The organism is Paenibacillus sp. MAHUQ-63, from assembly GCF_028765165.1.
Classification (GTDB): domain Bacteria; phylum Bacillota; class Bacilli; order Paenibacillales; family NBRC-103111; genus Paenibacillus_E.
On the sequence record NZ_JARADB010000005.1, the window covers coordinates 230,687 to 288,357 of the forward strand.

The following is a 57,671-nucleotide window of genomic DNA, read 5'->3' on the forward strand; positions in this document are numbered from 1 at the left end:
TACTTGAGCAGAAAGTTTCTTAGAATAATAAAGCGTCTATGGAATAAGCGCCTGCACCCGTTAAAGCTACACTTACAGCTACGGCAATTAGCAAAAGGTTATATTCGAAACCGCCGGCGGTGCTCCAGTACCCGTTCTTGCCGTGTACTTTGGCAATCGCCATGATCATTGTCAAAGCGATGAGCAAGGAAGCGAACACGGTGCCAAACCCTGCGGCGAACAGCAGCCCGCCTACGAATTCCATCAACCCGGCGATAACCGCCATCGCAACCCCAGGCTTAATGCCGATGGACTCCATCCAGCCGCCTGTTCCCTTCGGTCCGTAACCACCGAACCAGCCGAACAACTTCTGTGAACCGTGGGCCATGAAGCTTAGCCCGACAACCAATCGAATGACTAACAAACCTAGTGCGATACTCATTTGCAATCTCTCCTCTGTTTTGATTTTAAGAATCTTTAATTTAAGATATTGCCTAAAAGTGAAAGTAGTTTATCTCCTATAAGGATCAACTACTTGACTATTTGAAACCTTCCTGTGCGAATTTGCCGAGCTTCTTCAGCAGCTGGCTTGCGACCCGCTTCTCTTCGGTTGTGAGACCGGCCACCGCTTGCTCAATCACTTCCGTATGCTGTGGGAAAACACTCTCGATAAATTGCTTGCCCTTCTCGGTGATTTCGGCGAAGATGAGTCTGCGGTCTTCCGTTGAGGTGCGGCGAATGACATATTCCTTCTTCTCCAGTTTATCGACGACATATGTGATGTTACCGCTGCTCATCAGCACCTTGGAGCCGATTTGTTGAATGGCTTGCGCGCCTTTGTGGTAAAGCAGCTCCAGGACGCCGAATTCGGTGCGGTTCAGGCCATGCTTCCGAATGTCGCGGTCACCGTGGGCGTTCACCCACTCGCTTGCCCGGGAAAGTGCGATGTAGAGATCCAAGCTGTCATTGCGCTTCTCGCTCATCAGATTCACCTCATTTCGTTCTTCATTAGGTAGATCGTTACTTAGTGTGACTCTCGTTCATCTCGCGTTTGTTGTTTATTATGTCTCAGTTGTTTGTGCTCGATGTCTTGATTTAAAGATACTTTATTTTAAGATAAATGTCAACAGGGTATTTTAAAAAAATCGAAAAGAATTTTGTGATGTGGTCGGGGGCCTACAATGTAGTAGGTACATTGACTGGCAACTGACGTTAAAGCACTCAAGGCAGGCGTGTTATAACCGGCTAACCCGGGCTAACGGACACAGCTGCGCTTATTTTGCGAATTTGGGACATATTGAGATGCTAACGGACACAGGTGACGTTATTTCTCCGATTTGACCCGAATATAGGCACGAAATCGGTAAATAAGATCCCTGTTGTCCGTTAGAACTGAAACGGGGTAGCTTTCACATAAATAACGGCCGCGGTGTCCGTTAGATTTGCTGCATGCCGGCGAGTTGTCGATGTGCCGTTAATAATTTGCTACTGGCTGCGGGCGGGTCGGTTGGCGATATCTAGCTGGCTATGTGCGGCGGCGGGTGATTTGGTGAGTAGTGTAGAGTCTGCCGAATTATGCCGGTGGGTTTGGGAAGATGCAATCTGTTACTGGTGCTGATAGAGATCTGTGAGATGAACTGATGCTAAAGCCGGTAGATCGGTAAGATGAGATCGGCTGCTGGTGTGGTGAATTGATGTGTCGTATACAGTTTGTTGGCGGAAGGCGGATCAGTTGATGATATCCTACTGTAGATTGGTTGGTATCAGTCGGCACCTAATCTGCATCTGGCCACTTGAAAATGCTAACGGACACCGGTGACGTTATTTCCCGAAATGGACCCGAATATAGGTTCGAATTCAGCAAATAAAACCCCTGGTGTCCGTTAGACTTGTTACAGGACGACTTTCACTAGTATAGGTTCATCGGTACTGCCTAAACCACAGCCGACGCGCCCTTCTGCAGCTGATACATCTTGGCGTACCGGCCGCCCAGCGCCATCAGCGTCTCATGGTTACCGCGCTCGGCAATCTCGCCGCGGTGCAGCACCAGAATCTGATCCGCATCGCGGATCGTGGACAGCCTGTGCGCGATGACGAGCGTCGTGCGCCCTTCGCTGACGACCTTCAGCGCCTGTTGGATAAGCCCCTCGGTTTCGCTGTCTATGCTCGCTGTCGCTTCGTCCAAGATCAGGATGGACGGGTCGAACGCGAGCGCTCTAGCGAAAGAAATAAGCTGCCGCTGTCCCGATGACAGCGTGCTTCCGCGCTCTACGACTTGCTCATCGTAGCCATTCGGCAGCTGCTCGATGAAGGAGGATGCACCGACATCGCGCAGCGCGTTCCGGACACGCTCCAACGAAATGTCCTCATGATAGAGGCTGACATTGAACTTGATATCCCCTGCGAATAGAAAGGGATCCTGCAGAACGATACCCATATGCTTCCGCAGCGCCTGCTTGGACATCGACCGGATGTCGCGGCCGTCTATCGTAATGCTGCCCTCATTCGGCTCGTAAAAGCCGAGCAGCAGGTTCATGATCGAGCTTTTGCCCGATCCGGTATGGCCGACCAGTGCGATGGTTTCTCCTTTTTTGACCTCGAAAGAGATATGCTTCAGCACATTTTCCCCTTCTTTATAAGCAAATGTGACGTTATTGAACTTCACGTTGCCCTCCGGACGGCTCACTTGATCCGTCTTCGCGACCTCCTGCCCTTCCGTATCGAGAATAGCGAACACCTTATCGGCCGAAACGAACGCTCTCTGCGCATTCGTCAACTGATCGAAGATGCCGATAATCGGCTGGAAGATTCGCCCCAAGTAATCGACGAACGCGTAAAACACCCCGAAGGATATAGCGGTCGACAGCGACTCCCGGCCAAAATACCAAATGACCATCGCCGTCACCAGGCTTCCGATCGTTCCGACAATATTCCGCGAAGACAAGGAAAATACCCGGAACTGCTTCAATTGGTTCACATACCGGTCCTTGTTCAGCTCTTCGAATTCGTCCAACGTCACCTTCTCGCGGCGGAAAGCTTGAATGATCGGCATCACGACGATAGATTCGTTAATCATCGCATTCATATCGCTAAGCCGCGCACGCATGATGGAGATGAATACTTTGGAGTATTTCAAATGGATCTTCATAATTAACGCGAAAATCGGCGGCAGCACCAGGCAGTACACAGCCAAATGCCATTCCAGAATAAATAACGCGACGAAAATGCCCAGCAGCTGCATGGTACTGACCACGAACGTCGCCATGAAGCTCATGAACAAGTCGCGAACGGCCTCTGTATCGTTGGCGATTCTGGACACAACCTGCCCGATCGGCGTGTTGTCGAAATAACGCAGCGATATGCGCTGAATATGGCGCATGAGGTCCATGCGCATGTTTTTGATGATTTGCAGCGCCGTGGATTGGAACAGATAAGCCTGCGTATAGTTGCAAACGCTGGCGACCAGCAGCAATCCCATATATAAGCCGAGCAGCCCCAGCACTGACGACATTTGGCTTGTACCGGCGGTGAGATGCCGGTCGATGATCGTTTTCGTAATATAGGGCCCGGCCAGCTCCGCCCCGACGGCACAGCATAGGATCAGCAGGGCGCCGATAATCCTGAATTTGTATGCGGCAGCGTACGCAATGAGTCTTTTTCCGGTAGACGGTTTATTCATCTTGTTTCCTCCTCCCTCCTTATTCAGCCAAGCTCGCTTCCATCTGCTGGCGGTCCCATTGCTCCCGGTACCAGCCGCCGAACAGCATCAGCTGCTCGTGCGTCCCCTCTTCGATAATCCGACCTTCGTCCAACACGAGAATCCAATTGGCATGACTGACGGCCGATAGCCGGTGTGTCGTGATCAATGTCGTTTGGCCGGCCCGCTCCTTCCGGATGTTCTGCAGGATACGGCTTTCCGTCCGGGCGTCGACCGCGGACAAGGAGTCGTCCAGCAGAAGAATCTCCGCTCGCATGAGCAGAGCTCTGGCAATGGCCAGCCGCTGCTTCTGCCCGCCGGAGAGCATCACGCCGTTCTCGCCGACAATCGTGGCAAGGCCGTCCGGCATTTGCTCGATATCCTGGGTGAACGAAGCCATCTCCACCGCCCAGGCGATCTCTTCCGGCGACGCATCATGCTTGCCCAGCGCGATATTGTCGCGGATGGATTTGGACAGCAGGAGATGCTCCTGCGGAACGTAAGCCATCCAGCTTTTCACCTGGGCCAAGGAAATCCGCTCAATCGGCACATCCGCGATGAGCAGCTTCCCGGGCTCGACCGGATATTGCCTGAGCAGCTGCTTGAGCAATGTGCTTTTGCCGCTGCCGGTGCGCCCTACGATCCCGAGGGTCTGTCCGCGCTCCAGCTCGAAGGAGACATGCGCAAGGCTGGGGTGCTTAGCCGTCGGATACGTGAAGCTGAGATCTCTCATCTCGATCCGATCAGGCACGTTCACGTGAACCGGTGCGGCATCGTCCACGATATCGGCTGCCTGCGTCAGCGCGGTATCCAACCGGTCCGCAGAGGCGCTTCCCCGCTGCAGGACATTGATGAATTCGCCGAAGGAAATCATCGGCCAAATGAGCATGCCGAGATAGATGTTAAACGAGACGAGCTGTCCGAGTGAAATTTCATCGTGGAACACCAGATACGAACCATAGCCTATGCCAATCGAATAGCTGAGCCCAACGATTAGTGAAGTCAATGGCTGAAAGAGCGCGTTTAGCTTGGAAACACTTTTATTTTTATTCATGACATCGGAAGTAACGCCATCGAAAGCCCGCAAATCGTGCTCCTCCTGCACATAAGACCGGATAACGCGAATACCGGAAATCGACTCCAGCGCGTGATCGTTCATTTTGCCGAAAGAAGCCTGGGCGGCCAGGAAGCGGACTCTCACCTTCTGACCTAATTTGCTAATCACAACAGCCAGAAAAGGCAGCGGGATCAACGCGGCAATCATTAATTTAAAAGAAATGAGAGAGATCATCGTGACAATGACAACGGTTGCCCCGACCAGCGTATGCACGAGCGTCATGACCCCGTACCCCGAGGTCTGACCGATCGCCAGCACATCGTTCGTCGCCAATGCCATCAACTGCCCCGTGCTGTTGCGTTGGAAGAATGCGGGCGTCATTCTCGTCAAGTGCGCGAGCAATCGCCCCCGGAGCACCTTCTCCACCAGTGCCGAGTTGCCGAACAACGTCGTGATCCACACATAAGTCATGATGTAGAGCAGCAAGGCCAGCCCTATAAGCAGCCAGACCGTCTGATTCAGGTCCTGGGAGGTCAGATTGCCGCTGCGAATATGGTCAATGGTGTTGCCGATCATTTTGGGCGGGATTGTAGAGAGCAGATTGACGCCGACCATAAGTCCGATGGCTAGCAGGTAAAACCTCCATCTATCTTTGAAAAACCAGCGCAGCTTGATGATAAAAGACAATAATTCCACCTCTTTCCATTTATGCACACATACATTGATTCTATAGTTTCAATCACTTGAAGTCTATGAAGAAGTTCGATTTAATCAAAGTTTCCTGTCATTTTGCAACAATGAGGAAGCTTCTTCCGTTATAAGGAAAGACTATAGACAGCTCTTACATACAGAAAGGAAGATCCGCATGAACCGTTTGATGAAAAAAAGTCTGACACTTCTGTCCCTGACCGCTATGATGACTGCAGGCACGGCCTATGCCGCTCCTAATGAACCTGCGAAAACACAACTCGAGAACCCGATCACCGTACACGTCGGCGGAGAAATGCTTGCCGAGAACGGCTTCATGAAACCGGGCGCCGCCGAACCTATGCTGCCGCTGCGCGCAGTAACGGAAAGCCTTGGGTTCACGCTCACTTGGAATCCGGCGACGTATTCGGTGGATTTGGCCAAAGATAACGTATTCACAACCGTAACAACCGGCGAAGACCGCTACACGATCAATAAAAGGCTGACAACTCTCGGCACAGCGCCTGAATTGGTTGACAGTAAGCTGCACGTTCCCGTTACGTTCGTGAGCAAGATTATTCGCGGAACGGTCGCCTCCAAGGGCAGCTCCGTTGCCATTTCTATGAAGGAGGAGGCTAAGAAAGTGCAGTCGACCGGCGTCATCACAGCCATTCGCACCAACGGCGACAATGCGCAAATTCAAATCCAGGGCATTGGCACCGAGGGGATCGTTTTCAATGTGGATAAAGACACCGTCTATCAGATGCTCGACGGTACTAAACTTAGTCTTGCCGATCTGCATGCAGGCTTAACCGTATCTGGCGAGCATTCCATGATCATGACGATGAGTTTGCCACCGCAAACACCAACGTCCAAAGTGACGGTGCTGGATACGAAGCTGCAAGCCGGCCTTATCGGCACCGCAGGCGTCATTGCAGAAGTCCGCAGCGAGAATAAAGAGGACTTGAGCATTTTGGTGAAAGGCCAAGGTCTGACGGACTCGGCGCCGGACGAAGTCGTCCTTCAATTGACGAAAGATACGGCTGTCGTGGACAAAAACGGAGACAAAGTGGGCACTTCGGCGCTTGTCAAAGGTGCGAACGTGATCGGCTTCTACGGACCGGCTTTGACCAAGAGTCTGCCGCCTATCGGCACCGCTTGGAAAATCGTTGTTGGGGATAAAGAAGAATAACGATCCGCAAATCTTGTAAAAATATGAAAACCTCCCTTACGATAGGGAGGTTTCTTCGTTCCTCGCGGCTGATCGCACTGTCCAAACCGTTGGTTTTTTGATACAATAACTGAAAATTCATTCGAATAAGGGGACTTATATGGAATACATTAGCACACGCGGTAAAGTAGAACCCCTCGGCTTCATCGATGCCATCCTGATGGGATTGGCGAACGACGGCGGTTTGCTTGTTCCGAGAAATATCCCGCAGCTGTCCGCAGACACGCTCCAGAAGTGGCGCAGCCTTTCTTATCCGGAGCTGGCGCTTGAAGTTTTCTCATTGTTTATCGAGAATGAAATCCCTCGCGACGAGCTGAAGAAGCTCGTTGACGACAGCTACTCCACATTCCGCGACGAGGCCGTTACACCGGTCAAACGTCTGAACGACGACACCTTCGTGCTCGAATTGTTCCATGGCCCGACATTCGCATTCAAGGACATTGCCCTGCAATTCCTGGGCAACCTGTATGGGTACGTATCCCGCAAGACGAACTCCATCATCCACATTCTTGGTGCGACGTCCGGCGATACCGGGGCTTCCGCAATCGAAGGCGTGCGTGGCAAGGAAGGCATTCGGATCTGTATCCTTCACCCTCACCAGAAGGTGAGCAAGGTCCAAGAGCTGCAGATGACGACCGTCGACAGCGAAAATGTATTGAACCTGTCCGTCGAAGGCACCTTCGATGACTGCCAGCGCATCATCAAGGAACTGTTCGCCGACGTAGAGTTCAAGCACCGCTACCACCTGCGTGCGATCAACTCCATCAATATCGCCCGTATTTTGGCGCAAACGGTCTATTATTTCTACGCCTATTTCCAAATCGCAGATTCCGTCCAAGGGGCGAAAATCAACTTTAGCGTGCCGACCGGTAATTTCGGCGATATCTTCGCCGGCTATCTCGCACAGAAGATGGGCCTGCCGATTCATAAGCTTATTCTGGCTACGAACGAGAACAACATCCTTGAGCGTTTCGTGAAGGAAGGCGTGTATCAGCCGGGCGAATTCCGCGGCACGTACAGCCCTTCCATGGACATTCAAGTTGCAAGCAACTTCGAGCGCTACCTGTTCTACCTGTACGGCGAAGATGCAGAAGCTGTCACTGCGCTGATGGCACAGTTCAAAGCCGAAGGCCGCATCGTCATTCCGGCCGACAAGCTGCAAGCCGTGCAGGCGGATTTCGCCGCTTACGGCGTACAGAACGAGGAGTGCCTGGATACGATCAGCGCCTACTACAACGAAGTCGGCTATCTGCTCGATCCGCACACCGCTTGCGGAGTCGCGGCGGCCGACCGCATCGCCGCTGACGGCGAAGTAACGGTGGCGCTGTCCACGGCTCACCCGGCCAAATTCGACGAATCCATTCGCCTCCGCGGTATTGAGCAGACCTATCCGCCGCAAATTACCGCGCTGTTCGACAAGCCGCAATTCCAAACGGTTGTCGGCGGCTCGAACGACGCGATCAAAGAGCAGCTGGTGAAATTCTTTTAAATAGTAAGGGGTTGTCCCTGAAGATCTGACAAGACCTTCGAGACAACCCCTTTTTTCGAGCTTATTTGAACATTTGCGGAAATTGTTTGATGATGCCGTCCGTTAGCGTATCGGCCAGCACCATGAGATGGTCTGCACCTTTGTCGAACGCTGCGATATCTGCGTCCCAATCCCTTTTAATTCTCGCGTTGACATCTTCCGTCAATAATTGCAGGTGGACGTACATCAACTCCTGCACCGTCTTTAACGGCCAGTTCGGGTTCGCTCTGCTCAGGAATCCCGCGATATCGTCGGCATTCCGGAACCATTCTTTATTCGCCTTCTCATATTCGGCCGCATTCCCCGCTTTCGCCGCGTCAATAACCCTGCCGGCAATGACGATGTGCTGGGTCAAGAGCTCGCCCAGCTGATTCCCTGCGGCTTCCCCGTAGAAAGGTTTTATTGCGTTTCCGATGTCTCTCTGATTCCTCAGCAATCTGGCCAATGTTTTATCTTTATCTTCCAAGCCGGCAAGCGCGCTGACCAAATAGCTGCGCGTCCAAAGCGCATGATCCATCCACAACCTTCTAAGATCGCCCTTCAACTGCACCATGGATTGCGTGTACATCTGCTGTTTGGCGGCTGCCGGAATGTCATGATGCGCCTCTGCTCGAAGAGGAGCGGCGCTGAGAACAAGCGACAGAGACAGCAGCGTAATCTTGATGAACTTCCCTTGCATACGTATTCGTCTCCTTCTGAATAGATGGAATCAACAGCTTGTTTTATTGTGTACGGCGGAGTCGTTTTCATTCATAAAAGAGGGAGGAAGCTCATACAGGAAAGAAGGAAGGAAGCGACAGTGACGGAATGGACTCTGGCAAAAAATCAGCCCCGAGACCGATAGCGTCCTCCACCTAAGCAGGAGGACATCCATCTACCGGCATGATATGCTTAGCTTAATGACTAAGTTAATAGGAGTGAATCTAGTGAACATGAACCGCAGCGCTTTTCTCGGTCCGATCTTGATTCTTTTAGGCATTTTCATGTTTCTAAAAGGGGAAATCACGTTCAGCACCGGTACGATTTTCGAGTATTTCTGGCCGACCCTCTTCGTTATTCCGGTTGGCGTCTTCTTTCATTGGCTGTATTTTTTCATCTTGCAGCGCAGAGGCGTTGGTGTCCTCGTGCCCGGCGGCATTATGCTGACGTCGGGTATCGTTTGCCAAATCTCCATGCTGTTCGACATTTGGCATCTCATGTGGCCGGGCTTCATGCTGGCGGTCGCCGTCGGCTTGTTCGAGCTGTACTGGTTCGGCGGGCGCAACAAGTGGCTGCTCATTCCAATCAACATCTTGGCGGTGATGTCGCTTCTGTTCTTCGCCATTTTCTCGATCGGTTCGCTGTTCTCGGGCATTTTCCAGCATCAGCCGATCTTCGCTATCGCACTGATTGTTGCGGGGATCTCCTTGATGTTCCTGCGCAGCAATAAAGAGACGAGCAGGTTTTAGTCTGGATAAGCCCCGTCTTGGATCATGAGGCGGGGTTTGCATGGCCGTTACTGCGCCGGCGGATACAGCACTTCGTCTGATTCTGTTCGAAAAATCATATAAAAAACCGGCAGCAAGCCGGACAAGCGCGTGGAACGAGCCTTTGAACGAGTGCTGGCCTTACCGCCGAACTCCCGCTCATGCCGGGCGTACAGCAAAGAGCGTCAGGCCCAATGCCTGACGCTCTTCGTTATATCCCTTGTTGCTTACTGTGCCACAAGGCTATCCTCTCCGGACTTCTTGATCTGCTTGCTTCGCAGTTGTCCGCATGCCGCGTCGATATCCGTCCCGTGCTCGAGACGGACGCTGACGGATATGCCCTGCTTTTTCAGCGTATCGTAGAAAGCCCGGATCGTCTCACGCTCGCTCCGTTGATACTGGCTGTGCTCATCCACCGGATTGTAAGGAATGAGGTTGACGTTCGCCAGCTGGCTGATATGACGAATCAGCTCGGCCAGTTGAAGCGCATGCTCGTGCTTGTCGTTCACGTCCCTGAGAAGGATATACTCGATCGTAATTCTCCGGTTCGTCTTCTCCAAATAATACTCGATCGCACTCATCAGCTTCTCGATCGGAATCGCTTTGTTGATTTTCATAATCCGCGTACGCAGCTCATTCGTAGGAGCATGTAGGGAAATCGCCAGATTCGTTTTCAAATCGGAGTCCGCGAATTCCCGGATTTTATCGGCAAGTCCGCTCGTTGAGACGGTAATATGCCGGGCCGCGATGTCTAATCCCTTCTGATCCTTCACCACACGGATGAAATTCTCCATGTTAGTGAAATTATCGAAAGGCTCGCCGATCCCCATGACCACAATATGGCTTACATGCTCGCCGGCGCCCTTGCTGTCCAGGTGAAGTTGAACCTTCATAATCTGCCCCACGATTTCCCCGCCGGAGAGATCCCGGCTCTTGGCCAATAATCCGCTCGCACAGAAGCTGCATCCGATATTGCAGCCCACTTGCGTCGTTACGCAGACCGATAACCCGTACTTGTGCCGCATCAGCACCGTTTCTATTAAATTGCCGTCCTGCAGCTTAAACAGAAATTTAATCGTTCCGTCCGCCGACTCTTGTTTCAGGTGCTCCGTCAAGGTTTGAATCTCAAAGTGCTCGGCCAAGACATCCAGACAGTCCTGCTTCACATCCGTCATCTCCGAGAATGCCGTCACCCTTTTACGGTACAACCAATCCCACACGAGCAGCGCGCGCGACCTCTTGAACCCTTTATCAGCAAGCCAGGCGACCAATTGATCAAAAGTTAATCCATAGATGGATGGTTTATTCATAATTATCCTCTTTCCAAGACTTTCGCACACAGTCCTAGTTCTACTAAGCAGCCGAAGCCTACCATTGTTTATTATTGTGCCAAAAATCGCTCATGAACACAAGAGGAGCACACTTCCAGCATGAAAGCGGAGCAATCCTATTTATCAAAAACATCGAACATATGTTCTTTATTTTTTGTGAGTTTTATGGTAATAATAAGAAGTAGGCAATTTTAATAAAAATTAATCGAGGAGCGATGGATGATGTCACTGCGTTTAGACCCTTATTTGGTAATGGAAGGTAATGCGAAGGAAGCGATCCAATTTTATGAGAAAGCCTTGGGCGCCCAACTCGTCTTCCAACAAACGTTCGGCGAGTTCCCGGAAAATCCCGAGTTTGCTTTGCCGGATGAAGCCAAAGGACTTATCGGACATGCGATGCTGGTGATCGGCGAGGCGCGTCTGATGCTTTCCGATACGTTCCCGGGGATGCCTGTTCAGAAAGGCAATAACGTTACGATCTGCATCTCGACGAGCGATGCGGATAAATCCAAACAGCTTTATCATGCCTTAGAGGATGGCGGACGGGTTATCATGCCGCTGTCGGAGACGCATTTCAGCCCAGGATACGGGCAAGTGACGGACAAGTTCGGCGTTACATTCCACATTTTCACGGATCGTCCTATGAACCAATAACATCATAGTATCGGCTGCCCGCCGGGCCGGTATGAGCCTGTGCGGGAAGGCCGCAGGACGGATGGTACAATCTCCAACACGCAAAAAGCCTCCATCACCACTTTTCCCGTGGTTATGAAGGCTTTCCGTGTAACAACATAGACACCCTAACGTACAATTTTCTCTAACACTTTGATTGCCGGTACTTCTTTCACTTCTTCAGGTGCAGGTGCAGGAAACTCGTGAAAAAATTTATTCGCATACATCTTCTTCAGTTGGCCATAAAAGTTTGTCGTTCGTATGTAAGCGGTGATCCTACAAATCAATTGCATATGGGCGGGGTCCTCGATTCCGGAAGAAAGATTGAAAAGTGTATTCAAACTGCCAACGGCTTGGTCTCTAGTAATAATCCCACTTTCCAAATCCCTTAATACCCGCTCAAGCTCACTTTTCACGAACGCAACTGCTCTGCTCTTTACATTCTTGTCAATCAACAACTGCACCTCCTAGATGTATGTACTCAAATAGTACAACACCCGGCTTGTAATATCTGTCGAAGTGAGGGGAGCAGGATTCATGTATTTTTCGGGAATTCCGAGGAAACTTGTCGTCTTTTGCTAGGAAAAATGAATGGTCTTAGGACTTGTCACGGATTTTACGCAGAAACTGCTGCGTCCTTGCGCTGCCCGACTGTTCGAACACTTGCTCAGGCGTACCTCTCTCCATCACAATTCCCTGATCCATGAACACCACTTGGTCCGCCACTTCTCTGGCAAAACCCATTTCATGCGTCACTACAACCATGGTCATCCCTTCCGCCGATAAATTCCGCATCACCTTAAGCACCTCTCCGACAAGCTCCGGATCGAGCGCGGATGTCGGTTCATCGAACAACAGTACCTTCGGCTGCAGCGCCATCGCCCGCGCGATTCCGACACGCTGCTGCTGCCCGCCGGACAGCTCGTGAGGATAGCTGTCGGCGCGCTCGCGCAAACCAACCTTCTCCAGCATGTTCAAGGCCACGTTCCGGGCATCGGCGCGAGACTTCTTCTGCACAACGACTTGCCCTTCCATCACATTCTGCAATGCCGTGAGATGCGGAAACAGGTTATAATTCTGAAATACCATCCCGGTCATCCTGCGTATTGCCATCAGTTCTCCCTGATTCACTCTGCCTGTACCGGTGAAAGCCAGCGCCGTCCCGGCCAGCGTAAGTTTGCCTCGATCGGGAATTTCCAGCAGGTTGAGACACCTGAGCAGCGTCGTCTTCCCCGACCCGGACGGACCGATAATGACAGTCGTTGTTCCCGGGCGGACGGACAAATCAATGCCTTTCAAAACCTCGTGCTCTTGGTACCTTTTATGAAGACCCTCCAGTTGAATCACCAACAGCCCCCCTTTACGTTGCTACGCTGCGGTCATACCGTCTCTCCAGCCTGTTCTGGAAGTAGGATAAGACCGTGCTGAACAGCAGATATACGGCAGCGACTTCCGTGTACAACCAGAGAGGCTCATAGGTCACCGACGCGAATTGCTGACCCTTCTGAAACATCTCCGTGACCGTAATTGTTGCCGCTAACGACGTATCCTTGGTCAAGGCGATGAACGAGTTGCCCAGAGGCGGAATAGCGACGCGCACAGCCTGCGGAAGAATAATACGACGCATCGCTTGCCACCTCGTCATGCCGATCGAATACGCCGCTTCTCTCTGCCCTTTCGGAATAGAAAGGATCGCGGCGCGAATGATCTCCGAGCTGTAGGCGCCTTTATTTAACGTGAAGCCGATAACCGCCGTCGGGAACGGGTCCAGGGTAATTCCCAGGCTCGGAAACCCATAGAATAGGATAAACAACTGGACCAACAGCGGTGTGCCCCGAAACACCCAGACATAGAATCTTGCGATGAGCACCAAGGGTTGGAAGCCGGATAACCGGGCTAATGCCGTCAAGAAAGCCAGGATGAGCCCTAAGGTGAATGTAATTAAAGTAAGAGGAATGGTGTAGGCCAGCCCCGCCTTCACAATGGGAAAAAAGGAATCGCTAAGGATTCCTATTATTCGTTCCATGCGTTCAGTTGTCATAGGCTGTTCCTTTACTTCGAAACATCGGTATTAAACCATTTTTGCGAAATGCTCAAGTACGAGCCATCCGCCTTCATATCGGCAAGCGCCTTATTCACCTTCTGCACCAGCTCGGTGCTGCCTTTGCGCAGCAAGAAGGCGTTGCTGGTTGCATTAGGCTCCTCATAGACGGTCTTGATCGCCAAATCCGGACGCTGCTTCTTCAAATCCAGAAACGATAGGCTGTCGTTAAGCGTTGCGTCAATCCGGCCTGATGTCAGAAGATCGATCGCCTGATTGAAGCCTTCGACAACCGTGTTCGTTGCACCATGTTCCTCCGCGATTTTGCGATAGTTGCTGTCCAGGGATTGGCCGACTTTCTTCCCTTTCAGATCGTCCAGCGATTTGATATCGGTATTCCCCGCCCCAACGACGAGCACAGCCCGCGATACGATATACGGATCGGACATGTCGTATTTCTCCAACCGGTCCGGACGCACCGCGACTTCGTTCGCGACCATGTCATACCGCTTCGCATCTAGACCGGCGATCATACCGTCCCATTTCGCCTCGATGAAACGCGGCGTGAGACCGATGCGCTTGGCCACTTCCTGGGCGATTTCGACATCGAATCCCGTTAGTTTGCCATCCTTATCATGGAACGTGAATGGCGCATACGTTCCTTCGGTTCCAATGGTAATTTCCGCCGCCGGGGCAGCTGTGGGAGCGCTGGTCCCCCCCGCCTGCTGCCCCTCTTTGGCGCCGCAGCCTGCTAATGTCAAAGCAGCGACGAAAGTAAGGGTGAATCCGATGCTTTTTTTCAATGTGTAACCTCCCGTAAACGATCCAATTTGCGAATACGAGAGGTATTATTCCCAATCCAGCCAAATTTAAGTTCTGACTAACTGAACATTTGCTTCACGAACTCCTGCGCGGCTATAACATCTCCTGTAATGATGCCATGCGGGATGCTCCCGGTACTTCTTCGCAGAGCCATACGCAAAGAAAGACCGCTCAGACTCCACTAAGGACGCCTGTACGGTCTTCCCATTCAATTCAGCTGCATCTACGCTAGGTTTGTACCTGCGCCTCGTGCGACTCCAAGCACATCTTCCAGCGCTCCAGCTCGTTGGTGCATATCCAGACATGCGGATATCTCCTGAGCAGCTCGCTCATATGCGCCTCATCATCGATCGTCCAAGCGATCAGTTGAATGCCCTGCTCGTCGCAGCGCTTCACAAACTCATCCGTCAAATAGATGTATTTGACGGAAACATAACGGGCGCGGATCTCCTTGGCAAGCGGGAACACCGACGGTGTCGCCCCGTAAAGAACAAGCCCCAGCTCAATATCGGGGGATAACTCGCGCATCCGAATGATGGAATAGTGGTCGAAGGAAGAGACGAAAACCTCATTCAACATGCCGCATGCGTGCACGGTATCCAGCACCTTTTGCTCCAGACCCGGATACAAATCCCCGCTCTGCTTCAACTCAATGTCGACATGAGCCTTTCCCTTAGCAAGCAAAAGCACTTCCTCCAGCGTCGGAACAGGCTGTCCGCCCCCGGCATCCAGCTTCCGCAGCTCCTCGAACGTGAAACTTGCGACCATGCCTTTGCCGTTCGTCGTCCGGTTGACCGTCGTATCGTGAATGACGACAGGTACACCGTCTTTCGTTAATTGCACGTCCAACTCAAGATGGCTGTATCCTAAATCTAGAGCAGCTTGAAAAGAAGCGACCGTATTTTCCGGAACCCTCTTCGGGTAACCTCGATGAGCCAATCCTTGTATCATGGCGGCGTAACCTCCTCGATTTGATCATGCAGCAGAACCTTAACGACTCCCATCATCATATCGCAAAATGTATGCCGCATGCCACTATCAGGCATTAATCCTGCAAGGGAAGGATTTGAATCCGATCGAGCGCATAGCTCGAAGACGTACGATATTTGGCAGCTCCGGATTCGAAGAGCATATACAGCTGGCTTTTCGTTTCAAACAACCCTTCGGACATTGGAGGGGTCTCCATTTGGCTTTGCTTGTTCTTGCTATCCAGGAACCAGAGAGGTACCTGCTTGCCGCGAACGGTCACATTCGCGTGCGGTTTATCCGACTTCACGCTATTGGCATGACGGAACAGCGTGCTTGCGTTGTTACGGCCATAGGATTGGCTGAGCCAAATGCTGTCTTGGCCGACATGCATCCCTTGAATATTGTCGGGCAGGGACATGATGTAATCCGGCACAGCCGGTTCACCGCTCTGTCCAGCCTGAGCAACCGGCAGGTCCGACGTTGCATCCAGCTTGTAGCCGACGGCCCAAGCTTTATGCTCCTTATCATCCCGGTTCGTTATATAATGCGACTTATCGGTCGGATACTCCGTGCCATGGGCGAATTCACCGATCCACAGGACGCCTTCCGCATAAGCCGTGAATGAGGAACGGGTATCGTTCTTCACAGCTCCGGCGAACGTAAGCTTGCCGTCGCTCGCATTCACAATTTCATCGATGTTGACGTAGTTCACGTCTTTATCGGATGAAATCCAGACATGCTTGCGGCTGGCCGCGATCCCTCCGGCGTGGCCGGTGTAGGGAACGCCTGCGGTTTTGTACAGTTCAAGCGCTTTGACCATCTGGCCGGTTGCAGCGTCGATGACTGTGAGCAGGCTGGATTTGCCCTCGTCCCTATAATACGACACGAGAATCCAGCCGCGGTCCTCCAAGTAAGCCATACCTTGGGGCACCGCATTCTGCTTCAAGGCTGGAACAACCGGGCCTTGCTTGCTTCGCTGGAGGAACGATTTGATCTCCGGCATGTCGACACGGATCTTGATGCCCGCTTCCTCCTGCGTAATCGCTCCGGATGGCGCTGCGGACGCTGCCGGGGATACCGCCGCCGTCACGGCTGCAGCCGGCTTCGCACTCGCCGGTGATGTCGGGGGAGCGGCGGAGCCGCAGCCCGCCACAGCCAGCACCGGCAATGCTGCTGCGAGAACAGCCAAAGCCAAGCGCTTCATCGACCCGCCTCTGCATAAGGCTGGCCCTGCGGCTGTGCCTGCAGCATAGCCCGCAGCTTGCCCGGGTAGTCGGTAATGATGCCGGAGACGCCGAGCTCGATCAGCTCCGCCATGCGCTTATCATCATTGATCGTATACGGGTATACCTGCAGCCCTTGGGCAATCGCCGCACGCACATCCTCCCTGCTGATGCGGGTATGCTTCGGATGCAGGGAGTACACGGGCGCCCCGACAGTGCCTGCCATCGCGCTGTGCTGGCCCGGATTAATATCGTAGAGCAGACCGATTCGGATATCCGGCTCCAGAAGCTTCATGAACAGCAGGCTTTTATGATCGAAGGAAGAGATGACGACACTGTGGACGCGATTCTTGCGACGGATGAGCTCCACGAGGGCCGGTTCCGTATGACGTCCGTAAGAATGCTTGATCTCGACGTTGATCATGATGTTCGCCGGCACCAAATCTAACACTTCCTCCAGCGTAGGCACACGTTCGCCTGCGAATGATTCGTGAAACCAGCCGCCGGCGTCAGCCTGCTTAATCTCAGCCAGCGTCAAATCATTCACCCGACCCTGCATATCGGTCGTCCGATTCAAAGTGTCGTCATGAATGACGATGATTTCCCCGTCTTTGGATAGATGGATATCCAATTCAATGGCGTCGCACCCTTGCTCCAGCCCGAGCCGGAAAGCGGCCAGCGTATTCTCCGGCGCTTCCCCTCGCGCTCCGCGGTGCGCAATGACTAGCAGTGGTTGTTTGGACATGATGGAAGAAGCTCCTCTCTTACTTAAAGGTCGAGTTCGCCATAGCGGCTACAATATACTTCTGTGCGAACACGAACATGATCACGATCGGCAGAATGACCAGGATACTGGCCGACATAAGAAGATGGAAATTGAGCGCCTCGTTGCCCGCGATGGAATCGCGCATCATCGCAATCCCGACCGTGAGCACGCGCATTTTGTTCGAATTCGTCATGACCAGCGGCCAGAAATAGGCATTCCAGCTATGAATGAAAGAGATGACCGTCAAGGTGGCGACCGTCGGCATCGCCATCGGCGTCAAGATGCGGTAGAGCACTTGGAAGCGGTTCGCCCCGTCCACTCTCGCCGCCTCGATCACGTCATTGTTGATGGAGCGGAACATTTGACGGAGCAAGAAGATGCCATAAGCCGAAGCCGCATGCGGAATGATCAAGGCGTAGTACGTATTGATCCAGCCGAATTTCGACATCATCACGTAAATCGGCACGAAGATGACTTGTTCCGGAACAATGAGCGCCGCCAGAATCAGCACGAACATGGAATCCCGGCCTGGGAATTGACCCTTGGCGAAAGCATATGCAGCCATAATGCCGATATTGATTTGGAGGAAAACGATACCTACGGTCTGAATGACCGTGTTCACGGTGAAGCGGTAAAACGGAATTGTTTTAAAAGCGGTTACAAAGTTCTCCCACATGAACTTCTCCGGCCAGAAGCTCGGGGTAGCCATGCGAAGCTCAGCCGGCGTTTTCAAAGCGGTAATGAGCATCCAGTAAATCGGGAAAAACATCAGTAGCGTAATACAAATTGCGACAATGACCCGGGTAGAAGTTAACAGCGGATTTTTCATTTGTCACTGGCACCTACCCTTCGTAATGGACTTTCTTCTTGGAGACATACATTTGAACAGCAGTCAGCAAGATGATAATAATGAAGAAAATAATGACAAGCGCAGATGCGCGGCCCGTGCGGAATTCCGTGAAGGCCATTTCATAGATCCAGTACACCATCGCCTTCGTCGATTCGAGCGGTCCGCCGTTCGTAATAACGTCAACCGATTGGAACACTTGCATGGAAGAAATGAAGTGGGTAACGACCAGGAACAGCGTCGTCGGAGACAGCATCGGCAGCGTAATTTTCCAGAACTGCATCCATTTCGTCGCCCCGTCAATGCCGGAAGCTTCATAGTACTCGACAGGAATGCTGCGAAGTCCCGCAATGAAGATGATCATCGTGAATCCTACGCCCTTCCACACGGCAACAACGACCAGCACCCAAAGGGCCGTCTTCGTATTGGTCAGCCATTGTACCGGTTCCAAACCGAACCATTTCAGCAATTCATTCATTAATCCGTATTGACCGTTAAAGACCCATAAGAAAATCATGGAAACGATAACCATGGAGATATAATGCGGCATGAAAATAACAGCTCGCATAAAGCCGAAAAATTTCGAGATGGAATTAAACAACAGCGCCAGCAGGAGCCCCAGTCCGAGCGTGAGCACAACATCCAAGACCGTGTAAGTGAATGTGATTTTGAGTACGTTATAGAACGTTTTGCTTGTCAGCAAGTACGTGTAGTTGTCGAAACCGATGAATTTCTTCATCGGCTTCGTCATATTCCAATTCGTAAAACTAAGGTATAGCGAGTTGAGCAGCGGGTAGTAAATAAACATCCCTAATACGACCAGTGCGGGCACCGCGAACGAAAAGTCTTTCAAATACTCCACCATGCGAGACTTGGAGCGTTTCGTCGTCAGGCTGGCTGATTCTTGCTGTAAATGGGCCTGCTGGCCTTCCGTCGCTTTCATGTTGACTCCCCTCTCCAATTAGCTTTCTTGCAATATCGCATCGATTTCTTTGGATGCCTCTTTCATCGTTTGTACAGGATCTGCGTTCTCCAGAATCATCTTACCGAGAGCTTCCATGTACTTCTTGCTGAATTCCGGGTATGCCGGATGCTGCGGACGGCCTACAACGTTGTCGAAGTTATCGAATACGGCTTTGTATTGCGGCAGCTTCTCGAAGTATTTCTTACCTTCATCCGTTGTGAGAACCGATTTATGCGTTGGCAGATAGCCTGTGCCTTCCGCCCATTTGATATTGTTCTCAGCGGCTGTCATGAACTTGATGAACTTCCAGGCAGCTTCCTTCTGTTTAGCCGGCGCCAAGTCCATCATCACAATGCCCGCTCCGCCGATATGGGATTTGCGTTCTTTGTCCCCTGGCAGGAAGGATACGCCTACTTCAAACTTCGCGTTCTCCAAATAGGTCTTGATGATCGCGGAACTATGCTGAACCATCGCTACCTTTTCTTCCAGGAACATTTGGCGCATCGTATCGGAAGCACCTTTTCCGTATCCCATGTGCATGGAGCCGTCTTTCATCCATTTTTGGAAGTTTTGCACCCATTTCAGGCTGTCCGGCTGATCCAGCTGCGATTTCTTGTGATCTTGGCTCAGAATCGTACCCCCGCCGTTGGAAATCCACGGATCATAGTACCAGGTATCCCACCCCGGGACGGAGAAGGCATATCTTGATGTTTTCCCGTTATCCTTCACAGTTACCTTCTTATTAAAATCCTCAATTTCAGCCCATGTTTGCGGAGGCTTCACGCCCAGCTTGTCGAGCATCGTTTTGTTATAAATCATTACGCTCGTACTAACGATCAGAGGGAATCCGAACTGCTTGTTGTTATAGGAGTAGGCTTGCAGCATCCCTTTGGAGAAATCGTTCATATCCACTTTATCGCGGGCGATGTACGGGGTTAAGTCCGCAAATACGCCGCCATCCGCGAAGTTCGGAAGCACGGATACTTCCACGTTCGTGACGGCCGGTACTTCTTTCGCCGCTACAGCCGCTTGAAGCTTCTTGTGCAAATCCACGTAAGCGCCTTGGAACACGGGCTCAACGGTGATATTCGGATATTTCTTCTGGAACTCAGCGATCATATAGTTAACAGCCGGCATTTGCACATCTGCATGCGAGTGCCAATATTGGATCGTCACTGGAGAATTATCTTCCACAGCAGGCGGTAAGGAAGCTGCAGGTTGCTCTTCGCTGCCGCTGGAGCAGCCGACTACGGTTGAAAGCATTAAAGAGGAGATTGCAAGCGTCGGTAACCATTTTGTAAGTTTCATTCGGTAGGAACCCCTTTCCTATACAGGACTAGTAATTTTCGAGGATGAAAAAAGGAGAGCACTAAGACACAAGAAACTAGGGATCCGCGCCAAATCGCACGCGGTCCGTTCGTCTCTTGGGCTGTCTCAGTGATCTCCGCACCCAATCGTTATGAACGAATTAAAGCGTTTTCTTAATGTTGTTACTAGTATTTCACATAATCGGATTTCAGTCAATAATTTGCGGCCTGATTTACAATCTCTTAAAAATTACCAATTTATTTGCAGCTTTTTGTCGTTTAACCGACTGCATGACCTCTTGCCCCCCGAGAGCTCGTTCCTAAACTGATGGTTTCGTACTCGGTCGATAAAATGTGCTTCGAGGTTGAAATGGCATTCATCACCTTGATCAACGTCTCGCCTTGGTTTGCTTTCAAGCTGAAGTGCAGCTCGGCCACCGCCTCCATGGCCCCGTCCACCTCCGCCATTCCTCCGGGCTTCATCTGGACGTTCACAATGTGGATGCTGTTCTCACCGAATTGCGTTGCAATGCTTCCCAGCACACCGGGTTTATCGACAATTTTGATCACCACCTCCTTCGTCCTCCGGTTACGCATCAGATATTTCTCCCACTTGTTCAACACGAACAAACTTAACAGAACCATGACGGTCGCCAACACGGCGCAGTAGAGAAAGCCCGCTCCGACGCACAGGCCGATCGCCGCCACCACCCATACGGAAGCCGCCGTCGTTAAACCCGACACGGTAAACCCCGTCCGCATGATGGTACCCGCTCCCAGAAACCCGATTCCGCTGATAACCTGAGCGGCCAGCCGGGACGGGTCCACCCGAACCTGCGCTTCGTTCACGAAGTCGGCGAAGCCGTAGATCGACAGCAGCATGATCGCCGCAGCCCCGATACAGACGAGAATATGTGTCCGCAGGCCTGCTGCGTGGTTGTTCCATTCCCGTTCCAGACCGACCAAACCCCCGAGCCCGGCTGCCAGGAGAATGCGTATTGTCAAATCCAGGTGGCTAATATGCCATACGCTGCTCATATCCTGTCACCACGCTCCTTTCATACGCTTATGCCGGTAAAACAAAAAGACCTTAAGCCGGTAAACACACCTCTCCCCCATAGGGAAAGAGATATGATTACGGGTAAGGTCTTCTCCAAGGACTCGCGCCTAAGCCGTATATTCATATGAATACGCTTACTATAAAGCTGGATGCATCTTTTTGTCAATAACTAATTTAAAATTTGAAATTTTGTACCGGTTTATTTATAAAGCGCATTGTAAATCGCCTGTGCGCCTTCAGCCCGCGTGGTGACGGCTTCCGGATCGAAGCGGTCTCCCTCCTTGCCGCTGAGCAAGCCGGCGCTGCGCGCCTTGGCTACCGCCGGAGCCGCCCAATCGGCAATGGCAGCGGCGTCTGCGAACGGCTGAGCTGAGGCGTCGCCCTCCGCTAACGCGGCCTTCCGCTCCCAGGCGCGGACGAGCAGCACCGCCATCTGTTCGCGGGTCACCGGCTCGTTCGGCGCGAAGCGATCGGGCTCGACACCGCTAACCAGCCCGTTAGCCGCTGCGGCCGCAATCGCCGCCGCATACCAGTCCTGCGGCTGCACATCGGCGAACGGAGCCTTCTCCCCGCTTGCGGTCAAGCCGAATGCGCGGACGAGCAGCGCCGTGAGCTCCGCCCGGGTCAAGGCCGTATTCGGCGCAAAGGTATCCTCGGTGACGCCGTCAGCGACATGCTTCGCGGCAAGCACCTGCAGCGCCTCGGAGGACCAATGGCCGCTCGGCACATCGGCGTACGACTTGCGGTACTCTTGCACGACATAGGTGCCGGTCGCCGCGATTTGCAAGGTCAGCACGCCATCCTTCACTTCCCCGCCGGCATAGCTGAGCCTTCCATTGGCATCAAGAGCATATACACCAACCAAACGAGGGTCGTATCCCGTGCCTACTTGAAGCTTGACCTGAAGCGAATGTTCCGACGTTTCCACCGGAGCCGCCGTACCGTCCGCCGACTCCATAGACAAGCCGATGGTGAAGGCGTCGCCCGCCGTCCTTCTTTCTTTGGTTTCGTCAGGCGCTGCGGCAGGCTTAATCGTCACGACCAGCTGTGACCCACTTGATGCGGAGGCTCCAGCAGCTGACAGCGTCTCACCGGCAATGACCAAGCTCACGCCGCCCTTCGTAACCTCCAGCGGAAGACCGTTCATCTTTGCCAGAACCGCGCTCGAAAGAGCAATCTGGGTCGTCTTCGAGTCCAGCTTCAATTCGACGGCATCGCCGCCGGGCTTGATCTCCTCTGGCGTCACTTGCAACCTTTCAGGCTTCGCAGCTCCACCTGGAACGCCGGGGCCGGCCGCTCCTCCCTTGCCTGAATCTGAAGCGTCATTGCCGCCTCTTCGCAGACGGTCCAGATCTAACTTCAGCAGTCGGTCCATGGAATAGGACGATAAGAAGCGCATATGATTCGCACCGGATTCAAAATTCACATACAGGTGATCGTCGCCCGCTTCCTTACGGATAAACATATTCTCGGCGCCTGTCGGAACGTTGATGGATCCGAGTTTATTCTTGCTGTCGAGCAGCCAGACAGGAACCGTTACGCCGCCGATGGACGTATCCGCGCTGCGCGTGGCCGCGTCCGCCACTTTGGGCATTCTGAAACGCAGAATGGAGTTATAAGGACGCCCGTAGTTATAAGTCAAGAGCACTTCGCCCTTGTTGAAAGCGACACCTTGAATCTTATCTCCGATGCTGAGGATATACTCCGGCACGTATTTGTCCATGTTCTCTTCACGGAAGCTCGGCGTGGAAGCCGGTAATCGATCATTCTCATCCAAAGGATAGGCGGCAATCCACGACAGATGTGTCTCGCCGTCCCTATTTACCATTTGGTGAGACGGACTTGTCGTGTAGGATGGCGGATTGCTGTATTCACCGACCCACAGCATGCCGTCCGCATACGCTGCGAACGAAGCGTTCGTGACAACGCCAAAAGAATCGGCGAATTGGGCGAAGCCCTCGTTCGGCGCGTCAATCAGCGTCTGAATCGGCATGCGGTACATCTTCTTGCCGGAAGACAGCCAGACGTTCTCCTTGCTTACGGCTACGCCGCCGGCATGACCGATATAGATCGAACCGTCGGTATCCTTCAGATGGACATATTTCTCCAAGAGGCCCGTCTTCGCGTTGACGATCGCCAGCGTACTCGGATCGCCCGAGAAATGGTAGGCGGCCATGAGTATCCATTCCCGCTGCCCATCGGCATAATACGACATGCCTTGCGGAACGTGGCCCTGAACAAGCCCTGGAATTATCGGCCCTTTGCCGCCGATCGCCCATGCCTCCTGATAGCGCGACGACGTCCATGCATTGGCTGGGCTCGGATCCCGCTCGACCTGCGTCATCTGCGGGTAGCCCGGCTTCGCCGTCGCCGAAGCGTGAGCCGACTCATTGCCGGCATGATCGACAGCGCTAAGCTCGACCTTCACGGCCACCTCGCCGGGGAGTCCCGCCAGCTTATATGACACGTCCGATGCCGGCAGCGTCGCCTCCAATTGACCGTCTACGTACAGCCGGTAGCCGCCCAGGTCCTCATCCGCGCCGGGCTGCCAGCTGATGCTCACTTCACCCCGGCCCGGCTGCGCCTGAAGGCCCGCCGGCGTCGCCGGAGCTGTCGTATCCTCCGAGCTTTCGCGCGGGAGCTGCGATGCGCCGACTATGCCCGGCGTTCCGGTCTGCATGACGCCGACAGCCCGCATCTCCGTGCCGCCGAACATCGGATAAGCGTACGTGATGCCTTTTTTCTCCAAGAACTGGCCCGCTGTATAGGCAGCTCGGGCGAGCACAGTGCCGCTTGCCTCGACAATTTCGACGATACCTCCCGTATTCGTCAACCCGCCTGCACCGTCACCGAGCACGATGGCCGAATCCGGCACGTACTTGTTGTTCTGAAAACCATAGTAGAAGAAATTAAAGCCATCCGGCTTCAAGTAGCCCAGTCCGCTCGGACGTACCCAGAACTGCAGCGATTGGTGCGGCTGAATAAGCGTCTGCTCGCGGAACGTCCACAGCCAATTTTTGGAGGCGTCATCGGGCTGCGTGAATCTCACCGACTTGCCGTTCAAATCGATAGGCTCGTTATGCGGGTTATAAAGCTCAATGAACTCATATGCGTCATAAACGTCTCTAGCCTCCAGAGGTTCCGTGTTCCATGTATCGGGAACAAGCTCCGTAATGAGGAGAGCCGGCATCTCATTCGCGGTTGGCGTTACGGTGACAGGCGCAGATCGAACCGATTCTCTGCCTGACGTATCGATGGCGCTAACCTGTACGGTGACAGACTTATCGTTGGCCAAGCCTTCAATTACCGCTTCCTTCTCCGGCATGAGCAGCTGCTTCGCGAGAGTGCCGTCGATATAGACGTTCACATAAGCAACGTCCGGCTCCAGATCCTTGCTCCACGTAACTTTCACGCCGCCAATACCGCCGATTGCTTGTACACCCGCAGGAGCTGCCGGCGGCATGCCGTCTGCAGGATCAGCCACTCGCTGAACCGGATACAGGTAGCCGGGATTCGCCGGCTTCGAGAATCTTTCCGTTGATACAGCCCCGCCAGCCCGGTCAGGAATGAAGTTCGCGGAGATGCTCTCACCGACATCTTCCACCGCATAGGCCGTGTCCGTCAGCAGACGATTGTCGGGGTCCAGAAGCTGTACCCGTCGGGGCGCCGAATTGGACATGCCGCCGTTCACCACGACGAACAGTTGATTCTCCGTAATTGCACTGCCGTAAGCCGTATTGAACTCAGGCAGTCCAACCTGGAGGACGTTGCTGTTCTTGAACCAAATGATAAACGTTTCCTGCGGAGCCACGATCTTGTCCTCGGAGATCGGATACAGGTATTCGGTCGCCCCTGCCATGTATTTCAACGTAAAGCCTTTCAAATTGAGCGGTGTGCCGGTTGAGTTGTACAGTTCGATAAACTCGAAAGCGTCGGTTCCGCCGGTTTTATAGTCGCTATTCTTCGTATTCGACGCCATCTCCGTAATGACCAGCGGCGGCGCGGCCTGAGGCTTCTGCACAGCGACTGCGGGCTGCGCCGACTGCAAGCCGGTCTGATTGACCGCATAGACAGCGAATGTAACGCTCTCCCCGTTGGTCAGCCCCTCTGCTACATACGCAGGGCTTGTCACCAAATCCGGCAGCTGTGTGCCGTTCTGATAAATGCGGTAGCCGGCAATGTCGCCCTCCGCAGCGGCATCCCAGCTGAGCCGGATCGCCTTGTCGCGCGGCAGCGCCTGTAAGCCGGTCGTGACCGCCGGAGGCACAGGGATGCCGGCTTTCCCGAGGACTGGAGCGGACGCCGGCGATACGCTGCCATCCGCATACACGCAAGACAGCGTGAACGTATAATTGGCACCGTTCGCGAGGCCTGTGTAGGTGTATGTTGCACCGGTCACGGAAGCCGTCGGGAGGCCATTTTGCGAATAGATCCGGTAGCCTGTTACACCAGGCTCTCCGCTCGGGGTCCACGTGACAGTTAAGCTATGATCGCCTCCCACTGCGGAGACACCGACGGGTGGGGTTCCCGGCACTTCATCGGCCACGCTGCGCCCCGGTGTCGCAGTTTTGTTGCCCCCGGTATGCACCATGGCATTACCTGATGCAGGCTGGGTGAAGGTGATACTTTGATTCTCAAAAGTATCCCCTGCCCCGTTAACGTAGTAGGTGGCTACGGTTATTTCTGTATCGGACGGGTCTACCAAGAAAATGCCGATATTCTTCTGTGTAGAACTTCCGTTGTACAACCCGGGTACATTCTGCAGCAGATGAATGCGGTCATCCGGAAGATCCGACATGGCCACTTTGTAATTAGTCCGGAATTGATCCCGGGTCAAGGCCGGATTGAGCTTGCTGATCGTGCTGTTCTGTGTCCAGACAACAATCGACTCTCGAGGAGGAATGCGCAGACTGCCAAGCGTCCCCTCCCACATCTGAACACCGTCGATTTTCCCGCGCAGTTTATATCCCGTTAAGTCCATAAGCTCATCGGAAGCATTATACAGTTCCACGTATTCATATCCGTCATTAGATGACATATTTACTGAATTCGGCACCATCTCCGTAATCAGCAGCTTCGGTACAGCCACTGTTGCAGCAGCCTTCGGCACGCCCGCGCCCAGCCCTGCCCCCGCTGACCCCGCCATAAGCGATACGGCTAGCAGTGCATTCACGGCATATTTGGTCTTGCGATTCATCGTATTCCTCCTTTTTTCCACACCTGTCTCCTCTGAACCCGTCCGCATGAATATGCAAAAAGAGACAACAAAAAAACTCAGACTCCCACCCGCCGGACCGAACGCGCGCCACACTGCGCCATTCGCCAAGCGATGATAGATACCTGGGTTTCTCATTGTCTCCGCCCAACATCATTCATTCGCGATGGTTTCAGATTATGAAACCGGTTGCAATTACTCCCATTATCGTCACTGACACCGGGAAATGCAAGAACTTTTTGTGGCATCCTTCGCCTGCATTTTACCATTGACAAAAACAAACTCCCTCTCTATAATTCAAACTGATTCAATACCTATTGAACTACGGTCAGGTTCGACTATAGAGAAAAACCCTTACCCGTGATCATGTCCTTTCATCTGGAGGGGTGTGTTCATCGAGGTCAGGGTTTTTTATTATTCTGAGAGGGGAATTGGCGTGTATCCGATTATCGATCTTGTAGAGCACCAGACCATTGCCGCCGTACAGAAAGAGGAAGAGCTAGAGCATGCGATAAACAGTCAAGCCAATATCATTTTCCTGTTAATGGGCTCCATCTTCAATGTGCATGAATTGGTAGCGCGCGTGAAGCGTGCCGGCAAACAAGTCTTCATTCACATCGAATTCATCGAAGGCATCGTACCGGACCGAACCGGATTATCCTATATCGCGAAGAACGTGCAGCCTACAGGAATCATCTCTACGAAGGGCAACTTGATTCGCATCGCCAAAGACATGAATTTAATGGCGATTCAACGCATATTCCTAATCGACCACAGTGCCGTGGTCCGGGGAATCAAAGCAGCGGAACAAAGCCAGCCGGATGCCATTGAGGTTATGCCGGGCATCATGCCCCGTATTATCGAGGGGCTAACGGAGATGACCCCCTACCCGATCATTGCCGGAGGGCTGGTCGATTCTCAAGGGCAGATCGACGAAGCTTTGCAGGCCGGAGCGCTCGCCGTATCGACGGGCAAATCCGAGCTGTGGTAATACAAGGCTGTAAATAAGAATACGACTACAAAGCGGTAAGAGAATGGGAGAATGCCTCTTTGGAAAAGGTTGCAGCGGACGTTGGTCCGGCGGCTTTTTTCAGGGAGGCCTTTTTCATTTCAGAAAAGAGGGAGGATCCGCATGGATAGCATTTGGCAGATTAGTCATTTGGAGCTAACACTCCGCATATTTACAGCTGCCGCCTTAGGCGGTATGATCGGCTTCGAACGGGAATGGAGCAACCATGCGGCAGGGCTGCGGACGCATATTCTGGTATGCATCGGCTCCGCCGCCATTATGCTGCTGTCGATATACGGATTCAACCAGTTCGTCTATGAAGCGAATGTGCGAATCGATCCCGCTCGTCTGGCGGCACAGGTCATCACCGGAATCGGGTTCCTCGGGGCAGGCGCGATTATGAGGAACGGTTCCACCGTTTCCGGACTGACCACTGCCGCCTCCATTTGGGTCGTTGCCGCGATCGGGCTTTGCGTAGGCGCCGGGTTTCTGTACTGCGCCGTGCTGGCTACCTTCATGGTGCTCGTCAGCTTATTCGTCCTCAATAAATGGGAGAAGCATCTGTTCCGTCATCGCAAACATCAGGAGCTCATCATCAAAATCCATGACCGCATGGATGTCATGGACGCTATTTTATCTTCATTCACCGAGCAGGATATTCAGGTGAAGAACGTGATGATGGAGCTAGATACGGCAGGAACGGAGGAGCATCCAGGGTCTGTGATCGCGCTGAAAATCAGCGTCAAAACGGTCCCCGCCGACCGATTGAATCGGGCCATAGAGCAAATTTCACGCATTGAAGGGGTGCTGTCTATGGAGCTGCGGCACGACCAGCCGGGCCGAAATACGGAAGCTTCCAAAGTTCAGGTTATGTAAAATTGATGATTGCGCTTCCATTTTTGGTGGTGTATAGTAAATATAATTCAATCGCATGTATGTCGGGTAGAGACCATGGAGAACCCCTGATTACACTGCACTCACGTCCCAAGCGGAACGTGGGTTCATGTGTAGTTTAGGGGTTCTTTTTATGTTGCCGGCAGGAAGGAAAGGAGCATACATGGATATTACATTACTAGGAACCGCCGCTGCCGCTGGCGGGGCTGAGCGCGACAACACCTATCTCCTTCTGAGGCACGGGGAGTCCTACACCATGATTGATGTCGGAGGCAACCCTTTGGGCAAGCTGGCTAAACTGGGCGTAGGCGTTAATCTGGTGGACCGCGTAATTTTCACCCATGCGCACATCGATCATGTATACGGATTCCCCTCCCTCTTATGGGGCATGTGGCTCGCCAAGCGAATGAAGCCTCTGACCGTTCACTGCTCCGAGGAGCAGGAGCCTCAGCTTCGGAAGTGGTTGGACGTGATGGAGATCGACGCATGGCCTATCCAATTCTCCATCGATATCCGCACTTTCGATTGGACGAAGGAGTCTCATCTGGTTGAGGAAGAGCATATAGCGATCTCGGCATTCCCGAGCCTTCATCTCGGGCCGACCGCAGGGCTCTCAATCCGGTATCTGGACAAGGTGCTTGTCTATTCCGCCGATACCGAGCTCAATCCCTGGATCAAGGAACGGGCGCATATCGATGTTCTCATCCATGAAGCTACAACCGCCGAACGTTCCGGTGCCCACCATTCGAGCTTGCAAGGCATTGCCGATTATTACCCGCTGGAACGAATCGGCCGGATCGTTGCTGTGCATATAACGGATAGTGAGCCGTATGAGAACGTGCTCGGCAAGCTGCCGCCTGCCGCCAGCGCCAAAATAAGCCTTGGCTTCGATTTAATGACCATATCGCTTTGATGATTTGTAAGGGACTGAGACGAGTAGAATCCCAAACCTATCTGATTGACTGCGCCCCAGGGTGAGGTCTGTCTGGGGTTTGGGATTTTTTTACGTTAGATAACATGGGAAATTTGGGGAGGAACCAGAATGAAAAGCTTTGACGGGTATATTTTTGATTTGGATGGGACGATTTATTTGAGCAATCGACTGATCGACGGAGCTGCGGAAGTCATTCAATATTTGCGGGCCAAGAACAAGAAGATCTTATTTCTCACGAACAAAACGATCGAATCCCGGGAGAAATATGTGAAAAAGCTAACCGATCTTGGGATTCCCATCGGGCTCGAGCATATTTTAAGCCCTACGCTGGTTACAATTCGCTATCTGCAAGAGCATTATGCCGGTAAACCTATTTATGTCATCGGGGAACCCTTGATCAAGGAAGAGTTCAGGCAAGCCGGCCTTCCGTTCGCGAATACGCCCGAGGAGACGGATGTCGTCATCGCCTCTTGGGATCGCGATTTCCACTACTCCCACTTGGACTTCGCCTATCAGGCCATTAAAAGAGGCGCTGCCGTACTGGCCACCAACCCTGACCGAACATGTCCCGTTGAGGGGGGCGATGTGCCCGATTGCGGCGGCATGATCGGAGCCATTGAAGGCGCCACGGGCAAGAAGGTCGAACTCATTATCGGCAAGCCCTCCGTGCATATGGCCAAAGCCGCCTTGGAATGCTTGCAGCTGCGCGCCGATCAATGCTTGATGACAGGCGACCGGATTGAGACCGACATCCTGATGGGCAAGCTGGCCGGACTGCATACCGCCTTGGTGATGACGGGCATTACGCAAAAAGAAGATTTGGCGCAATCCAATTATCAACCGGACTATGTGCTGAATTCCGTCTATGATCTCCTGCTGGAAGAGACGCTGGAAGAAACGGCTAGTGCGGCTGAATAAATAACACAAAAAAGCTATCCCTCTCGAGGGATAGCTTTTCATTTGAGAGCCTAATTCGCTATCTGGCTCCACACCGGGTATTCATCCAAATATCCGAACTGATACAGTTCCCGAAGCGCCATGCGTATGCTCGTCTCGTCCTCACCCGATTCGCTGGACATCTCGATCAGATCGTCCAACTGAATCTGAGGATGCTCTTTGCAGAACGCAAGCAGCCCCTTGGCTGCCCATGACAGCCGATCGTCCTGGAAATCACCGACCAAACGGCGGAATATTTTCTGGGAAATAATCTTCATCTCGACGAGGGTCTGCAGTGCTTTGGAGACCTGCTTCACATTCATGCGGCCCAGCTTCGCAATCTCGGCGAGTTCGGGAAAATTCGATTCCGAGGAAAAACATTTCAACACGATGACGGTCATCTGCGTATAAATATCCAAGCCGGGATAACGAAAAACGTCGTCCGACAGTGAAAAATGACGCACGGCCTCCTTCGTTTGACCATTGTCCATTCGATGTCCTCCTTATCTTGATCATGGAGTTCACCTACTCAGGCTCCCTGCCATGATCCGAGGTAGGCACCAGCTTACCCGAGTTTTGCCGGGACTGCCGGAAGATTTGTGCCATACTAAATTTCTTCGCTTCAGCGGCAGCTGTCTGGACGAGCGGTACCGACTCAACCGCCGCCAAGCTGTTATCGCTTACAGCAGAGGGCTTGTCCAGGTCTATCCTGTCTTCGTCTATGTGGGGTAACGTATTTGTCGAATCATCCATCCAAGGTGAGGGAATGGAAACCCCCTCAGAGCCTGTCGTTTCGGCCGGCGGAATGACCGGCGGCCGTATGGCCGATCGCTGCTCGCGCACGTATTGGATCAGAATGTCCATAATGCCTTGACTGAAATAACCATCCCTTTTCAGTTGGTTCAAATAGTCGATGACTTCCGGCGGCGTATCTGACGGAATATACAGGGTTACGTCTTTGCCGGAACGAACGTAAACAGTGGATCGGCGTTTTTTCAATCGGAACCGCTCCCGCTATCAGCAGTGTCCTTCCCTGCCGAGCCGGCCGCGGCTTCATTCTCATGCTTCAACGCATGGTCCAGCATCAGGAACGTACCCCGCACATTACGGAATTGGCTGGTTTCGGCCGTATCGAACCGAATGGGCAGCCCGAGCTCGGCGTTCAATTTCTCAATCCATGGCTGCAGCACGACAGCTCCCCCGCCGATAAACCAGAACTCGTTCGCATAGCGAACGTGTTTCCAGGAGCTGCGGGCGAACTTCAGCACTTTCTCCGCCAATATGCGCATGTGCTTATTAATCAGGCTGGTCATGTCGAACACAACTTTGCCCTCGGCATAAATCTCATACTCTTTGTTGATCAGCATAAGCGTCAGCTCCGCCGTACTCGCCAGCAGCTCTTCGCCTTGCGCATTGACTTCGTTACGAATGCTTTCCAGCGCATCGTTGAGATAGATTTTGGCGCCTGTGGAGTGCCGCTGATCCAGGTCGAGACCTGGTCTGAAGAAGGCGATATCCATATCGACGCCGCCAACATCGGCAATGCCGAAGCCCTTGTGCGACAGATGCGATTTCGATGTCGCTTCCAGATCGTATACGCCGGAGACGTCATCGATGCTAATATCGGTAGGCAGCGTAAATTCCATTTCCACGGTCACGCCTTTGAATCCGGGGGTTGTCACGAACGTAACGGAATGCACGCCACCCGTAATCTTCCGGGCGAATTCATCGCGAAACTTCGTGATTTCGCGAATCGGCAGACCGGTGCCCAGGTTGACGGCGGCTTTGATCCGCTTCTTCCCCTTCTGGATGGCCCCTTCGTTCTGCTTGGCAATGGCATATGCCGCCGCCGTGAGGAGCGTCACCATCGTTTCCGGCCTTTGCGCTTTCTTCTGCACGGCTTTGTCCCCGACAATTTCATGAAGAATGCCTTCGTCACCAATGGCGAGATTGCCTACATAAACATGACGGTATTGGTCGCTCTCAATTGCAGGCGATGTAATCTGTACGTCGAGGAAATCCAGGGGATCACCTTGTTCCATCAAAAGAAATCGTTCACCAAACGGTTGTGCCAGCACATTAGGGAAAATGAAACTGCAGTCCAAATGGTCATAAATCACCTTGACATGACTGCTGCCGTTATCGATGGACAGCGTGATGGTCGTGGTTAAGACTTCGTTCTTTGTCAAGTCAATTCCCCTCTCCTACCTTGAATTGTATCTATATAAACATTCGAAAGAGAGAGCTAGATTCAGAGGGTATTTGGAATTTTCCGTTAATTTTATCACTTCTCTGGAATCAACTTTAAAGTTTAAAGTTTAAGATTTAACATTTAAGATTTAAAGTTCAAGCTTCGAACCTTAACGTTTGAACCTTAAAGTTTAAAGTTTGAACGTTAAGGTTCAAACGTCGAAGTTTATGGATAGCTGCAGGATAAGAGGAGGGTACTATGAGTCGTGTGCACCGCAAGCGGAAGTTGGCGCGGGAGTTGGCACAGAACTCGACGAAATTTCTGATTCTATATGAAAAATCATATAGATTCATCACTTAATCACTAAAATCGGCGATTCTATATGAAAAATAGAATACATTTCCTCTTTCCACTGTAATTCCGCCTATTGTATTCGAAAAATCATACCGAATAAGCAAAAAAGGAGAAGAAGTGTTCCAGAACAGGATTCGCACGTGCTTGTTAAACCATAAAAAAAAGCCGGAATCAAGCATCCGGCATTTCTTTCATCGCATATGTTTTACTATCCGAAGACCATAAGGATTCGATTTCCTCCAGCGATTTCCCCCGCGTCTCAGGGACAATCCGCCATGTGAACAAGAACGTAAACAAAGACATAAAGCCGAAAATCCAGAAGGTCACGGCCGGACCTGCGGAACCCAGCATCGGCGGGAACGTTTGCGATACGACATAATCTGCCGTCCACAGCGCCATGGACGCGATCGCCGTCGCTTTCCCGCGAATGCGGTTCGGGAATATTTCCGACAGCAGCACCCACACGACCGGACCGAGCGAGATCGCAAATGCAGCGACATACAGCAGGATAGCGGCCAGCACCAGAGGCCCGGAAGGCTGTCCCGAATGGAACTCCATGCCGATAATGAAGAGGGAGGCCGTCATGAATGCCGTTCCCCATAGCAGCAGCGGCTTCCGACCCACCTTGTCGATCAGCCAAATCGCCAGAATCGTAAACAGGAAGTTAATGAGCCCGACCAGAATCGTCTGAACCAATGAGGCATTGGTGCCGGCGCCCGTTTGTTTGAATATTTCCGGCGCATAGTACATAATCGCATTAATTCCCGTAACCTGCTGTAGAATAGCAAGCCCGACGCCCACGATGAGAGCAAGCTTCAAGGCGGGGCTGAACAGCTGGCGGACCGATCCGCTTTCCTGTTGGAAGGACTCCTTGATCTCCAGCACTTCCTGTCTCGCGAGCTGTTCGCCGTGAATGCGAAGCAGGATCGGAAGCGACTCCGCTGCCCTGCCTTGCTTAATCAGCCATCTCGGGCTTTCGGGCACGAAGAACAGCAGGATGAAGAACAGTAAGCCGGGCAGAACACCGAAGCCGAACATCCACCGCCATCCCGTAGATACATCCCATGCGTCGTCCCCGTAGCCGGCAATCCACATATTAACGAAGTACACCAGGAAGATGCCGGTGACCGTCGCGAACTGATTCAACGCTACAAGCCGGCCGCGGTACTTGGCGGGCGCGATCTCCGCGTTATAGAGCGGACAGAGCGTCGACGTGATCCCAATCCCTAGACCGCCAATCATGCGGGAAATGATGTAACCGGTGAATGTATCGGGAATCGCCGATCCGACCGATCCGATAATGAATAGCAACGCGGCCAGCAGCAGCACCTTTTTCCTCCCGAATTTGTCTCCCAGCACACCGGCGCTGGCAGCTCCTATAATACAGCCGATAATCAAGCTCGAGACCGCCCACCCCACCTCGATCTCACTCAGGTCGAAGCGTTCTTTCATAAAACCGACGGCACCCGACACGACAGCCGTATCAAACCCAAACAATAAACCGCCCAAAGCGGCAACCATCGATACGAGAATGACATATTTCATGCTGATTTGATCCTTTCCGACATCACCGCACTTCGCGCGTATGAGTCATGTTATATGCTGAATAAACGATATACTCTTGTGACAGTGCCCATTATATCACGGGTTCCGGGCATGCTCGGCTTCCTTTCCCTGCACTTAATTGACGTTATCCAGCACAATTTTGACCCCCGCCTCAGTCTATGCGAAGCGCTGCCGCAAACTAGCACTATCTTGTCCGCACACGACAAAAAAGTCCATGCTATTGCGCATGAACTTAATCGCCCGGCTGATGGCGGTACTCCGTGGGTGTAACCCCGGTTACTTTTTTAAAAACACGGCTGAAATAATTAGGATCCTTATATCCAACCGCATAACAAACCTCCTTGAGGCTCAGCTGCCCCTCCCGGATGTAAGCTTTCGCCCTGTCAATGCGCAGCCCCGTCACATAATCGATAAAGGTTTCCCCCGTATGCTGCTTGAACACCTTGCTGAAATAATACGGGTTCAAATGAACATGATCCGCGGCTTCCTCTAGCGACAACTCCTCTTGGTATTTGCCTTTAATGAATGTCACAGCCTTGTCGACAACACTCCATGTCCGCTGTTCGCGCTCCTCCCGAATTTGCTTGATCGCCAATTCCACATAGGTGCGTTCCCTGCTTGTGTCGCCTGTCTCCCGCTGCCCTTCCATCGACACCTCATGCAGATCGCCGAAGCGGCAGAGGGTTCCCCACGTTTTGTGATACGTTGAGGCAAATACAGCCTCGTAATATGATCTTTTGATCCCCTGGATCCCTGCTCCCACGGAACCGATACCGACGGCCGCTTCAATTCCCCGTTGGCTGCGCAGCGCCTCTAGCAGCTTGGCGCCAAGAGCCTGCGCCTCGTCTGACGGCCTATCTCCCTTCGCAGAGGGTTTCTCCAGAAAGAAAATAACCATATGGGAATAGACCATGGAACTGACTACACAGCCGATCCTGTCTCTGACGGCGCTTTTGGCCATCGCTTTGACCGATTCGTAAATCCTCTTCTTCTCCAAGCCTAATTCCTTCTCAGGGATATGCCCCAATTCCGGCACAGCGAGCACAAGCGCGCAGCCTTGATCGATAGAGAGACCTAGCAGCTCCGCCAAGTTCCCCGCTTCCATCTCGCTGACTTGGTCGGACATAAAGTTCAGAGCCAGTTCCGTTTCCGCAAGCGGCAGCAGCTGGAACAGCTTGTCCCGCATGGCGAGCTCCTCGTCGCGCTTTCGCTGCTCCTGCTCAATCTCCGCCACCAACCGCTGCAGCAGCGAGACGATATGGTCCCGCCGGGCCGGTTTGACCACATACTCCTTGACCCCCAGGGCCAGCGCTTCTTGGGCATACTCGAAATATTCATAGGCCGTCACCAACACCATTTTGATCTGCGGGTGATGCGCCTTAATTTCCTTCAGAGCTTCCAGGCCGTGAATACCCGGCATTTTGACATCCATCAGAATAATATGGGGTCTATACTCCTCCGCCTTCCGAATAGCCGCCCGTCCATTCTCCGCATGAATAATTTCGAACGTACCCGGCATCATCCGGCTCACGATCCATTCCATGCCTTCTCTCTCCAGAGCCTCGTCATCCGCGATCAATAGACGGTACATGGGGTTCCTCCCTTCCGGCGGCGGGCAGCTTAATAAGAACTGTCGTTCCTTCGCCCGGCCTGCTGACGATATCGACAAGATTCTTCCTGCCGTAAAATAATTCGAGCCTTTTGAACACATTGCGCGTCCCTAAGCCCGTAGATTGCCCGTGCTCCCGGCGGCCGGGAGGTTCCGCTTCATAATCAAGCAGTGCGGCCCGAACCTGCTCGTTCATCCCGATCCCGTTGTCGGAGATCGCAACCCGCACCCACCCGGCTTCGCAGGACACCGTCAGCTTCAGCTCCGCCCCCTTCTCCATTCCTTCAATACCGTGTACGAACACATTTTCCAGAATCGGCTGCAGGGTTAGCGTGGGCATGCTGACATCCAATCCCCGCTCGTCGATTTCTGTCCCGAACTGGATCCGGTCGCGGAAACGGGCTTGTTGAATGGCGAAATATTCCTTGGCATGCTCCACCTCGTCTCTGAGCGTTACCGGGCGGTCCAGATTGCGAAGGTTGTACCGCAGCAGATTCGACATGGAGACGGTCAAGTCGCTTGTTCGTTCAGCGCCTTCAATCAGCGCGAGCTTGGACAACACATTCAAAGAATTGAACAGAAAGTGAGGATTGATTTGATTTTGCAGCACCTCCAGCTCCAGCTCTTTGACCAGCTTGTCCTTCTCCAGGCTCATCTTCTCCTTCTGTATCAGCTCTCGCAAGTTGTCCTGCATCCGCCCGAACGCCGCAGACAGGACGCCGAATTCGTTCTCAGCGCTGATTACCGGAGCTTCCGTCTGCAGATTGCCGCCGGAGATCAGCTGTGCAGCCTTCGTTAATTGCCGGATCGGCCTCGTAATCCCCAGCGAGATGGCATAAGCGAACACGACGCTGATCCATGTATTCAAGATAAATATCGCGATGCCCCAGCGGTTCATCGCCTCCGTTTGAAGCAGAATTTGCCGGTAGAACGGTCTGTAATAACTAAGCTCCGAATCGGTAAGCCGGTGCCCCTCATCCTGGATGAACACGGCGGTTCGTTCCGCCTCCTCATACAACGCAATATAAGCCAATGAATCGGGGCTTTCCAACGCTTTCATGACACTGTCTTCCTGCCGCGCGAAGGTTTCCAGCATCCGCAGATAGCCGGAATGGGCGAGTCCTGTGCCAGGCATTGCGCTCCGAGCGGACAAGTCCGCGCTAAGGCGATTCAGCTCCTCCTTAAGCCCCAGGTAAGCCTGTAAGCTACTTTCGCTGCGCTCTGCGACATAGGCATTCAGCGCACGAAGGTTATCTTCCGTTTGCTGTGTAATCTGTTTGTATAATAATACACGGTCCAGCATGACATTGTAACTGAGCTGCACCGTTCTTCCGCTGTGGAAAATGTAATAAGAAACTGCATTATTGAAAATAAACAGCGCAGGTATGACAATAAACAGCATTCTCCGTATGTTCATGGCTTCCCTTTCACGATATCCGTCGCAATAAAGCTTTGGGCTGGGATCGCGTGCCCCTGATAAAACTCGTTTAACCAATAAACCGATTTGGCGCCAATCTCCCGGGGATGTTGAACGACAACAGCCTTAATCGTCCCTTGATCGATGCCCTTCCGGGTCTCCTCCAAATCATCGAACCCGAAGACGCGGATATCGTTCCGGTTCGCCGCCTTCAATCCCTCGACAATCCCCGAGGCGTCCAAAGAACTGAATCCGACCATCGTTTGAATGCCGGGGTTGGCCTGCAGCATCGCTTCGGTTTGCCTTGCAGCTTGCAGTCTGGAAATGTTGGAGGACCGGACATCGACAATCTCGAAGCCGCGGCGATCTGCTAGTAGGGAGCGAAATCCCTCCAACCGCTGCAGCTGATTGTCCGCCCTCTCGCTTCCGATCATGACACCGATGCGGCCCTTCCCTACGGCTTCTTGCGAAACAAGCTCTCCCATCCGTTGACCCGCTTCCCTGTTATCCGTCCCGATATACGCCAACCGCCGGCTCCCTGGCGCATCGGCATCCACAGTGATAACGGGAATTCCGGCCTCTGCCGCCTTATTAATCAACTCTTCATAGGCCGGCTCCTTGATGCCTTGCAGCAAGACGGCATCCGGCTTGGCCGCAATCGACTTCTCCAGCAGATTCGCCTGCTCGGCTGGGTTGATGCGGATCGGACCCATGTAGTCAATCTGCATGCCTAACTGTGCCGCTGTCTCTCTCGCACCTTGTTCAACCGTTCGCCAGAAAGGGTTATCCCGCTCTTGCGCAATGAGGATCACCCGTTTACCGGCTTCGCGCCCGGTATCGCCAGCCGCCATTTCCTTGACCAGGCGGTGAATCTGCCATGTAGACGAGAGGAACTGGATAATACAATAGCTAAAAATAAATGCCAGGCCTATGAGTCCGAATGTCCCGTATTTTCTCGACAAGGCGTGCCTCCGTTTCAGTCTGTCCTATGATTCACCTTCATTGTGACCGCGCGCTTCCTGAGATATACATCAGCGCTTTAGTTACAAAAGGGTAACTATCTTACTTAAAAGTACGTACTTTTCAATTCCGACCGGAACGTTCATAATAACATTGGCTGTCCGGTGACAAGATACGGATGGCGATCATGGTTTGCGGTGAAGGCGCCCTGCGCCAGCATATACATTCATTGAAGGAGGAAGTACGAATGACCATCACCAATTTACAATCCACAACAACGCTGCACAACGGGGTTAGCATGCCTTGGTTTGGTCTGGGCGTATTCAAAGTAGAGGAAGGCTCCGAGGTTGTCAGCTCCGTGAAAGCCGCGATTAAGAACGGCTACCGAAGCATCGATACGGCAGCTATCTACGGCAATGAAACAGGCGTTGGACAAGCCATCGCCGAGGCGCTTCAAGAAAATGGCTTGTCCCGGGAGGATCTCTTCGTTACTTCGAAAGTATGGAACGCCGATCTTGGCTACGAATCGGCGATCGCCGCCTACGAAGCCAGCTTATCCAAGCTAGGTCTTGATTACCTTGACCTGTATCTCATTCACTGGCCGGTGAAAGGCAAGTACAAAGAGGCTTGGCGCGCATTGGAAACCTTGTACAAAGAAGGCCGCGTCAAGGCGATCGGCGTCAGCAACTTCCAAATCCATCATCTTGAAGATGTCATGAAGGATGGAGAGATCAAGCCGATGGTAAACCAGGTTGAGCTTCATCCCCTGCTGGCTCAGCAAGAGCTGCACAGCTTCTGCCAAGCGAACGGCATCCAGTTGGAGGCTTGGTCGCCGCTCATGCAGGGTCAGCTTCTCGATCACCCGGTGCTAAGTGACATCGCCGCCAAACACGGCAAATCGATCGCCCAAGTGATTCTGCGTTGGGATCTGCAGCGCGGCATCGTGACGATTCCGAAATCGATCAAAGAGCATCGCATTATCGAGAACGCCAATGTGTTCGACTTCGCGTTATCCGAGGATGAAATGTCCCGTATCGGCGCTCTGAATGAGAACCGCCGCGTCGGCCCGGATCCGGACAACTTCAACTTCTAAGCCGCTATAAGAAAGGCACCGTCCCTTCCGCCATGGAGGGGTGCGGTGCCTTTGCTTTTGTGTTAAACCGCGCTATGCAGGGCTTGAAGCGCCGCTTGCCGGTCCTTGAGGAAGAAGATCGAATTCCCCTGATTGCATTCGTAGATAAAATCCTTCAGACTCTTGCTGTCGTATCCGTCATAGTCGCCGACGATGGCAATTTTCACCTGATAATTCGTATACTTTTGCAAAATATCGCCGGCCAGCTTTGTTTTCAGATCAAAAAACTCTTCCACAATATTGTTTTTGTGAATCAGCATTTTATCGCAGCCGGCCGTATAGCGAACCGACGCCATCAAGTCCAGCGCCGCTTGCACGTCGCCGATCAAGATGTCGTCGCTTTCCACAATTGCAACTTGGGAAGGCCCATTGATATCGACGGTTATGTTCATGCGCTCACCTTTTCTCCCTATTCCAATACGGTCTTCACCGCTTGGTCTAAGGCTGCAATCACCTTATCGCACCATTGATCGAATTCCTGATCTTCCCTTTGGAGCTCAGGATGCGACAGCATGTGGGCAATAGTTTCCTTAATGCCTTGATCGAAACGCTTGGTTGCTACAAATTCAGGTACGAGCCGCTTCAGCTTGCTATTGTCAAAGACAACCGTGTTGGCTTTATCGCCTAGCAACCCGCCTCTATAGCTCCCCTTGCTGCACGCATCCAGAAATTCGGAAGCGACATGCACCGCCTGCAGCTTGACGCCAAGCGCGTCGGCAATCGCTTCATAAATTTGATTCCAGGTCAGCGACTCATCCGATGTGATATGGACGGACTCTCCAATGGCATGCTTATTGCCCATGAGACCGATGAAACCTTTCGCAAAATCGCTGTTATGCGTCATGGTCCACAGCGAAGTCCCGTCGCCATGAATGATAACCGGCTTGTTCTCCAGCATCCGTTTGGCTACCTGCCAGCTGCCTTTGCTGCCATGTACGCCGAGCGGGATATTACGTTCGTCATACGTGTGGCTCGGTCTTATGATCGTAATCGGAAATCCATGGTCCCGGTACTGCTTTAACAAATAATCTTCGCAAGCGATTTTATTCCTCGAGTATTCCCAATATGGATTCGAAAGAGGCGTTCCCTCTGTAATTCGATAGTCAGATAATGGCGTTTGATATGCTGAAGCGGAGCTGATAAACATAAATTGCTTCGTTTTACCTTGGAACAGCCGGTAATCCCGCTCCAACTGCGAAGGTTCGAATGCAATGAAATCCGCAACCACATCGAACTCCAAGTGTTCAATTAACTTCGCGACGACCTCCTCATCCCGAATATCCGCCGTCAGCAGGTTGGCCCCCGCCGGTAAAGACTCGTTCCTTGTCCCTCTGTTCAACAAATACAACTCGCATCCTTGTGCCAGCAGTTGTCGGGTAATCGCCGAGCTAATCGTTCCTGTTCCTCCAATAAATAGCGCTTTCATCATGCCACCTCCGGTAATCTTGAATCATCTGTAATTACTTCGCCATTGCGCCCGTAAACCCTCCTGTACAAAAAAGACCTGAGAAAGCGGTCCGCTTCCCTGGTCTCCGATTTAAATCTTTTTAACAAATTCGGATTTTAATTTCATGGCGCCAAAACTGTCGATTTTGCAATCAATGTCGTGATCGCCTTCAATCAGCCGAATGTTTTTGACTTTGGTGCCTATTTTGATAACCATAGAACTGCCTTTTACTTTCAGGTCTTTAATGACGGTGACGGAATCCCCATCGTTCAGGACATTCCCGTTCGCGTCTCTCACGATTTTGACATCCGCATTGTTCTCCGAATCCGTATCTCCGTTCCACTCATGTGCGCATTCGGGGCAAATGAAGAGACCTCCATCTTCGTACGTGTATTCAGACTGACATTGGGGACAGTTCGGTAAATTCGACATGATCTTATTGACTCCATTCCTATGGGTATTTCTCTTCATAACCCGGCGGCTCGCGAAGAGTTGACCGGGTCTTCTTATTTGTTGCGGTCCGCTAACCGCATGGGCGCGAAAAACGCTTCCTCCACATCATCCGCAGGCAGCGGCTTGCTGTAATAATAGCCCTGGATTTTGCTGCACTCGTTATCCATCAGGATATCGAGCTGCTCTTTCGTTTCGATGCCCTCCGCGATCACATCCATGTTCAAATGCTGGGCCATCGAAATAATCGTAGCGACAATGGCTTTATCATTCGGGCTCACCGTGATGTCGCGGATGAAGGAGCGATCGATCTTGAGCTTATGGATCGGCAGCAGCTTCAAGTAACTGAGCGAGCTGTAGCCCGTTCCGAAGTCATCCAAGCTAATGCGAATGCCGGAATCCGTCAACTCGTTCAAAATGCCTTTGGACACCGAGGCGTCCATCATCATGCTTTCCGTAATCTCCAGCTCCAAATACTCCGGCTCTAGCTCCGTTTCCTGCAAAATCTCCTTAATATATGCCGCCAGATTCGATTGGTGGAATTGCTGGGACGATAAATTAACGGAAACTGGAATCAACGGCCCGCCGGCACGATGCCAAGCTTTCATCTGCTGGCAGGCTTCACGGAGCACCCATGTGCCGATTTCATAAATCATGCCGGTCTCTTCCGCGATCGGGATGAATATGCCCGGAGAAATCGTGCCCTTCGTCGGATGCTGCCACCGAACCAAAGCCTCGACGCCAATCATCCGGCTATCACCGGCGCGAATTTGCGGCTGATAATGCAGCGACAGCTGATTGCGTGCGATGGCTTGTCTCAAATCGACTTCCAACTCAATTTTCTCCTGCAGCTGCGCATTCAACTCGCCGGTATAGAATTGATAGCCATTCTTCCCGTTCTTCTTCACTTCGTACATCGCGGTGTCCGCATTCCTGAGCAGCTGTACGGCGTCTGTTCCGTCTGACGGATAGACCGCAATACCGATGCTGGCTGTGACATAGAAGTCATTCTCTTTCAACCGGTACGGTACGCCTATCGCTTTAATAATACGTTCCGCCAGTTCAGCCAAACCCCGGTTATCATAGCTGCTGTCGCACAACAAAGTGAACTCGTCACCGCCCATACGGGCTAACGTCACCTTCGCATCGTCGATGGAATGAAGGATCCGCTCGCACATTTCCTGCAGGAACAGATCGCCATACGTATGCCCAAGGGAATCATTGATTAGCTTAAACCGGTCCAAATCCAGAACCATGACCGCGAACCGTTCGGTTTTGTTCTCGATGAATTCGTTTAGCGCTTCGTTAAACATACGCCGGTTCGGCATCCCAGTCAGTTCGTCATGAAAGGCGAGATGCTGGATTTTCTCTTTCGTCAACTTCTCTTCCGTAATGTCCTTGGCAATGATGTAGCTCCCTACGACTTGTCCATCCAGGATAACAGGCGCATTCACGACACTAAGCTCCACCCGGCGCCCGTCGTGATGCAGCATGGCCGTATGGTAGTTCTGCATTTCGCCCGATCTGGACTTCATGAACATCTCTGCCGTATACGCTTGCTCTTCCGGTACAATGTAAGGCAGCAGCTTATCGATCGTCTGATTCCGGAACCAGTCGCTGCCCAGCCCCGTGAGTTCGACCGCCGCGGAGTTGAAGCCCAGAATGCGGTACTCCATGTTAATCGAAATGATACCGTCCTGATTGTTCTCGAATAAGGATCTGAACCATTTCTCGTGTTGTTCGAGCTCCGAATCTTTGCTGGAGAAGCGGTTGGAGATATAAATGCCGAATAGCGAAAGCCCTAACGTAAACAGCGTACCGCCCGCTATAATGTAAGCCAGAAGCTTCTGATCCAGGACGATGCCTTTCGGAATTAGCGTATCCTCTACATGGAATTCAGCTGCATACATGCCTGTATAGTGCATGCCGACGACGGCGGCTCCCATAATAAGGCCGCTCCCCAGCTTCTTCCACATGCGGCTAGGCTCACTTCCTTTGCGGAAGTAGAAAGCCAGCCAAAGCGCCGCAATGGAAGCTACGATCGCAATAACAATAGACAAAGTAAAATATACGGGTTTATATGTAATCCCGATCTCCATAGCTGCCATGCCGATATAATGCATAGCGACAATTCCGATTGCCAGCAGCAACCCGCCCGCCAGCAGCTGACGCACGTTCAACTTGCTTCGGCCGACGACGAACAGGGCTAGGAATGACGCGGCTATGACGACAACAACCGATAGGATGACGGTTAATAGATTATAAGACACCTCAATATTGAGCGAGAATGCGAGCATGCCGACGAAATGCATCGACCATACGCCAAGTCCCATTGCAGCTGCACCGAACAGCAGCCATGACCAGCGTGACATCCCTTTGGAGCTGCTGATTCTCCCTACGAGATCAAGAACTGTATACGATGCAACAACCGCAACAACATAGGAAAATGCAACTAAAACCATATCGTAAGAGCCATGCAAATGGTGCATCGTCGTCCCCCGTTTCTTTCGACAATATTCTAGGTATTTTTCATCAATTCTATATTACCTGATTTAACGTGAGATAAATAGCACCATACCATGTAAAAAAGGGCCAACCAAGTTGCAGTTAACCCTTTTGACACAGATTGTTTACGTAAGATGTTACTGGTTAGGAGGCATTTGGCCTTGCGGCGGGTTCCTCATGCCTCTGCGACCTCCGCCTTGCCCGCCTGGGCCTCCCATGCCCTGTCTGGCTGCCGTAACACCCGTTTCGGATAACCAGGTAATGACGGAAGACTGGGTGAAATCAACGACTTTCGTGCCGCCTTGATAAGTGCCGCCGTCATACAGCCCTTTGACCGCGCTGCCTGTCGACGTGCCGCCTGTATAGAGCGTATAGGCTGCATCCTTCTTCAAGTTAGGCGAACTGACGAATAGCGACTGGTACGTTTTGGCCGGCGCGAAAGTCAGGACATCCTTCCCCTCGCTCTCCTGCAGATGCACCAAGGTGCCCGCTTGCTGCTGCTTCGAGTATGTCATCAGCAGACCCGGCTGCGTCGATTGGTCGGATGTCGCTTGCGCCATGCCGGAGCTGCCTGCGGCTACGAGAAAGCCGCCGGTCATGTCGAACGTGCCGTCATAGTCCAACGCGCCGTTGCCGTTCTCGCTCGGTCCGTTCACGACGACAGTACCCCCGCTCATCGCGATCGAGCCGTTCGAATCCAAGCCGTCTCCCTTGGCGTCTACGCTCAGGTATCCGCCGGTGATCGTCAGCTTGTTGGCGGAGCTTGCGCCGGAGGCGGCTCCTGGCTGACCTCCTCTTTGCGGAGCTGCGCCCGCTTCCGCTTCGCCGCTGCCGGAGGAGACATTCACGCCGTCATCGCTGGATACAACGCTTGTCTTCCCTTCCGAAATGACAATGTTCGGAGCCTCGATTCCTTCGTTGCTTTGGGCAATGTCGATCGTCCCCCCGGCAATCGCTACGGAAACGCCGCCGTTGATGCCATCGTCGCCTGCGTTAATTTTCAAATCGCCTCCCAAGACGTGAAGCCCGCCCTTGCTGTGCAGCGCATCTTCGCCGGACGTCAGATTGAACGTTCCGCCGTCAATGGCGATGTATCCTTCCTCACCAGCCGTGTCATTGGACGTTTTGATGCTATGACCGCCTGCTTCCACCGTCAACTTCCCGTCCTTCACGGCGACCAGATCGCGGCCCATAATCCCGTCGTCCACCGCTTTGATCTCCAGTGTGCCTTCGGTTATTTTCAGCTTATCCTTGCTCGTAATCCCGTTGTTATAGTTTCCTTGTACAACCAGCTTGCCGGTCCCGTTGATGGTCAGGTCGTCTTTGCTGAAAATCGCCGAATTCGGCTCGCCGCTGGACGCATCCACGTTCTCGTACGATTTGCCGTCAGACACGAGGTTGCTTGTTCCTTCCTGCAAGGAAATGATCGTTTTGCCCGCTTCTTCTACGAGAATCGGGGATGTGCTGCTGCTGGCGATCTCCGCACCGCTTAGCACCAATCGAACGACGCCTTTATCCTTCACATTGACGGCGATTTGACCATTATCCAGCTTACCGCTTACGACGTAAGTTCCTGCAGCCGTGATGCTGATCTTGCTGCCGTTCACCGCAGCCCCTGTGCCTGTAACGGCTGCGCTCGTCCCGTTCAGCTCAATTTGGGTCGCGTTCGACGCGCTCCAATCCGTATATTGGTCATCGGCGGCATATTCAATTTTCTTGATCACATCGGTGCTCGCTGCTGTCGTGCTTGCCGCGGCCGTCGCCGATTGCGCGGCTGTCGCGGGCTGTGCCGTTGCCGAAGCAGTAGTCTGCTCACTTGTGTCGGTTGCAGCCTGACTGCTGCATGCGGATGCTATTACAGCGCATAATAGTACAATACTTGCCTGTTTCGTTATCAAATGTTTTTTCATAGGTCATCTACCTCTCTTATTTTAGTATTCTGTTGCAGTCGGGCTCATCGTTAACGTAATATCCAAATTCCCATTGCGGCATCTGATTGCATCGAGGAACTCTTTCTGATTCGTCAAGTGGTCGATCGTCACCAGGTAAACCAATTCATACAAGCTTCCCAGCTCGGTTGTTTTTACTTTTCTCAGTTCATACGAGATATGGAATTTCTTGAAAATTTCACCAAACGCTTCCTCATACCCGAGATTTTCCGGGATCGTGACTTTCAACATCTTCTGTGCGGATTTCTTGTCGCCGAAATTGACGGCTTTCAAAATAAACATCAATACACACAAGACGACGGTGAACAATACCGCATAACCGAAGGAGCCGACACCGCAAGCGAGACCTGCCGCCATTGTGAACAGAACGAACGCGATATCTTTCGGATCCCCGGGAGCGCTTCGGAAACGGATGATCGAGAAGGCGCCGGCGAGGCTGAACGCTCTTGCGATATTGCTGCCGATTAATAGAATGATGACGGCAATAATGGCCGGCAGAACGATCATCGTCAAGGTAAAGCTCTGATTGTACATAGGCTGAGTTTTCATATACGTGAAGCTAATAACTGCGCCTAGTGCCACTGCAACCAGAATCGTCAATAGTGCATGAACGAACGTAAGGTCCGTGCTTGCAGCAGCCGAAGTCAAAATGTTTTCTATCATGGTTGAACCCTCTCCCCCGCGAGTCTTTCATTGCGCATTTTTTTGTATTCATTGCCGTATTTCGAGAAGCTCGTGCGGAACATCTGGTGTTCCGAGAGCATTTTGGACAACCAGACCGGCACCGTCTTCTCCGCCTTCACTTCCATCAGCCATTGCCCGTTGCCGAGCAGCGCCTCTCCGTGATCGCCGGCTTCCAGCTTCAAATCATACCGCCTGGATCTAATATTCGTGTCGAAGGTGATCCGCAGATCGCGGCTGTGCTTACAGAACATTGCGATCCGGTCATACGCCAGATACACCTTGGGCTGCAGGTCATACCGTTCAAGGAAGTACTTGATTTCCTGGACGACCTGCTTGTTCATGTACGGCTTAAGCTCCGGCTCTTCGCCCGAGACGGCGAAATCGTATGCCTCATTCAGCATGAGTGCCGTTCTTCTTTTATTCACGAGGCCGAACACCTTCTTCTTGAGCTCCAGATACACCTTGCCGTTCGCTTCCGGAACTCCGTAAGCCCGGATTCGCAGCTTCTCCTTGTATTTGGGCTTGGCCAAGCTGTTCCTGATTAATGAATCATGCTCGGTGTCGTAATACAGATTGCTGATTGCGTAGAACTTATCGTTCTTGTTAAATTCGTCAAGTTCCATATATGCAAGCAATCGGTTATAAATGGCGTAAAAGGCTTTGCTGTCCATCAAATACTTATTTTCATACCGGTTAAAGACTTCGATTGCCATCCGGTGCAGCCCCTTTCTCCTTGCGAGTGCTTGTTGTTCATGTCTGTATCTTAGCCCCCGAACCTTTAGTGAAACTTAAATCAAGACTTCATGTTAATTTTTTATTAAGCTGTATCTTGGGGCTGGGATTAAAGGTTGATTAAAGGTTAGGCGCCTATAATGAAAGCATGCAGATCATCACTCACTCATTTCATCTAGATAAAGGGGAACCGACCATGAGAATATTAATCGTCGAAGACGAAGTTCATTTAGCGGAAGCTTTGTCCCAAATCTTAAAAAAACATCATTACTCCGTGGACACCGTGTATGACGGCCAATCCGGACTGGACCATGCGTTAAGCGGGATCTATGACCTGCTCCTGCTCGATATCATGCTGCCGGAAATGGATGGCATCACGCTATTGAAGACTCTGCGCGGCCAAGGGAACTCAACCCCCGTGATTTTGCTCACCGCCAAGGGCGAGACGTCCGACAAGATTACCGGCCTGGACTACGGCGCCGACGACTATGTGTCCAAGCCGTTCTCGACGGAGGAGCTGCTGGCGCGGATTCGTGCGGCGTTACGGCGCAAGGGAGAAGTTATTGCAGACGATGCGTTGAAATGGGGAGATATCGAGCTCAACACGGCAAGCTTGAAGCTGACCTGTAAAGGGAAGGAATTGAAGCTGAATCTGAAGGAAAGCGAACTGCTGGAGCTGCTGCTGACGAGGAAGCATGCGATTACGTCGAAGGAGCAAATCATCGAGAAGCTCTGGGGCTTCGATTCGGATGTGGAGCATAACAACGTGGAAGTGTACATTTCATTTTTGCGGAAAAAGCTCACCTTCCTTCAATCGGCCGTGCGAATTAATACGATTCGAGGCGTTGGCTACGTACTGGAGGCGATCTCCTGATGTTCAACAAGCTGCGCAACAGGTTCCTTATCGTCAATCTCGTTATCATTACTTTCATCATGCTCTTGGCTTTCGCCTCGATCTATACGATTACGTACCAAAATGTGCGCAACGATATCGATATGGAGCTGCATCGCGTATCGGAATTTTTCCAGAAGCCTGCCGATAAGAAAGGAGACCGCCACGAAGGGAATGTGCCTCCTCAGGAGAACATGGGAAACGCCGGCCCGCCGCCTGAGCGATCCGTCTCTTTCCAGCTGCAAACGGACGCTCAGTGGAACATCACGGGCACCAACTCCCGGTTCGACATGGACGCCGAATTCTATCGTCAAGCGATTGAGGAAGCGGCCTCCGGCAATAAGGATAGCGGCCAATTCACGCTGGAAGGCACGACTTGGGCTTACATGGTGCAAATCAATAAAACGGGGCGCACTGTCGCTTACCTGGACGTCACGGCACAGCAGAACATTTTGACGAATCTCATCTATACGTTCTCCGCCGTTGCCTTCATTATGCTAATCGTCATCTACTTCATGAGCCGCTTCTTCGCGAACCGGTCCATCGAGCCGGTCAAGGAAGCCTTCAATAAACAGAAGCAATTCATCGCCGACGCTTCCCATGAATTGAAGACGCCGCTGGCCGTCATTCAGACGAATGCGGATGTGCTTCTCTCCAACAGCGACGATACGATTCAGAACCAGGCGAAATGGCTGCACCATATCAAATCGGAAACGGAACGCATGAAAACACTGACGAACGACCTGCTGTATCTGACGGAGATGGACGATTCCCGGGCCAATGTGCTGTACGTCAATTTCAATATCAGCGAGGCTGTAGAGAGCGTTATTCTGACGATGGAGGCCGTCATGTTCGAGAAAGATATCACGCTGACGTATGACATCGAGCCGGGCCTGATGCTGCGCGGCAGCAGTGAGCAAATCAAGCAGGTCGTCATGATTCTCCTGGACAACGCGATCAAGTACAACAAACCAAAAGGATCGATCGAGCTAACGCTTCAGAAGCGCCATCACGATATTCAGCTGAAGGTGACCAATACCGGGGAGGGAATCCCGCCCGAGCACTTGGATAACATCTTCGACCGCTTCTACCGGGTCAACCAATCCCGCTCCCGCAAAAGCGGCGGTTACGGCCTCGGCCTCGCGATCGCCAAGTCCATTGTGGAGCAGCATAAGGGGCGCATTACGGCGAAAAGCGCGGTGAATGAGGAAACTTCGTTCATTGTGCATTTGGGTTAACACTATTGAGGCTGTAAACACAAAAAATGAGACTCTTTTGGGGTCTCATTTTGTTAGCGAAGCATTCCTGCCGGATCAGCCCCTGTTGGGCCGCCGAGCACCATGATATACCCGGGTTTGCCTGTACATCACCGGAGGTGCTGCTAGCGCATGTCGGTGCGAAGACTGATCGAATTCGGCTTGGCTCGGGGGCGCTGCTGCTGCCTCACTACAGACCAATGAAAGTGGCCGAAAACTTTCATATAGCTTGCAGCGATGTATCCCGGCAGAGTCGATCTCGGCATTGGTAGGGCTCCGGGCGGGTCGGCGAATGCGGCGATCGCGCTGAGCGGGAACTTTCTTGAGAACGTCCGGCAGCTGCCGGAGTCGTTGAAGTCATAAATGGCCTTGCCCGAAGGCCGGTTCGAATGCGAGGGAAAGCCGGTTGTAGCTAGGCCGGTGCCGAAGGTGCCGCCGGAGGTGTGGATGCTCGGCACGAACAGCAAATGCGCGGACTTCGCAGCTGAGCTCGGGGCTGGCTATGTTTTCGGCCAGTTTATGAGTGATGCCGACGCACTGGAAGTGCTGAGCGCTATCGCGCGAAGTTCGTACCTTCCGCGCAAGGCGGGCGCCACCGGGCGATCGTTGCCGTCGGTGTCGTCTGCGCCGAGTCGGCTGAAGCGGCGAGAAGCTTAGCCGCTGATGTGCCGTGGCTGCAGGCGGACGGCGATGCCATGGCGCGGAGAACGCGCCGCGGAAAATGCTCGTCGGCACAGCGGCAAGCGCGTCGACGAGTTTTTGGTGGTGGCGCCTGTTGCAACTATGAGCAGCGGCTGCGCTCTTATGAACTGCTGAGCGACGTAATAGGCTAAGGGGTTCTCGCATCGCGCTTGCGGAAATATGATTCGCTAATACGGCTGGAACAGTCGTTTTGGAAGTTAAAGCGGAAATACAATGCGTTATCCGTGCTGAATTTGGCTTGTTCGAAGCTGAATCAACATAATAACGCATCTTATTTCCGCTTCAGCGTCCATTTGTACCGTTTATTCTCAAATAAGGAACTGTATTTCCCATCCGATCCTATCGCTCGATCTTTCCAGCCGAATCTACCTGCCAGCCGCACCAACTCCCGCCTCGCCCTCTATGAGAGCAAACTCCTAATACGACTGAAGCGGGGAGAATCTTAGCCGCTGATGTGCCCTGGTTGCAGGCGGGTGGCGATGGGGAGACCGCGCCGGAAAATGCTCGTCGGCACATCGGCAAGCGTGCGTGGGGAGCTGGAGGCGCTCGCTTTGCACTTTGGCGTCGACGAGTTTCTGGTGGTGGCGCCGGTTGCAACTATGAGCTGCGGCTGCGCTCTTATGAACGCTGGGCGATTGGCTACGGGGTTCTCGCATCGCGCTTGCGGAAATATGATTCGCTAATACGGCTGGAACAGTCGTTTTGGAAGTTAAAGCGGAAATACAATGCGTTATCCCTGCTGAATTTGGCTTGTTCGCAGCTGAATCAACATAATAACGCATCTTATTTCCGCTTCAGCGTCCATTTGCACCGTTTATTCCCAAATAAGGAACTGTATTTCCCATTCGATCCTATCGCTCGATCTTTCCAGCCGAATCTACCTGCCAGCCGCACCAACTCCCGCCTCGCCCTCTATGAGAGCAAACTCCTAATACGACTGAAGCGAGGAGAATTTTAGCCGCTGATGTGCCGTGGTTGCAGGCGGGTGGCGATAGGGAGACCGCGCCGGAGGCGATTGGCTAAGGGGTTCTCGCATCACGTTAGCGGAAATACGGTGAGAATATCATCACCCTAACCCCGCCCCTCCACTTCACCGCGAACGCGCAGCAAACCAAACACCCGTCCCGCCAGCCTTACGCCAAGCATCAATCCGTAACCGAGCAAGCCTCCGAACACATTCAGAATCAAATCGTCCACATCGAACCGTCCAATCGAGAAAACAACCTGCAGCACCTCCAAGCTCAAGCTTAACGCCAAGGCGCGCATGAACACACCAACACAAGTTAGCCCTTGCTGCTTATAGATCACATAAAGGAATACGCCTAGCGGCATGAATATCGCAATATTGCCTATCAAATTATAGAGATTATGACTGGTCATGTTGCGTAAGGTGCTCGTTATCGTTTCAAAAGGCTGCAAATTGCCGGATAATAAACGCTCCTTCATATAACGGGGATGCTCAACGTCTTGATGAACCCGGTCCAGCAGGAAACCGAACTCCATCCGCCCGAACTTAAACAGAATGATCTTGAAGACAACATGCATATACAACGCATAAAACGCCGGCACGATGACGTCACGGATCAATTTCTTTGGTTGCATCCCGCTTCCCTCCCCTTTCCTTGCAGCTATGATCATAACGCCACCGTGACGATTACGCCGTCCATATTGTTGCCGGAAATCTCATAGGAACGTGCGCTCCCCATAGGAATACTCGTGCTTTTGGACACGGGATAGTAGGCTATCTCATATTTCTTTCCTTTCACCGTGGACGAAATTTTATTGTGATCTTTCAAATAGGCCGTATATTCTTCGAGCGTAAAGTTATGCTGCTGCATAATGACGCTGTGCGGAAGACCCACATACCGGAAATGCCATGGCTCGTACTGAATGCCCGTGATCGCCGTCTTGTCCTTCGGATAACGCAAAATAAACCCATACTCGGATGCATGGTTGATCAACCATCTGCCTTCGGCAGCTTGATTCATATCCCCTTGCGACGATCCGATGTCGAGTGCCAGGCCCAGATTATGTTCGCTGTAGCCGGCCGGCAAGGCATAATCGGCCCCCATCTGCTTGTAAAGCTGGTCCTGCTCCTTGTTATCCCGATACCCGCTGTTTATCATGAAGTGGCGGACTCCGTCCTTCTGTGCCGCGCTCACCATCGTCGTGAAAACCCGCACCACATCTTGCGATAACCGAATGGAATTATCGGACAGACCGAATCCTTGAATGAGCTCCTTATGCTTCGCCAGTTCCACCACATCCGTCTGCATACCGCCTTGGCGTACGGGATAATCATTGTTCACCAATACCAGATTTCCTTGATAAATCTGATCCTTGGACACTTTTATCGATAGATCCTTCCCTTGGGAATTCACTTGCCTTGCTCCTGATTGAACGGCTTCAGCAGCATTGCCGGTAACGACTTCCGATTTCTGTTGATACGCCTCGTAACCTAACAATGCCAGGATCACAAGCCAAAAAGCCCACTTCTTCATCTTCGTTTCCTCCTTATCTTTGCTGCTACTTAAGAATAGGATGAACTCTTTAAAAAGAAGTGGGGACAAACTTTAAATTTTTCTTAAATTTCACTGCTGCGGCAGCCGCACTTCGAATAGCGTGCGAATCAAGCTGCTTTCCGCGGCAATCGATCCGCCGTGCTGCTCCACAATATTTTTGGCGATGAACAGGCCGAGTCCCGTGCCTCCTCCTTGATGCGTCCGCGCCTTATCCCCTCTATAGAACATATCGAATAGATGAGGCAGCTCCTCGGGAGGAATACTGTTGCCATAGTTGATCACTTGAACCACCACTTCGCCTTCCTCCAAGTACCCGTGAATATCGACATAGTGGCCGTCCTTCCCGTACCGGTTCGCATTCGTTAGAAGATTCTCAAAGACGCGCGCCAACAGCTCGCCATCGCCCCACAGGTTCAAGTGCGGGTTAATATGCAGTCTGACCTGCAGCATGCTTTTCTCAAACACGGGGTAGAGCTCTTCGTTTAATTGAAAAAGCAGCTGGCTGATATCGAGCGGTTTCTTCTCAATCGTCAGCATCCCGTAGTTCACGCGCGTGATTTCGAATAACTCGTCGATAAGCTTCTCCAGGCGACGCGACTTGGTGAAAGCAATCGATGTATAGTGCTTCACCTGCTCCTGAGTCAACTGTCCATCCCGCAATATCAAATCCAAATAGCCCAGCACCGAAGTTAGCGGCGTACGCAGATCGTGGGCCAAATTCAGAACGAGCTGGTCCTTGCTGCTCTCCGCAAAGTCGCCGCGTTCCACCGCCTTCTGCAGCTTCTCGCTAGCCATGTTGATATCATCCGCGATGCTCCTGAACTCGTCCTTGGAATCGATGTGCACGCGGCTCTTGAAATCGCCGTTCGCGAGCCGGTGAATCCCTGTCGATATTTCGCGGAAATAGGTCGCATATGGCTTAGTAAGGAAGAAGAAGAACAGGATCGCCAGCGGGATGAAGACAATCATGAAGAAATTGAGATCGCCGATTTCACGAATGATTCGGCGGTATTGCGCCAACGGTTCCTCCGCCCGGACGCCTGTATAGTACAATTGAAGCACTTTGTAAAGGATGTACGTAATCGCGCCGGAGATAAGCATGCTTAACCCTAGCAGCATAATCATCGTAAACCGGAAACTTCGAATGATGTTAGCCATGGAACGTATAGCCTACCCCCCAAACGGTTTTGATCCATTTGTCTTTGTTGGCATCTTCGCCAAGCTTCTTACGCAAGGTACGGATGTGCACCATGACCGTGTTGCCGCTTTCGAAATACGTCTCTCCCCACACTTGCTGGAAGATGTGTTCCGCGCTGAACACCTTCTTGGGGTGGCTGGCCAGCAGCACCAGAATATCAAACTCCTTCGGCGTCAGCTCGACACTTCGGCCATAGACGGTTACGTGGCGTTGATCCGCATCAATCGTTAATCCGCTGGCTTCTATTAGAGATCTATTCCCGGCCGCCGCCGATTGGCTTAACAGGTTCGACCGCCGCAGCTGCGCCTTCACCCGGGCGACCAGCTCCATCGGGTTGAACGGCTTGGTCATATAGTCGTCCGCCCCCATGACAAGCCCGGTTATCTTGTCCAGATCGGAGGATTTGGCACTTAGGAAAATGATCGGCATATTGTACTTTTCCCGGATCTGACGCGTGACTTCGTGACCGTCCAGCTTCGGCATCATAATGTCCAATATGGCCAGATCGACGGGCTGGGACTTCACGGCGTCCATGGCTTCCTTCCCATCGGCTACCTTGATGAGCCGATAGCCTTCTTTCTCCAAATGCAGCGCAATCAGATCCGCAATCTCCGGCTCGTCATCCGCAATTAATATCGTCGTGAGATGCATGGATATCCCGCTCCTTACTGCTTTTTGATCGTTCGCGTCCTAGCCGGCCGCCAATTAATAATTTTCACCAGCTGCTCCTGCATATAGGAGGATGAGTAAGCAAACCCGCTTTCAATCCAATGAAAAATAAGTCCCAAAAGCGCATGAATCGAATAAATGACGAGAAGCTCCGAGTTTATGTCGCTGCCGGGCTGTTCCAATTCATCCAAAGTGATATCTTTGAGCGCAAGGAACATTTTCTCCCGGAGATTCGGGATGACATTGCTTTTCAACAACGTGGAATAGATAGAAGCATGCTGGTAAATATGTTCGAAAATTGTGATCGAAGCCGCGGTAAGCTCACTCACACTGAATACATCCGCGTGCTCGTAGGGCGCTCGGAAGGATCCCAGCAGTTTCTCGATCAGCTCTTCCATGATATCGTCAAGCAAGGCTTCTTTGTTCTCATAATGGGCATAGAAGGTGCCGCGGTTGTAGTTCGCATGTTCCACGATTTCCGTAATCGTAATCGCGTCATAATCCTTCAAGACCATCAGGTTCAACAGCGCTTGTTTGAGCGCCTCTTTGCTTCGGATGATGCGGCGATCTGTCTTTTTATCCATATAGGACATCTTACCAACCCTTTTTATTGTACAAAATGAGCGATTCTGTTCGATACAGTACAAAGCGCGAAAGTTTACTGATTGTGGGGCTTATCGATTATTTATTATACTCTAAATATACAGATGTATCATTATTCAACACTTGTTGAAAATTCGAATTAATCAGGAGGCATTCCAATGAGACTCTCTGGTAAAATTGCTGTCATCACAGGCGCCGCTTCAGGCATGGGCAAAGCGATTGCGGAGTTGTACGCGCAAGAAGGAGCCAAAGTTGTCGTATCCGATCTTCGCCTGGAAGCTGCGCAAGCCGTTGTGAACGGTATTGAAGCAAGTGGCGGGGTGGCGATCGCTGTCTCGGCGAACATTGCGAAAGAAGAAGATGTGCAGCAATTAATCGATACGACGGTTGAGACCTTCGGGACTGTCGATATCTTGGTGAATAATGCGGGAATTATGGACAACTTCGTGCCTGCCGCGGATCTGACGGACGAGCTGTGGGAACGTGTATTTGCGATTAATACGACGGGAACGATGCGGACCACCCGCAAGGTGCTTCCTGTCTTCCTAGAAAAGAAACAAGGCGTGATCGTCAACATCGCTTCTGCCGGAGGTCTCTTCGGCTCCAGAGCGGGCGCTGCCTATACGGCTTCCAAGCATGCGGTCGTCGGCTTCACGAAGAACGTCGGCTTCCAATACGCTAACCAAGGCATACGGTGCAACGCGATCGCGCCTGGCGGCGTCAGCACCAACATCAGCACGACAATCAATGCGCCGAACCCGTTCGGGATGGAGAGAGCGATGGCCGGCATGGGCTTGAATCCGCGGGCGGGCGAGCCCGGCGAAATTGCCAAAGTCGCGCTGTTCCTCGCTTCCGACGACGCCAGCTTCGTGAACGGCACGGTCGTTACGGCGGATGCAGGCTGGACGGCTTACTAAAAGAATGAATCCCTCCTCGCGGTGCAGCAAGGTACAAGCCTTGCGGTACTTGCGGGAGGGATTTTCTTTTGCTGGCAGACTAGGACTGTCTTCTGCGATACAGATCTAAACTTTTGTAGCCCGCGCCCAAAACTTCCTTCATCTCCGTCCGCCGCTTATCCCTCGTCTTCTCCTGTGCGGCGCTGTATACATACCGAGCCCAATCCTTTTGGTAGCCCGGGGTCAGGGACTGATAGAAAGTGAGCGCCTCCGGTACATCTTGCAGATCCTGCTCCACATTCGGGATCATCTCGATGTAATCGCCCACACTTTGACTCGGCTTGGAGGATACCGCGCCCTTCCGCGCCTCCTCTTTGAACCCCACTACGGTGAATACATCGTCTAACCCCACCATCCGCGCAAACTTCAGCGAGCTTGTCCCGATATACCCTTCTTCGTCCGCACCGAGCCCTTCAAACAAGTGATCCCGGTGAATATAGGTCTCGTACACTTTATTCCCCTTCTTAGGGTACGCGGCGTACAAATAACCGCTCTTGCTAATATGATCGTTCTCTATCACCGTATGTACGAGCTTTTGCAGCGATTCCATATCCAGCACGAAAGCAAAGATCAGATCATACCGACTGCCGCTATGAAGCTCAGTGTCATACTGATCTAACCCGGCTAGCCGGTTTTCACCCTCCGGTTGACCGATGACGGCGGCTTTTTTGTATTTATGCAAATTCAGCTTCTCAACGATGGTCTTGGACATGTCGGCCTCCTGTGGGTGTTAATGAAGTATGAGATCACCGTTTCTTCACCTGAAACCGGCGGTGCAGCTCTTTAACCCGCTCCGCAAGTTCAGGCACAGGCCCGTCAATGGGAGTATCCGTGATGACATCTCCAATCGGAAGATTCCGGACCCGCGAGGCCGGAACGCCCATTTCTCCCAGCCATTGCGCCAGCTGCGCCGAGGAGCTCGCATAAACAATCCGGCCTAATCCGGCCCAGCCGTGAGCCGCAGCACACATCGGGCAGTGTTCGCCCGAGGTATAGACCGTTGCCCGGCTGCGTTCTTCCAGCGGCATATGATTAGCCGCCCAGCGTGCCAACGCGAATTCCGGGTGCTGAGTATGATCGCCTCCGGCCACGTGGTTGTGATCTTCCATAAGCACATCCCCGTCAGCTGACACCAGGATGGAACCGAACGGCTCATCGCCAGCCTCCAAAGCAGCCTCCGCAAGCTCCACACAGCGTTGCAGATATTTCAGATCCGAGTCGTTAATCATGATTTAACCCTCC

The 57,671-nt window shown here is 52.4% G+C and carries 53 protein-coding genes; 14 read left to right on the top strand and 39 right to left on the bottom strand.

All coding sequences use genetic code 11. The annotated features are described in order from the left end of the window. Nucleotides 1-19: 19 nt before the first annotated feature. The 4 genes from PUT07_RS26955 to PUT07_RS26970 form a co-directional block, all read right to left on the bottom strand. Complete coding sequence (locus PUT07_RS26955; RefSeq protein ID WP_274471872.1) at nucleotides 20-421, bottom strand: DoxX family protein; 402 nt, start codon at nucleotides 419-421, stop codon at nucleotides 20-22. A 97-nt stretch (nucleotides 422-518) separates the two neighbouring features. Further along, a complete protein-coding gene (locus PUT07_RS26960) occupies nucleotides 519-962 on the bottom strand; it encodes a MarR family winged helix-turn-helix transcriptional regulator (protein ID WP_274471873.1) in 444 nt (147 codons plus the stop codon). 950 nt (nucleotides 963-1,912) lie between these two features. Beyond that, nucleotides 1,913-3,658 carry an ABC transporter ATP-binding protein gene (locus PUT07_RS26965; protein WP_274471874.1) on the bottom strand — a complete coding sequence of 582 codons (1,746 nt, stop codon included), beginning with the start codon at nucleotides 3,656-3,658 and terminating at the stop codon, nucleotides 1,913-1,915. 19 nt (nucleotides 3,659-3,677) lie between these two features. Beyond that, nucleotides 3,678-5,420: an ABC transporter ATP-binding protein gene (locus PUT07_RS26970; RefSeq protein ID WP_274471875.1), complete on the bottom strand. Its 1,743-nt coding sequence runs from the start codon at nucleotides 5,418-5,420 to the stop codon at nucleotides 3,678-3,680. Between the two features lie 178 nt (nucleotides 5,421-5,598). Between PUT07_RS26970 and PUT07_RS26975 the strand changes: the two genes are divergently transcribed. Together PUT07_RS26975 and thrC are read left to right on the top strand one after the other, a co-directional pair. Beyond that, nucleotides 5,599-6,612, top strand: coding sequence for a copper amine oxidase N-terminal domain-containing protein (locus PUT07_RS26975; protein WP_274471876.1), 1,014 nt, complete (start codon nucleotides 5,599-5,601; stop codon nucleotides 6,610-6,612). A gap of 139 nt (nucleotides 6,613-6,751) precedes the next feature. Then, on the top strand, nucleotides 6,752-8,140 hold the full coding sequence (gene thrC / locus PUT07_RS26980) for a threonine synthase (protein WP_274471877.1): 1,389 nt from the start codon (nucleotides 6,752-6,754) through the stop codon (nucleotides 8,138-8,140). A 61-nt stretch (nucleotides 8,141-8,201) separates the two neighbouring features. Here the strand turns inward: thrC and PUT07_RS26985 are convergent, their stop codons facing one another. Then, complete coding sequence (locus PUT07_RS26985) at nucleotides 8,202-8,858, bottom strand: glycosyltransferase (RefSeq protein WP_274471878.1); 657 nt, start codon at nucleotides 8,856-8,858, stop codon at nucleotides 8,202-8,204. Nucleotides 8,859-9,111: 253 nt separating this feature from the next. Here PUT07_RS26985 and PUT07_RS26990 point away from each other — a divergent pair, with 253 nt between their 5' ends. Beyond that, nucleotides 9,112-9,627, top strand: a complete 516-nt coding sequence (locus tag PUT07_RS26990; RefSeq protein ID WP_274472002.1) for a hypothetical protein — start codon at nucleotides 9,112-9,114, stop codon at nucleotides 9,625-9,627. A gap of 245 nt (nucleotides 9,628-9,872) precedes the next feature. On the opposite strand, the gene rlmN is transcribed toward PUT07_RS26990, so the two are convergent. Next, the gene (rlmN, locus tag PUT07_RS26995; protein WP_274471879.1) at nucleotides 9,873-10,955 is read right to left on the bottom strand and encodes a 23S rRNA (adenine(2503)-C(2))-methyltransferase RlmN; all 1,083 of its coding nucleotides are present in this window, start codon (nucleotides 10,953-10,955) and stop codon (nucleotides 9,873-9,875) included. A gap of 243 nt (nucleotides 10,956-11,198) precedes the next feature. Here rlmN and PUT07_RS27000 point away from each other — a divergent pair, with 243 nt between their 5' ends. After that, nucleotides 11,199-11,630, top strand: coding sequence for a VOC family protein (locus PUT07_RS27000; protein ID WP_274471880.1), 432 nt, complete (start codon nucleotides 11,199-11,201; stop codon nucleotides 11,628-11,630). A gap of 146 nt (nucleotides 11,631-11,776) precedes the next feature. Here PUT07_RS27000 and PUT07_RS27005 read toward each other — a convergent pair whose 3' ends face one another. The 12 genes from PUT07_RS27005 to PUT07_RS27060 all read right to left on the bottom strand — a co-directional run bounded on the left by PUT07_RS27005 (nucleotide 11,777) and on the right by PUT07_RS27060 (nucleotide 26,844). Then, a complete protein-coding gene (locus tag PUT07_RS27005; RefSeq protein ID WP_274471881.1) occupies nucleotides 11,777-12,103 on the bottom strand; it encodes a hypothetical protein in 327 nt (108 codons plus the stop codon). 142 nt (nucleotides 12,104-12,245) lie between these two features. Further along, entirely contained in the window at nucleotides 12,246-12,995 is a 750-nt protein-coding gene (locus tag PUT07_RS27010; RefSeq protein WP_274471882.1) for an amino acid ABC transporter ATP-binding protein, read from the bottom strand. A gap of 13 nt (nucleotides 12,996-13,008) precedes the next feature. Continuing rightward, nucleotides 13,009-13,689, bottom strand: a complete 681-nt coding sequence (locus tag PUT07_RS27015) for an amino acid ABC transporter permease (protein ID WP_274471883.1) — start codon at nucleotides 13,687-13,689, stop codon at nucleotides 13,009-13,011. 11 nt (nucleotides 13,690-13,700) lie between these two features. Next, nucleotides 13,701-14,492 carry an amino acid ABC transporter substrate-binding protein gene (locus tag PUT07_RS27020; RefSeq protein ID WP_274471884.1) on the bottom strand — a complete coding sequence of 264 codons (792 nt, stop codon included), beginning with the start codon at nucleotides 14,490-14,492 and terminating at the stop codon, nucleotides 13,701-13,703. Nucleotides 14,493-14,739: 247 nt separating this feature from the next. Next, nucleotides 14,740-15,462 carry a glycerophosphodiester phosphodiesterase gene (locus PUT07_RS27025; protein WP_274471885.1) on the bottom strand — a complete coding sequence of 241 codons (723 nt, stop codon included), beginning with the start codon at nucleotides 15,460-15,462 and terminating at the stop codon, nucleotides 14,740-14,742. 94 nt (nucleotides 15,463-15,556) lie between these two features. Then, nucleotides 15,557-16,684, bottom strand: a complete 1,128-nt coding sequence (locus PUT07_RS27030) for a hypothetical protein (RefSeq protein WP_274471886.1) — start codon at nucleotides 16,682-16,684, stop codon at nucleotides 15,557-15,559. Further along, on the bottom strand, nucleotides 16,681-17,448 hold the full coding sequence (locus tag PUT07_RS27035) for a glycerophosphodiester phosphodiesterase (RefSeq protein WP_274471887.1): 768 nt from the start codon (nucleotides 17,446-17,448) through the stop codon (nucleotides 16,681-16,683). The genes PUT07_RS27030 and PUT07_RS27035 overlap by 4 nt, the downstream gene beginning before the upstream one ends. 19 nt (nucleotides 17,449-17,467) lie before the next feature. Beyond that, nucleotides 17,468-18,298 carry a carbohydrate ABC transporter permease gene (locus PUT07_RS27040; protein WP_274471888.1) on the bottom strand — a complete coding sequence of 277 codons (831 nt, stop codon included), beginning with the start codon at nucleotides 18,296-18,298 and terminating at the stop codon, nucleotides 17,468-17,470. Between the two features lie 13 nt (nucleotides 18,299-18,311). Continuing rightward, a complete protein-coding gene (locus PUT07_RS27045) occupies nucleotides 18,312-19,259 on the bottom strand; it encodes a carbohydrate ABC transporter permease (RefSeq protein WP_274471889.1) in 948 nt (315 codons plus the stop codon). An 18-nt stretch (nucleotides 19,260-19,277) separates the two neighbouring features. After that, nucleotides 19,278-20,588, bottom strand: coding sequence for an ABC transporter substrate-binding protein (locus tag PUT07_RS27050; protein ID WP_274471890.1), 1,311 nt, complete (start codon nucleotides 20,586-20,588; stop codon nucleotides 19,278-19,280). Nucleotides 20,589-20,866: 278 nt separating this feature from the next. Then, complete coding sequence (locus PUT07_RS27055; protein ID WP_274471891.1) at nucleotides 20,867-21,625, bottom strand: MgtC/SapB family protein; 759 nt, start codon at nucleotides 21,623-21,625, stop codon at nucleotides 20,867-20,869. Between the two features lie 221 nt (nucleotides 21,626-21,846). Next, nucleotides 21,847-26,844: a lamin tail domain-containing protein gene (locus PUT07_RS27060; protein ID WP_274471892.1), complete on the bottom strand. Its 4,998-nt coding sequence runs from the start codon at nucleotides 26,842-26,844 to the stop codon at nucleotides 21,847-21,849. A gap of 454 nt (nucleotides 26,845-27,298) precedes the next feature. Between PUT07_RS27060 and PUT07_RS27065 the strand changes: the two genes are divergently transcribed. The 4 genes from PUT07_RS27065 to PUT07_RS27080 all read left to right on the top strand — a co-directional run bounded on the left by PUT07_RS27065 (nucleotide 27,299) and on the right by PUT07_RS27080 (nucleotide 30,617). Then, a complete protein-coding gene (locus PUT07_RS27065; protein WP_274471893.1) occupies nucleotides 27,299-27,853 on the top strand; it encodes a glycerol-3-phosphate responsive antiterminator in 555 nt (184 codons plus the stop codon). A gap of 141 nt (nucleotides 27,854-27,994) precedes the next feature. Beyond that, a complete protein-coding gene (locus PUT07_RS27070; protein WP_274471894.1) occupies nucleotides 27,995-28,747 on the top strand; it encodes an MgtC/SapB family protein in 753 nt (250 codons plus the stop codon). 181 nt (nucleotides 28,748-28,928) lie between these two features. Further along, nucleotides 28,929-29,678 carry an MBL fold metallo-hydrolase gene (locus PUT07_RS27075; protein ID WP_274471895.1) on the top strand — a complete coding sequence of 250 codons (750 nt, stop codon included), beginning with the start codon at nucleotides 28,929-28,931 and terminating at the stop codon, nucleotides 29,676-29,678. A 129-nt stretch (nucleotides 29,679-29,807) separates the two neighbouring features. Next, entirely contained in the window at nucleotides 29,808-30,617 is an 810-nt protein-coding gene (locus PUT07_RS27080; RefSeq protein ID WP_274471896.1) for an HAD-IIA family hydrolase, read from the top strand. A 50-nt stretch (nucleotides 30,618-30,667) separates the two neighbouring features. Here PUT07_RS27080 and PUT07_RS27085 read toward each other — a convergent pair whose 3' ends face one another. From PUT07_RS27085 to PUT07_RS27115, 7 genes are all read right to left on the bottom strand, one after another. After that, a complete protein-coding gene (locus tag PUT07_RS27085; protein WP_274471897.1) occupies nucleotides 30,668-31,126 on the bottom strand; it encodes a hypothetical protein in 459 nt (152 codons plus the stop codon). Between the two features lie 34 nt (nucleotides 31,127-31,160). Further along, nucleotides 31,161-31,634, bottom strand: a complete 474-nt coding sequence (locus tag PUT07_RS27090) for a hypothetical protein (RefSeq protein ID WP_274471898.1) — start codon at nucleotides 31,632-31,634, stop codon at nucleotides 31,161-31,163. After that, entirely contained in the window at nucleotides 31,631-32,824 is a 1,194-nt protein-coding gene (locus PUT07_RS27095; RefSeq protein WP_274471899.1) for a ParM/StbA family protein, read from the bottom strand. The genes PUT07_RS27090 and PUT07_RS27095 overlap by 4 nt, the downstream gene beginning before the upstream one ends. 527 nt (nucleotides 32,825-33,351) lie before the next feature. Further along, nucleotides 33,352-34,725, bottom strand: coding sequence for a sugar porter family MFS transporter (locus tag PUT07_RS27100; protein ID WP_274471900.1), 1,374 nt, complete (start codon nucleotides 34,723-34,725; stop codon nucleotides 33,352-33,354). 253 nt (nucleotides 34,726-34,978) lie between these two features. Continuing rightward, nucleotides 34,979-36,337 (bottom strand): AraC family transcriptional regulator, encoded by a 1,359-nt coding sequence (locus PUT07_RS27105; RefSeq protein ID WP_274471901.1) that lies wholly within the window; start codon nucleotides 36,335-36,337, stop codon nucleotides 34,979-34,981. Beyond that, nucleotides 36,312-37,772 (bottom strand): sensor histidine kinase, encoded by a 1,461-nt coding sequence (locus tag PUT07_RS27110; protein WP_274471902.1) that lies wholly within the window; start codon nucleotides 37,770-37,772, stop codon nucleotides 36,312-36,314. Before PUT07_RS27110 ends, PUT07_RS27105 begins: the two co-directional genes overlap by 26 nt. Continuing rightward, a complete protein-coding gene (locus PUT07_RS27115; protein ID WP_274471903.1) occupies nucleotides 37,769-38,734 on the bottom strand; it encodes a substrate-binding domain-containing protein in 966 nt (321 codons plus the stop codon). Before PUT07_RS27115 ends, PUT07_RS27110 begins: the two co-directional genes overlap by 4 nt. Nucleotides 38,735-38,979: 245 nt before the next feature. On the opposite strand from PUT07_RS27115, the gene PUT07_RS27120 reads away from it, so the two are divergent. Next, nucleotides 38,980-39,825, top strand: coding sequence for an aldo/keto reductase (locus PUT07_RS27120; protein WP_274471904.1), 846 nt, complete (start codon nucleotides 38,980-38,982; stop codon nucleotides 39,823-39,825). Between the two features lie 62 nt (nucleotides 39,826-39,887). Here PUT07_RS27120 and PUT07_RS27125 read toward each other — a convergent pair whose 3' ends face one another. From PUT07_RS27125 to PUT07_RS27155, 7 genes are all read right to left on the bottom strand, one after another. Beyond that, nucleotides 39,888-40,256, bottom strand: a complete 369-nt coding sequence (locus tag PUT07_RS27125) for a DUF4180 domain-containing protein (protein ID WP_274471905.1) — start codon at nucleotides 40,254-40,256, stop codon at nucleotides 39,888-39,890. Nucleotides 40,257-40,273: 17 nt separating this feature from the next. Next, nucleotides 40,274-41,290, bottom strand: coding sequence for an SDR family oxidoreductase (locus PUT07_RS27130; protein ID WP_274472003.1), 1,017 nt, complete (start codon nucleotides 41,288-41,290; stop codon nucleotides 40,274-40,276). 111 nt (nucleotides 41,291-41,401) lie between these two features. Continuing rightward, on the bottom strand, nucleotides 41,402-41,743 hold the full coding sequence (locus tag PUT07_RS27135) for a zinc ribbon domain-containing protein YjdM (RefSeq protein ID WP_274471906.1): 342 nt from the start codon (nucleotides 41,741-41,743) through the stop codon (nucleotides 41,402-41,404). A 74-nt stretch (nucleotides 41,744-41,817) separates the two neighbouring features. Further along, nucleotides 41,818-44,250, bottom strand: coding sequence for an EAL domain-containing protein (locus PUT07_RS27140; protein ID WP_274471907.1), 2,433 nt, complete (start codon nucleotides 44,248-44,250; stop codon nucleotides 41,818-41,820). 153 nt (nucleotides 44,251-44,403) lie between these two features. Next, complete coding sequence (locus PUT07_RS27145) at nucleotides 44,404-46,176, bottom strand: carbohydrate-binding domain-containing protein (RefSeq protein ID WP_274471908.1); 1,773 nt, start codon at nucleotides 46,174-46,176, stop codon at nucleotides 44,404-44,406. A gap of 21 nt (nucleotides 46,177-46,197) precedes the next feature. Continuing rightward, nucleotides 46,198-46,878, bottom strand: coding sequence for a DUF4956 domain-containing protein (locus PUT07_RS27150; protein ID WP_274471909.1), 681 nt, complete (start codon nucleotides 46,876-46,878; stop codon nucleotides 46,198-46,200). Further along, nucleotides 46,875-47,612 (bottom strand): polyphosphate polymerase domain-containing protein, encoded by a 738-nt coding sequence (locus PUT07_RS27155; RefSeq protein WP_274471910.1) that lies wholly within the window; start codon nucleotides 47,610-47,612, stop codon nucleotides 46,875-46,877. Before PUT07_RS27155 ends, PUT07_RS27150 begins: the two co-directional genes overlap by 4 nt. A 215-nt stretch (nucleotides 47,613-47,827) precedes the next feature. On the opposite strand from PUT07_RS27155, the gene PUT07_RS27160 reads away from it, so the two are divergent. The 4 genes from PUT07_RS27160 (at nucleotide 47,828) to PUT07_RS27175 (ending at nucleotide 51,164) form a co-directional block, all read left to right on the top strand. Continuing rightward, the gene (locus tag PUT07_RS27160) at nucleotides 47,828-48,505 is read left to right on the top strand and encodes a response regulator transcription factor (protein ID WP_274471911.1); all 678 of its coding nucleotides are present in this window, start codon (nucleotides 47,828-47,830) and stop codon (nucleotides 48,503-48,505) included. Then, nucleotides 48,505-49,761 (top strand): sensor histidine kinase, encoded by a 1,257-nt coding sequence (locus PUT07_RS27165; protein WP_274471912.1) that lies wholly within the window; start codon nucleotides 48,505-48,507, stop codon nucleotides 49,759-49,761. The genes PUT07_RS27160 and PUT07_RS27165 overlap by 1 nt, the downstream gene beginning before the upstream one ends. 26 nt (nucleotides 49,762-49,787) lie before the next feature. After that, nucleotides 49,788-50,051 carry an LLM class flavin-dependent oxidoreductase gene (locus PUT07_RS35480; RefSeq protein WP_338000777.1) on the top strand — a complete coding sequence of 88 codons (264 nt, stop codon included), beginning with the start codon at nucleotides 49,788-49,790 and terminating at the stop codon, nucleotides 50,049-50,051. Nucleotides 50,052-50,960: 909 nt separating this feature from the next. Next, nucleotides 50,961-51,164 carry a hypothetical protein gene (locus PUT07_RS27175; RefSeq protein WP_274471913.1) on the top strand — a complete coding sequence of 68 codons (204 nt, stop codon included), beginning with the start codon at nucleotides 50,961-50,963 and terminating at the stop codon, nucleotides 51,162-51,164. A 388-nt stretch (nucleotides 51,165-51,552) separates the two neighbouring features. On the opposite strand, the gene PUT07_RS27180 is transcribed toward PUT07_RS27175, so the two are convergent. The 5 genes from PUT07_RS27180 to PUT07_RS27200 form a co-directional block, all read right to left on the bottom strand. Next, nucleotides 51,553-52,083, bottom strand: coding sequence for a VanZ family protein (locus PUT07_RS27180; protein ID WP_274471914.1), 531 nt, complete (start codon nucleotides 52,081-52,083; stop codon nucleotides 51,553-51,555). Nucleotides 52,084-52,115: 32 nt separating this feature from the next. Further along, on the bottom strand, nucleotides 52,116-52,982 hold the full coding sequence (locus PUT07_RS27185) for a M15 family metallopeptidase (RefSeq protein WP_274471915.1): 867 nt from the start codon (nucleotides 52,980-52,982) through the stop codon (nucleotides 52,116-52,118). A gap of 90 nt (nucleotides 52,983-53,072) precedes the next feature. Further along, nucleotides 53,073-54,161: a sensor histidine kinase gene (locus tag PUT07_RS27190; protein ID WP_274471916.1), complete on the bottom strand. Its 1,089-nt coding sequence runs from the start codon at nucleotides 54,159-54,161 to the stop codon at nucleotides 53,073-53,075. Then, nucleotides 54,154-54,852, bottom strand: coding sequence for a response regulator transcription factor (locus PUT07_RS27195; RefSeq protein WP_274471917.1), 699 nt, complete (start codon nucleotides 54,850-54,852; stop codon nucleotides 54,154-54,156). The genes PUT07_RS27190 and PUT07_RS27195 overlap by 8 nt, the downstream gene beginning before the upstream one ends. A gap of 14 nt (nucleotides 54,853-54,866) precedes the next feature. Next, nucleotides 54,867-55,454 (bottom strand): TetR/AcrR family transcriptional regulator, encoded by a 588-nt coding sequence (locus PUT07_RS27200; protein ID WP_274471918.1) that lies wholly within the window; start codon nucleotides 55,452-55,454, stop codon nucleotides 54,867-54,869. Between the two features lie 177 nt (nucleotides 55,455-55,631). On the opposite strand from PUT07_RS27200, the gene PUT07_RS27205 reads away from it, so the two are divergent. Next, nucleotides 55,632-56,390, top strand: a complete 759-nt coding sequence (locus PUT07_RS27205; RefSeq protein WP_274471919.1) for an SDR family oxidoreductase — start codon at nucleotides 55,632-55,634, stop codon at nucleotides 56,388-56,390. Nucleotides 56,391-56,469: 79 nt separating this feature from the next. Here the strand turns inward: PUT07_RS27205 and PUT07_RS27210 are convergent, their stop codons facing one another. Together PUT07_RS27210 and PUT07_RS27215 are read right to left on the bottom strand one after the other, a co-directional pair. Next, nucleotides 56,470-57,141, bottom strand: coding sequence for a YdeI/OmpD-associated family protein (locus PUT07_RS27210; protein ID WP_274471920.1), 672 nt, complete (start codon nucleotides 57,139-57,141; stop codon nucleotides 56,470-56,472). Nucleotides 57,142-57,175: 34 nt separating this feature from the next. Beyond that, entirely contained in the window at nucleotides 57,176-57,658 is a 483-nt protein-coding gene (locus PUT07_RS27215; RefSeq protein ID WP_274471921.1) for a nucleoside deaminase, read from the bottom strand. Between the last annotated feature and the right edge of the window lie 13 nt (nucleotides 57,659-57,671).

Bases quoted from the DNA above. Each gene is read 5' to 3' on its own strand.
- PUT07_RS26955 (WP_274471872.1), bottom strand. From the start codon at position 421: ATGAGTATCGCACTAGGTTTGTTAGTCATTCGATTGGTTGTCGGGCTA.
- PUT07_RS26960 (WP_274471873.1), bottom strand. From the start codon at position 962: ATGAGCGAGAAGCGCAATGACAGCTTGGATCTCTACATCGCACTTTCC.
- PUT07_RS26965 (WP_274471874.1), bottom strand. From the start codon at position 3,658: ATGAATAAACCGTCTACCGGAAAAAGACTCATTGCGTACGCTGCCGCA.
- PUT07_RS26975 (WP_274471876.1), top strand. From the start codon at position 5,599: ATGAACCGTTTGATGAAAAAAAGTCTGACACTTCTGTCCCTGACCGCT.
- thrC (WP_274471877.1), top strand. From the start codon at position 6,752: ATGGAATACATTAGCACACGCGGTAAAGTAGAACCCCTCGGCTTCATC.
- PUT07_RS26985 (WP_274471878.1), bottom strand. From the start codon at position 8,858: ATGCAAGGGAAGTTCATCAAGATTACGCTGCTGTCTCTGTCGCTTGTT.
- PUT07_RS26990 (WP_274472002.1), top strand. From the start codon at position 9,112: ATGAACCGCAGCGCTTTTCTCGGTCCGATCTTGATTCTTTTAGGCATT.
- rlmN (WP_274471879.1), bottom strand. From the start codon at position 10,955: ATGAATAAACCATCCATCTATGGATTAACTTTTGATCAATTGGTCGCC.
- PUT07_RS27000 (WP_274471880.1), top strand. From the start codon at position 11,199: ATGTCACTGCGTTTAGACCCTTATTTGGTAATGGAAGGTAATGCGAAG.
- PUT07_RS27015 (WP_274471883.1), bottom strand. From the start codon at position 13,689: ATGACAACTGAACGCATGGAACGAATAATAGGAATCCTTAGCGATTCC.
- PUT07_RS27025 (WP_274471885.1), bottom strand. From the start codon at position 15,462: ATGATACAAGGATTGGCTCATCGAGGTTACCCGAAGAGGGTTCCGGAA.
- PUT07_RS27030 (WP_274471886.1), bottom strand. From the start codon at position 16,684: ATGAAGCGCTTGGCTTTGGCTGTTCTCGCAGCAGCATTGCCGGTGCTG.
- PUT07_RS27035 (WP_274471887.1), bottom strand. From the start codon at position 17,448: ATGTCCAAACAACCACTGCTAGTCATTGCGCACCGCGGAGCGCGAGGG.
- PUT07_RS27040 (WP_274471888.1), bottom strand. From the start codon at position 18,298: ATGAAAAATCCGCTGTTAACTTCTACCCGGGTCATTGTCGCAATTTGT.
- PUT07_RS27045 (WP_274471889.1), bottom strand. From the start codon at position 19,259: ATGAAAGCGACGGAAGGCCAGCAGGCCCATTTACAGCAAGAATCAGCC.
- PUT07_RS27050 (WP_274471890.1), bottom strand. From the start codon at position 20,588: ATGAAACTTACAAAATGGTTACCGACGCTTGCAATCTCCTCTTTAATG.
- PUT07_RS27055 (WP_274471891.1), bottom strand. From the start codon at position 21,625: ATGAGCAGCGTATGGCATATTAGCCACCTGGATTTGACAATACGCATT.
- PUT07_RS27060 (WP_274471892.1), bottom strand. From the start codon at position 26,844: ATGAATCGCAAGACCAAATATGCCGTGAATGCACTGCTAGCCGTATCG.
- PUT07_RS27070 (WP_274471894.1), top strand. From the start codon at position 27,995: ATGGATAGCATTTGGCAGATTAGTCATTTGGAGCTAACACTCCGCATA.
- PUT07_RS27075 (WP_274471895.1), top strand. From the start codon at position 28,929: ATGGATATTACATTACTAGGAACCGCCGCTGCCGCTGGCGGGGCTGAG.
- PUT07_RS27080 (WP_274471896.1), top strand. From the start codon at position 29,808: ATGAAAAGCTTTGACGGGTATATTTTTGATTTGGATGGGACGATTTAT.
- PUT07_RS27085 (WP_274471897.1), bottom strand. From the start codon at position 31,126: ATGGACAATGGTCAAACGAAGGAGGCCGTGCGTCATTTTTCACTGTCG.
- PUT07_RS27100 (WP_274471900.1), bottom strand. From the start codon at position 34,725: ATGAAATATGTCATTCTCGTATCGATGGTTGCCGCTTTGGGCGGTTTA.
- PUT07_RS27105 (WP_274471901.1), bottom strand. From the start codon at position 36,337: ATGTACCGTCTATTGATCGCGGATGACGAGGCTCTGGAGAGAGAAGGC.
- PUT07_RS27110 (WP_274471902.1), bottom strand. From the start codon at position 37,772: ATGAACATACGGAGAATGCTGTTTATTGTCATACCTGCGCTGTTTATT.
- PUT07_RS27120 (WP_274471904.1), top strand. From the start codon at position 38,980: ATGACCATCACCAATTTACAATCCACAACAACGCTGCACAACGGGGTT.
- PUT07_RS27125 (WP_274471905.1), bottom strand. From the start codon at position 40,256: ATGAACATAACCGTCGATATCAATGGGCCTTCCCAAGTTGCAATTGTG.
- PUT07_RS27130 (WP_274472003.1), bottom strand. From the start codon at position 41,290: ATGAAAGCGCTATTTATTGGAGGAACAGGAACGATTAGCTCGGCGATT.
- PUT07_RS27135 (WP_274471906.1), bottom strand. From the start codon at position 41,743: ATGTCGAATTTACCGAACTGTCCCCAATGTCAGTCTGAATACACGTAC.
- PUT07_RS27140 (WP_274471907.1), bottom strand. From the start codon at position 44,250: ATGCACCATTTGCATGGCTCTTACGATATGGTTTTAGTTGCATTTTCC.
- PUT07_RS27145 (WP_274471908.1), bottom strand. From the start codon at position 46,176: ATGAAAAAACATTTGATAACGAAACAGGCAAGTATTGTACTATTATGC.
- PUT07_RS27150 (WP_274471909.1), bottom strand. From the start codon at position 46,878: ATGATAGAAAACATTTTGACTTCGGCTGCTGCAAGCACGGACCTTACG.
- PUT07_RS27155 (WP_274471910.1), bottom strand. From the start codon at position 47,612: ATGGCAATCGAAGTCTTTAACCGGTATGAAAATAAGTATTTGATGGAC.
- PUT07_RS27160 (WP_274471911.1), top strand. From the start codon at position 47,828: ATGAGAATATTAATCGTCGAAGACGAAGTTCATTTAGCGGAAGCTTTG.
- PUT07_RS27165 (WP_274471912.1), top strand. From the start codon at position 48,505: ATGTTCAACAAGCTGCGCAACAGGTTCCTTATCGTCAATCTCGTTATC.
- PUT07_RS35480 (WP_338000777.1), top strand. From the start codon at position 49,788: ATGAGACTCTTTTGGGGTCTCATTTTGTTAGCGAAGCATTCCTGCCGG.
- PUT07_RS27175 (WP_274471913.1), top strand. From the start codon at position 50,961: ATGGGGAGACCGCGCCGGAAAATGCTCGTCGGCACATCGGCAAGCGTG.
- PUT07_RS27180 (WP_274471914.1), bottom strand. From the start codon at position 52,083: ATGCAACCAAAGAAATTGATCCGTGACGTCATCGTGCCGGCGTTTTAT.
- PUT07_RS27185 (WP_274471915.1), bottom strand. From the start codon at position 52,982: ATGAAGAAGTGGGCTTTTTGGCTTGTGATCCTGGCATTGTTAGGTTAC.
- PUT07_RS27190 (WP_274471916.1), bottom strand. From the start codon at position 54,161: ATGGCTAACATCATTCGAAGTTTCCGGTTTACGATGATTATGCTGCTA.
- PUT07_RS27195 (WP_274471917.1), bottom strand. From the start codon at position 54,852: ATGCATCTCACGACGATATTAATTGCGGATGACGAGCCGGAGATTGCG.
- PUT07_RS27200 (WP_274471918.1), bottom strand. From the start codon at position 55,454: ATGGATAAAAAGACAGATCGCCGCATCATCCGAAGCAAAGAGGCGCTC.
- PUT07_RS27205 (WP_274471919.1), top strand. From the start codon at position 55,632: ATGAGACTCTCTGGTAAAATTGCTGTCATCACAGGCGCCGCTTCAGGC.
- PUT07_RS27210 (WP_274471920.1), bottom strand. From the start codon at position 57,141: ATGTCCAAGACCATCGTTGAGAAGCTGAATTTGCATAAATACAAAAAA.
- PUT07_RS27215 (WP_274471921.1), bottom strand. From the start codon at position 57,658: ATGATTAACGACTCGGATCTGAAATATCTGCAACGCTGTGTGGAGCTT.